This window comes from Mycobacterium appelbergii (assembly GCF_032883035.1).
Taxonomy (GTDB): Bacteria; Actinomycetota; Actinomycetes; order Mycobacteriales; family Mycobacteriaceae; genus Mycobacterium; species Mycobacterium appelbergii.
The window spans coordinates 171768-229438 of record NZ_JAMQTH010000013.1 but is presented as its reverse complement, the minus strand read 5'-3'; the positions used below and the strand labels follow the sequence as shown (position 1 = coordinate 229438).

General features: G+C 67.3%; 51 protein-coding genes and 1 riboswitch (2 of these 52 cut by a window edge). Of the genes, 28 read left to right on the top strand and 23 right to left on the bottom strand.

Features of this window, described 5'->3' with window-relative positions:
- The 3 genes from M1247_RS27315 to M1247_RS27305 all read left to right on the top strand — a co-directional run.
- Positions 1 to 187, top strand: the 3' portion of a protein-coding gene (locus tag M1247_RS27315) for a dioxygenase family protein (RefSeq protein WP_317159528.1). The gene continues 698 nt to the left of window position 1, outside the view; only the last 187 of its 885 coding nucleotides appear in the window; its start codon lies off the left edge, out of view; the stop codon is at positions 185 to 187.
- 92 nt (positions 188 to 279) lie between these two features.
- A complete protein-coding gene (locus tag M1247_RS27310; protein WP_317159527.1) occupies positions 280 to 1032 on the top strand; it encodes a GntR family transcriptional regulator in 753 nt (250 codons plus the stop codon).
- On the top strand, positions 1029 to 2018 hold the full coding sequence (locus M1247_RS27305) for an amidohydrolase family protein (RefSeq protein WP_317159526.1): 990 nt from the start codon (positions 1029 to 1031) through the stop codon (positions 2016 to 2018). Before M1247_RS27310 ends, M1247_RS27305 begins: the two co-directional genes overlap by 4 nt.
- A gap of 22 nt (positions 2019 to 2040) precedes the next feature.
- On the opposite strand, the gene M1247_RS27300 is transcribed toward M1247_RS27305, so the two are convergent.
- From M1247_RS27300 to M1247_RS27285, 4 genes are all read right to left on the bottom strand, one after another.
- A complete protein-coding gene (locus tag M1247_RS27300) occupies positions 2041 to 5403 on the bottom strand; it encodes an ATP-binding protein (RefSeq protein ID WP_317159525.1) in 3363 nt (1120 codons plus the stop codon).
- Positions 5393 to 6136 carry a DUF4194 domain-containing protein gene (locus M1247_RS27295; RefSeq protein ID WP_317159524.1) on the bottom strand — a complete coding sequence of 248 codons (744 nt, stop codon included), beginning with the start codon at positions 6134 to 6136 and terminating at the stop codon, positions 5393 to 5395. The genes M1247_RS27300 and M1247_RS27295 overlap by 11 nt, the downstream gene beginning before the upstream one ends.
- Entirely contained in the window at positions 6133 to 7599 is a 1467-nt protein-coding gene (locus M1247_RS27290; RefSeq protein ID WP_317159523.1) for a DUF3375 domain-containing protein, read from the bottom strand. Before M1247_RS27290 ends, M1247_RS27295 begins: the two co-directional genes overlap by 4 nt.
- 166 nt (positions 7600 to 7765) lie before the next feature.
- Entirely contained in the window at positions 7766 to 8779 is a 1014-nt protein-coding gene (locus M1247_RS27285; RefSeq protein ID WP_317159522.1) for an ABC transporter substrate-binding protein, read from the bottom strand.
- Between the two features lie 69 nt (positions 8780 to 8848).
- A riboswitch (cobalamin riboswitch) is annotated at positions 8849 to 9035 on the bottom strand.
- Between the two features lie 95 nt (positions 9036 to 9130).
- On the opposite strand from M1247_RS27285, the gene M1247_RS27280 reads away from it, so the two are divergent.
- The gene (locus M1247_RS27280; RefSeq protein ID WP_317159521.1) at positions 9131 to 10219 is read left to right on the top strand and encodes a methyltransferase; all 1089 of its coding nucleotides are present in this window, start codon (positions 9131 to 9133) and stop codon (positions 10217 to 10219) included.
- Here the strand turns inward: M1247_RS27280 and M1247_RS27275 are convergent.
- The 3 genes from M1247_RS27275 to M1247_RS27265 are packed head-to-tail and all read right to left on the bottom strand — an operon-like array spanning position 10191 to position 12548.
- Complete coding sequence (locus M1247_RS27275; RefSeq protein WP_317159520.1) at positions 10191 to 10844, bottom strand: TetR/AcrR family transcriptional regulator; 654 nt, start codon at positions 10842 to 10844, stop codon at positions 10191 to 10193. The two genes, M1247_RS27280 and M1247_RS27275, sit on opposite strands and share 29 nt — an antisense overlap.
- 16 nt (positions 10845 to 10860) lie before the next feature.
- Positions 10861 to 11745 carry a MurR/RpiR family transcriptional regulator gene (locus tag M1247_RS27270; protein ID WP_317159519.1) on the bottom strand — a complete coding sequence of 295 codons (885 nt, stop codon included), beginning with the start codon at positions 11743 to 11745 and terminating at the stop codon, positions 10861 to 10863.
- Positions 11746 to 11750: 5 nt separating this feature from the next.
- Complete coding sequence (locus tag M1247_RS27265; protein ID WP_317159518.1) at positions 11751 to 12548, bottom strand: class II glutamine amidotransferase; 798 nt, start codon at positions 12546 to 12548, stop codon at positions 11751 to 11753.
- 112 nt (positions 12549 to 12660) lie between these two features.
- Between M1247_RS27265 and M1247_RS27260 the strand changes: the two genes are divergently transcribed.
- The 4 genes from M1247_RS27260 to M1247_RS27245 are packed head-to-tail and all read left to right on the top strand — an operon-like array spanning position 12661 to position 17950.
- The gene (locus M1247_RS27260) at positions 12661 to 13980 is read left to right on the top strand and encodes a type I glutamate--ammonia ligase (protein WP_317159517.1); all 1320 of its coding nucleotides are present in this window, start codon (positions 12661 to 12663) and stop codon (positions 13978 to 13980) included.
- A gap of 25 nt (positions 13981 to 14005) precedes the next feature.
- The gene (locus M1247_RS27255) at positions 14006 to 15499 is read left to right on the top strand and encodes an APC family permease (RefSeq protein ID WP_317159516.1); all 1494 of its coding nucleotides are present in this window, start codon (positions 14006 to 14008) and stop codon (positions 15497 to 15499) included.
- On the top strand, positions 15496 to 16791 hold the full coding sequence (locus M1247_RS27250) for an aspartate aminotransferase family protein (protein WP_317159515.1): 1296 nt from the start codon (positions 15496 to 15498) through the stop codon (positions 16789 to 16791). The genes M1247_RS27255 and M1247_RS27250 overlap by 4 nt, the downstream gene beginning before the upstream one ends.
- On the top strand, positions 16778 to 17950 hold the full coding sequence (locus tag M1247_RS27245; RefSeq protein WP_317159514.1) for an amidohydrolase family protein: 1173 nt from the start codon (positions 16778 to 16780) through the stop codon (positions 17948 to 17950). Before M1247_RS27250 ends, M1247_RS27245 begins: the two co-directional genes overlap by 14 nt.
- 17 nt (positions 17951 to 17967) lie before the next feature.
- Here M1247_RS27245 and M1247_RS27240 read toward each other — a convergent pair whose 3' ends face one another.
- The gene (locus M1247_RS27240) at positions 17968 to 19122 is read right to left on the bottom strand and encodes a glycoside hydrolase family 3 N-terminal domain-containing protein (protein ID WP_317159513.1); all 1155 of its coding nucleotides are present in this window, start codon (positions 19120 to 19122) and stop codon (positions 17968 to 17970) included.
- A 60-nt stretch (positions 19123 to 19182) separates the two neighbouring features.
- Between M1247_RS27240 and M1247_RS27235 the strand changes: the two genes are divergently transcribed.
- Both M1247_RS27235 and M1247_RS27230 read left to right on the top strand, forming a co-directional pair.
- Positions 19183 to 19356: a DUF2613 domain-containing protein gene (locus M1247_RS27235; RefSeq protein WP_018602702.1), complete on the top strand. Its 174-nt coding sequence runs from the start codon at positions 19183 to 19185 to the stop codon at positions 19354 to 19356.
- Position 19357: 1 nt separating this feature from the next.
- Positions 19358 to 23575: an alpha-(1->3)-arabinofuranosyltransferase domain-containing protein gene (locus M1247_RS27230; RefSeq protein WP_317159512.1), complete on the top strand. Its 4218-nt coding sequence runs from the start codon at positions 19358 to 19360 to the stop codon at positions 23573 to 23575.
- Here the strand turns inward: M1247_RS27230 and M1247_RS27225 are convergent.
- Positions 23567 to 24514, bottom strand: a complete 948-nt coding sequence (locus M1247_RS27225) for a R2-like ligand-binding oxidase (protein ID WP_317159511.1) — start codon at positions 24512 to 24514, stop codon at positions 23567 to 23569. The two genes, M1247_RS27230 and M1247_RS27225, sit on opposite strands and share 9 nt — an antisense overlap.
- 39 nt (positions 24515 to 24553) lie before the next feature.
- Entirely contained in the window at positions 24554 to 26158 is a 1605-nt protein-coding gene (locus M1247_RS27220; RefSeq protein ID WP_317159510.1) for an MFS transporter, read from the bottom strand.
- A gap of 82 nt (positions 26159 to 26240) precedes the next feature.
- Between M1247_RS27220 and M1247_RS27215 the strand changes: the two genes are divergently transcribed.
- The 5 genes from M1247_RS27215 (at position 26241) to M1247_RS27195 (ending at position 32115) form a co-directional block, all read left to right on the top strand.
- Positions 26241 to 26570 carry a GNAT family N-acetyltransferase gene (locus tag M1247_RS27215; RefSeq protein WP_317159509.1) on the top strand — a complete coding sequence of 110 codons (330 nt, stop codon included), beginning with the start codon at positions 26241 to 26243 and terminating at the stop codon, positions 26568 to 26570.
- Positions 26571 to 26683: 113 nt separating this feature from the next.
- Positions 26684 to 27409, top strand: a complete 726-nt coding sequence (locus M1247_RS27210) for a GntR family transcriptional regulator (RefSeq protein ID WP_317159508.1) — start codon at positions 26684 to 26686, stop codon at positions 27407 to 27409.
- Complete coding sequence (locus M1247_RS27205; protein WP_317159507.1) at positions 27406 to 28173, top strand: sulfite exporter TauE/SafE family protein; 768 nt, start codon at positions 27406 to 27408, stop codon at positions 28171 to 28173. The genes M1247_RS27210 and M1247_RS27205 overlap by 4 nt, the downstream gene beginning before the upstream one ends.
- 123 nt (positions 28174 to 28296) lie before the next feature.
- Complete coding sequence (locus M1247_RS27200) at positions 28297 to 31098, top strand: helix-turn-helix transcriptional regulator (protein WP_317159506.1); 2802 nt, start codon at positions 28297 to 28299, stop codon at positions 31096 to 31098.
- Positions 31099 to 31143: 45 nt separating this feature from the next.
- On the top strand, positions 31144 to 32115 hold the full coding sequence (locus M1247_RS27195) for a phosphotriesterase family protein (RefSeq protein WP_317159505.1): 972 nt from the start codon (positions 31144 to 31146) through the stop codon (positions 32113 to 32115).
- Positions 32116 to 32123: 8 nt separating this feature from the next.
- Here M1247_RS27195 and M1247_RS27190 read toward each other — a convergent pair whose 3' ends face one another.
- Complete coding sequence (locus tag M1247_RS27190; protein WP_317159504.1) at positions 32124 to 32744, bottom strand: TetR/AcrR family transcriptional regulator; 621 nt, start codon at positions 32742 to 32744, stop codon at positions 32124 to 32126.
- 96 nt (positions 32745 to 32840) lie between these two features.
- On the opposite strand from M1247_RS27190, the gene M1247_RS27185 reads away from it, so the two are divergent.
- Positions 32841 to 34079 carry an alpha/beta hydrolase family protein gene (locus M1247_RS27185; RefSeq protein WP_317159503.1) on the top strand — a complete coding sequence of 413 codons (1239 nt, stop codon included), beginning with the start codon at positions 32841 to 32843 and terminating at the stop codon, positions 34077 to 34079.
- Here the strand turns inward: M1247_RS27185 and M1247_RS27180 are convergent.
- Positions 34048 to 35160, bottom strand: a complete 1113-nt coding sequence (locus tag M1247_RS27180; protein WP_317159552.1) for an acyltransferase family protein — start codon at positions 35158 to 35160, stop codon at positions 34048 to 34050. The two genes, M1247_RS27185 and M1247_RS27180, sit on opposite strands and share 32 nt — an antisense overlap.
- A gap of 239 nt (positions 35161 to 35399) precedes the next feature.
- On the opposite strand from M1247_RS27180, the gene M1247_RS27175 reads away from it, so the two are divergent.
- Both M1247_RS27175 and M1247_RS27170 read left to right on the top strand, forming a co-directional pair.
- Positions 35400 to 36596 (top strand): cell envelope lipid trafficking protein PgfA, encoded by a 1197-nt coding sequence (locus tag M1247_RS27175; protein WP_317159502.1) that lies wholly within the window; start codon positions 35400 to 35402, stop codon positions 36594 to 36596.
- Between the two features lie 17 nt (positions 36597 to 36613).
- Positions 36614 to 38248, top strand: a complete 1635-nt coding sequence (locus tag M1247_RS27170; protein WP_317159551.1) for an MmpA family trehalose lipid delivery protein — start codon at positions 36614 to 36616, stop codon at positions 38246 to 38248.
- Here M1247_RS27170 and M1247_RS27165 read toward each other — a convergent pair.
- The gene (locus M1247_RS27165) at positions 38245 to 39408 is read right to left on the bottom strand and encodes a glycosyltransferase family 4 protein (RefSeq protein WP_317159501.1); all 1164 of its coding nucleotides are present in this window, start codon (positions 39406 to 39408) and stop codon (positions 38245 to 38247) included. The genes M1247_RS27170 and M1247_RS27165 overlap by 4 nt on opposite strands.
- Before the next feature lie 33 nt (positions 39409 to 39441).
- On the opposite strand from M1247_RS27165, the gene M1247_RS27160 reads away from it, so the two are divergent.
- The 4 genes from M1247_RS27160 (at position 39442) to M1247_RS27145 (ending at position 42366) form a co-directional block, all read left to right on the top strand.
- On the top strand, positions 39442 to 40206 hold the full coding sequence (locus M1247_RS27160; protein WP_317159500.1) for a class I SAM-dependent methyltransferase: 765 nt from the start codon (positions 39442 to 39444) through the stop codon (positions 40204 to 40206).
- A 55-nt stretch (positions 40207 to 40261) separates the two neighbouring features.
- Positions 40262 to 41743, top strand: a complete 1482-nt coding sequence (locus M1247_RS27155; protein ID WP_317159499.1) for an aldehyde dehydrogenase — start codon at positions 40262 to 40264, stop codon at positions 41741 to 41743.
- 88 nt (positions 41744 to 41831) lie between these two features.
- Entirely contained in the window at positions 41832 to 42053 is a 222-nt protein-coding gene (locus M1247_RS27150) for a hypothetical protein (RefSeq protein WP_317159498.1), read from the top strand.
- Positions 42054 to 42198: 145 nt separating this feature from the next.
- Positions 42199 to 42366: a hypothetical protein gene (locus M1247_RS27145; protein WP_317159497.1), complete on the top strand. Its 168-nt coding sequence runs from the start codon at positions 42199 to 42201 to the stop codon at positions 42364 to 42366.
- Positions 42367 to 42618: 252 nt separating this feature from the next.
- Here M1247_RS27145 and M1247_RS27135 read toward each other — a convergent pair whose 3' ends face one another.
- Complete coding sequence (locus M1247_RS27135; RefSeq protein ID WP_317159496.1) at positions 42619 to 43236, bottom strand: TetR/AcrR family transcriptional regulator; 618 nt, start codon at positions 43234 to 43236, stop codon at positions 42619 to 42621.
- Between the two features lie 123 nt (positions 43237 to 43359).
- Between M1247_RS27135 and M1247_RS27130 the strand changes: the two genes are divergently transcribed.
- Positions 43360 to 44151 carry an SDR family NAD(P)-dependent oxidoreductase gene (locus M1247_RS27130; RefSeq protein WP_317159495.1) on the top strand — a complete coding sequence of 264 codons (792 nt, stop codon included), beginning with the start codon at positions 43360 to 43362 and terminating at the stop codon, positions 44149 to 44151.
- Positions 44152 to 44444: 293 nt separating this feature from the next.
- Here M1247_RS27130 and M1247_RS27125 read toward each other — a convergent pair whose 3' ends face one another.
- Genes M1247_RS27125 through M1247_RS27115 form a run of 3 tightly spaced genes read right to left on the bottom strand, consistent with a single transcriptional unit; the run spans position 44445 to position 46787 of the window.
- Complete coding sequence (locus M1247_RS27125) at positions 44445 to 44978, bottom strand: dihydrofolate reductase family protein (protein WP_317159550.1); 534 nt, start codon at positions 44976 to 44978, stop codon at positions 44445 to 44447.
- Positions 44979 to 44980: 2 nt separating this feature from the next.
- Complete coding sequence (locus tag M1247_RS27120) at positions 44981 to 45895, bottom strand: helix-turn-helix domain-containing protein (protein ID WP_317159494.1); 915 nt, start codon at positions 45893 to 45895, stop codon at positions 44981 to 44983.
- 58 nt (positions 45896 to 45953) lie between these two features.
- A complete protein-coding gene (locus M1247_RS27115) occupies positions 45954 to 46787 on the bottom strand; it encodes an arylamine N-acetyltransferase family protein (protein ID WP_317159493.1) in 834 nt (277 codons plus the stop codon).
- Between the two features lie 58 nt (positions 46788 to 46845).
- Here M1247_RS27115 and M1247_RS27110 point away from each other — a divergent pair, with 58 nt between their 5' ends.
- A complete protein-coding gene (locus M1247_RS27110) occupies positions 46846 to 47424 on the top strand; it encodes an HD domain-containing protein (RefSeq protein WP_317159492.1) in 579 nt (192 codons plus the stop codon).
- Here M1247_RS27110 and M1247_RS27105 read toward each other — a convergent pair.
- Positions 47421 to 48653 carry an NAD(P)/FAD-dependent oxidoreductase gene (locus tag M1247_RS27105; protein WP_317159491.1) on the bottom strand — a complete coding sequence of 411 codons (1233 nt, stop codon included), beginning with the start codon at positions 48651 to 48653 and terminating at the stop codon, positions 47421 to 47423. The genes M1247_RS27110 and M1247_RS27105 overlap by 4 nt on opposite strands.
- Positions 48654 to 48766: 113 nt before the next feature.
- A complete protein-coding gene (locus tag M1247_RS27100; protein WP_317159490.1) occupies positions 48767 to 49912 on the bottom strand; it encodes a PucR family transcriptional regulator in 1146 nt (381 codons plus the stop codon).
- 192 nt (positions 49913 to 50104) lie between these two features.
- On the opposite strand from M1247_RS27100, the gene M1247_RS27095 reads away from it, so the two are divergent.
- The 3 genes from M1247_RS27095 to M1247_RS27085 are packed head-to-tail and all read left to right on the top strand — an operon-like array spanning position 50105 to position 53758.
- The gene (locus M1247_RS27095) at positions 50105 to 50914 is read left to right on the top strand and encodes a 1-acyl-sn-glycerol-3-phosphate acyltransferase (protein WP_317159489.1); all 810 of its coding nucleotides are present in this window, start codon (positions 50105 to 50107) and stop codon (positions 50912 to 50914) included.
- Between the two features lie 5 nt (positions 50915 to 50919).
- The gene (fadD12, locus tag M1247_RS27090; RefSeq protein WP_317159488.1) at positions 50920 to 52536 is read left to right on the top strand and encodes an acyl-CoA ligase FadD12; all 1617 of its coding nucleotides are present in this window, start codon (positions 50920 to 50922) and stop codon (positions 52534 to 52536) included.
- Positions 52529 to 53758 (top strand): alpha/beta hydrolase, encoded by a 1230-nt coding sequence (locus tag M1247_RS27085; RefSeq protein ID WP_317159487.1) that lies wholly within the window; start codon positions 52529 to 52531, stop codon positions 53756 to 53758. The genes fadD12 and M1247_RS27085 overlap by 8 nt, the downstream gene beginning before the upstream one ends.
- Before the next feature lie 57 nt (positions 53759 to 53815).
- Here M1247_RS27085 and M1247_RS27080 read toward each other — a convergent pair whose 3' ends face one another.
- Positions 53816 to 54439, bottom strand: coding sequence for a hypothetical protein (locus M1247_RS27080; protein WP_317159486.1), 624 nt, complete (start codon positions 54437 to 54439; stop codon positions 53816 to 53818).
- A 187-nt stretch (positions 54440 to 54626) separates the two neighbouring features.
- Between M1247_RS27080 and M1247_RS27075 the strand changes: the two genes are divergently transcribed.
- Complete coding sequence (locus tag M1247_RS27075) at positions 54627 to 55073, top strand: MarR family winged helix-turn-helix transcriptional regulator (protein WP_317159485.1); 447 nt, start codon at positions 54627 to 54629, stop codon at positions 55071 to 55073.
- Between the two features lie 33 nt (positions 55074 to 55106).
- Here M1247_RS27075 and M1247_RS27070 read toward each other — a convergent pair whose 3' ends face one another.
- The 3 genes in view from M1247_RS27070 to M1247_RS27060 are tightly spaced (at most 1 nt apart) and all read right to left on the bottom strand, a layout consistent with a single transcriptional unit that may run on beyond the window.
- A complete protein-coding gene (locus tag M1247_RS27070) occupies positions 55107 to 56798 on the bottom strand; it encodes a nitric oxide reductase activation protein NorD (protein ID WP_317159484.1) in 1692 nt (563 codons plus the stop codon).
- Positions 56795 to 57604, bottom strand: coding sequence for a CbbQ/NirQ/NorQ/GpvN family protein (locus M1247_RS27065; protein WP_317159483.1), 810 nt, complete (start codon positions 57602 to 57604; stop codon positions 56795 to 56797). Before M1247_RS27065 ends, M1247_RS27070 begins: the two co-directional genes overlap by 4 nt.
- A 1-nt stretch (position 57605) precedes the next feature.
- Positions 57606 to 57671: the 3' end of a spirocyclase AveC family protein gene (locus M1247_RS27060; RefSeq protein WP_317159482.1), read on the bottom strand. Its footprint extends 1104 nt past the window's final position; 66 of the gene's 1170 nt are visible here — the last part of the coding sequence; its start codon lies beyond the right edge, outside the window; the stop codon is at positions 57606 to 57608.

Genomic DNA, 57671 nt, shown 5'->3' with positions numbered 1-57671 from the left:
GCCGGTCACCACGCACGTGTTCATGAGCAACAGCCCCTACATCGACTCTGATGTCGTGTTCGCCGTCAAGAGCAGCCTGATCCGCGAGTTCGTCGAAATCGACGACGAGCATCAGGCGGCTGGTTACGGTGTGCAAGCGCCGTTTCGCCTCGTCCAGTTCGACATCACGCTGACGAACGCCGAGTGAGGGAACAGAAAACACGATCAGTCAATAGGACTGCAGCGCAACGCGTTTACTTGCACCCCTTTTCGGCGTTCCCCCCGAACGAAGGATATTCAGTGTCACCCACGGCCGACGCACAGTCCGCGCCCCCGGCGCGCGATCTCGCCTACCAGATCGTCTACGACGGCATCGCCAACGGCCGTTACCTACCTGGCCACTGGATCAGGGAAGACGAAGTGACCGCAGAGGCAGGCGTGAGTCGGACCCCGCTGCGTGAGGCGCTGCAACGTCTTCAATCTGAAGGTCTCGTGCAGTTGGTCCGCCATCGGGGCGCCCTCGTCGTCGGTTGGACAAGTGACGATCTCGACGATTTGTACGACATCCGGGTCGCGCTCGAGACATACGGAGCTCGGCGGGCCGCACAACGACATGGTGGAGCACAGCTCGAGAATCTGCAGAAACTGTGCGCCTCGATGGACGAGATTCTCCCCGCAGCGCAGGAGCGGCAGCTGCAACAGCTGGGTCGCCTCTGCATCGACTTTCATCGGGGAATTCACGAGGCCGCAGACAACAGACAGCTGCTCTCCGTACTACCCATGGTGCTCGCCCCGCCTTTCGTCAGTGAGGCCTTTCACCACCACACCCGGCTGGATCTGGAGCAGTCGTTCGCCCACCACCGTGAGCTGGTCGAGGCCATCGAGGTTGGCGACGCGGACTGGGCGGAGGGAATCATGCGGGCACACCTGCGACACGGCAGACGATCCCTGCGTCGGATGGAACGCCATCTCCCATTGATCACGAGCCATGATGCCGAACCAGCAGGGACCGACGCCGGCGGCCACCTGGGGACGGAACCCGTGGACGAATGAACTCACAAACGGAGGAATCGACATTGGGACGAATAGACGTTCATCAGCACATCGTGCCGCCTGCGTGGCGCAGCGCAATGGAGACCATGACTGCTGCGGGCACCGCCTGGCCCCAACCTCCACGGTGGAGCCCGCCGGCCGCAGTTGCCTTCATGGACGACCATGAAATCGACACGGGCATTCTGTCGGTCACGGCGCCAGGCGTAGTCCTACCCGGGTTCACGGCACGTGACGCGCAAGCCCTGGCCGTCGCGGTCAACGACCAGACAGCGGAGGTGGTAAAGGACCGCCCCGACCGTTTCGGCTTCTTCGCCTCACTCCCGCTGCCCGACGTGGATGGCGCCATCGCCGAGGCTGCGCGAGCCTTCGACGAACTCTCGGCCGACGGAGTCGTGCTGCAATCGAACGTGCGGGGCCGCTATCTCGGCGATTCGTCGTTCGAACCGTTGTGGGCCGAGCTGAACGAGCGCAGTGCGGTGGTGCACGTCCACCCCAACCAGCCGCCGTTGCCTGCCTTGGCCGGCACGCCGTTTCCTTTGGCCGACTTCGTCTTCGACACGACGCGCAGTGCTCTCGACTTGGTGTTACGCGGGGTGCCCCGCCGCTATCCGCGGATGCGGATGATCTTGTCCCACGGCGGAGGGTTCCTGCCCTATGCCGCTCACCGATTCGCGGCTCTCGCCCCTGAGCAGGTCGACGCGAATCTGACCACTACCGATCTGCTCACCGATCTGCAATGGTTCTACCTGGACACGGCCCTGGCGGCGAGCCCGACGAGTTGGCCGGCGCTGCGGGCGTTTGCCGCCCCCGGGCATGTGCTCTACGGCAGTGACTGGCCCCTCGCCCCACCACATGTCAGCACCTACTTCGACACCCACCTCGAGGCTGTGTCGTCACCGGACGAGTTCAGTGACGTGTGCCGCGGTGCGGCGCAGCGGCTGTTTCCACGCCTCGAAGCGCGTTTAGAAACTCACCGGGTTGGCTAAGCCGTGAACCCATAACCAGTTCTCACGCCGGTGCAGCTCGCACCACGTCCGGGTCTGAATTACGCCGCAGTTCGGTGAATTCGGAGATCGAGGCGGCGGTGACCGACGCCACGGGCCGCGCATTGGCCACCGCGGCATCGGGTTTGGACACCATGACCACGCTGTCGATGTAGGGCTGGATGGTCGTGGTGTTCTGCACGGTCGCCACGATCACCAGCTGGAAACCGAACTTGCGGAACGCCGACAAGGCCTGCTGGGCGAACTGCGGGTCGGATTTCGAGAACGCCTCGTCCAGCATCAACTGTGCGAACACAGGCTTGGTGTCGTTGCTGCCGGGATTGGCCAGGTTGAAGCTCAGCGCCCCGGCCAGGCAGAAGGCCATGAGCTTCTCCTGCTCACCACCGGAATTGTCACCGGAGTTGCTGTAGGTGCGGATGACTTCCCCGGTCTCGGCATCGCGTTCCTCGCAATAGAGCACGAAGCGGTTACGCACGTCCAACGCGTCACGGGTCCACTGGCGGTCCTCAGGGGTGTTGCCGGCCAACAGTTTCCGCAGTTGAAGGATGTCGGTGTACTGCTCGAACATGGCCGTCTCGTCGCCGAAGCTCACCAGGGACACCCGCGCCGAGATCCGCTGGGCCTTCTCGTTGAGCTCGTCCACCGCGGTGAGGTGCCGGGTACCGGCATGCAGGGTCAGGCGGGTGCCACGGTTGAACTCGACGGCGCCGAGCCCGGTGTTGACCCGTGCGATCTGCTCGGTGATCCGCCGTGCCTCGTTGTCGGCGATCATGTGCAGGTTGAGGATCGCGCCGGGGGCCTGTTCGGTGATGAGCCGCTGCATGCGCTCGTAGGCATCGGGCAGCTCGCGTTCGTCGATGCGTCGGCACAGTGCGACATAGTCGTGCACGCGTTCGTCGAAATCGTCACTGTCGTTGGGGATCGCGTCGGGAAACGAGCTGTCGTAGGCGGCCATGATGCCGGCAAGTTCGTCGTGGGAACGGTTGCGGTCTCCGCGCAGGCGGTCACGTTCCCGGCCGATGACGCGGGTCAGCTCGGCGCGGTAGGGGTCCGCGTCGAGCAGTTCCATCGTCAGCGCAATGTCAGCCGCGTAACCGTCGAGGGTGTCGCGCGCATGCTGGGGTACCTCACCGGGGTTGAGCCGCTCGGTGAGCTCGAGCAACGCCGTGCGCCGCCGATCCAGATTCGACTCGCGCTCATTGAGCGACCCGATCTGCTGAATCGCCTTCTCCACCCGCTGCCAGCATTCGTCGGCACGTTGCTGGAGCCGCTCAGCATCCGGATTCTCGGTGACCAGGAGGTCATGCTCGGACTGCAGCCGCGACAGTTGCTCGTCGACGGAGTCGGTGTCGATGTCACTCCACTGCATGAACTGATCGCACAACGCCCGGCATGCCCGCTCCCGTGCCTGTAGCTGCGCACGGCGCTCGTCGAGTTTCTCCCGTGCGCTTCGCGCGGTCCCGTAGGTAGCCTCGGCGGAGTCCAGATCACCCTGCAGCGCTTCGATTTTGGTTGCCGCATCGCCCAGGAAGATGTAGTCCGACGGCCGTAGCTTGGATCTGTCATCCTTGACCGACAGCCGCCCGCTGTCCTTGCGCAGCCCCTGGTCGGTGACCGCCCGGGACTGCCGGGCGAACTCTTCGGGGCCGTCGACGCAGACGTAGTCACCGATACCGGCGATGACGTTGAGGGCCTCCACCGCGCTGTCATGGGTCGGGTCGGCGACGTGGACCTTGGTGGCAAGCGTTCCCGGCGCCGGTTCACGCAGCTGAGCTCCGTGCTGAACGTGCTGGAGTTGGATACGTCCCCGCATGTCGTTCTCATTGACGAATCGCAGCGCCGCTTCCTGGTGCGCATCCGGAATGAGCAGACGTAATCCGGCCCCGCGCAACACTTTCTCGACAGCGTTGCGCCACCGCGATTCCTCGGGTTTGAGTTCCATCAGCTCGGCGACATACACCAGGTCCCGTTCCGGGACACCGAGCGCTTTGGCGATCCGGGCCCGCATCTCATACTCGGTCCGGGGCAGTGGGGAGCCAAGCCGCTGCACGCGTTCCAGCTCGGAACGCACGCTGTCGCGCGCCTCGCGGGCCCGCACCTCCTTGGCCGACGCTTCGACGTAGGCCTGGTTTCCGGTGGTCAGCTCACGGTGCAGCCGGTCGGCCTCCTCCATGAGGGTTTCGCGCATCGACCAGAAGTCTTCGGCCCGCTCAGGTGGGCTGTAGTCCAGCGCCACCACCTTGTCCTCGTACGCACTGCGCCGCCGCGCCACCTCCTCGCTGATCTGCTCGGCTTCGCTCAGCCGCTGCTGCAGCGGCACCAGGTCCACCGCAACGGCATTGATCTGCGCCATCAGTGAGTTGTGTTCGTTCTTCAATTGCCGTTGTCGGGCACCGAAATCGTCGCGCTGCGCACCCAGTTGGGTGATCTGGTCATCGAGGTTGGCAATCTCCGGACCGGCCTGCTGCAACCGCATCTGATCGACGTAGTCACGGATCATCGTGTTGTCGACGGTGTCGACCACGCCGAACTTGGCCGCTTCCTCGGCGTAACGCACCTGAACGGCGTCGATGTTGCCCAACGTGTTGCGCTTGCGACGCGCGACGTCGAGCATGCCGCGGGCCTCGACCAGCGGATTGATCTGCTCGAGTGCTTCTTCGACGCCGGTGAGGCTGGCCGGCTCGTCGAGCATGAACTCGCGAACGAACTGCTCAAGCCCACCAACGCTTTTGAGTGACTTCGCCTTGCCGAGCAACTGCTGTGCGGCCTCCGATGCGCGGATGCCGATGCTCGAATAGAGCTGCGCGAGATACTGGGATTCGCTTCTGCCGCCCTGCCAGCCGTCATCGCGGAACACCGAGGCGTCATAACCGTTGGCCGCCCACCGGTTGCACAGATCGAAGATGTCGCGGTCGGCGTCGATCAGGTGATAGCGGCTTCCCGGGTCCGAGGTCTTCTCGGCGGCCAGCCATTTGAGCACCAGCCCGGTGACCGCATGCCCGGCTCCGTCGGTGTAGGTGACCGCGACCGCCGACCATGCGGGCCCGGTACCCCGCAGGTACATGATCTGCCGGCTGGTGCCCTCACGCCGCTCTCCCCAGGCGCCGCGCACGTACTTGTCGACGGTGCGCTTCCCCGTGCCCGCGCCCGCCGCGGTGGTATCACCGGAAGCGTTGAAGTTCCGTCGGTGCGAGGGCAGGAACGCCAGCGAAATCGCATCGAGCAGTGAGGATTTACCACTACCGGACGAACCGGTGATGAGCGTGCCGCTCGGGCTGAACGGAATGGAGTGATATCCGTCGAAGACGCCCCAGTTGATGACCTGAAGGCGTGACAGATAGAACTGCGTGGTCGGTTCAACGGCCATGGGTGTCCACTTTGTCCTCGAGCAGTTCGGCTTCGGAGTCTTCGCTGTCATCGTCACCGGCCCCGTTGGCGGCGCGTTTGAGTTGCTCGAACTGTTGCTGCAGTTCGGTGATCACCGAAGCGGTCATGATCGCGTTGATCACCGGACTGACCGTGAAGCTGTCCTCGTCTTCGCGATTGCGCACCAGCACTTCGATGTCGGTGAGCCGCTCGATCGCGTTGTCGATACGTCTGTTGAAGGACGCGATGTCGCGATCGGTGTCGTTGTGGACGTCGGCGAACAGTTCGTGAACGTCCTCGCGGCTGATCAGCACATGCTCATCGCGGGCCGCGGCCCTCATCAGCTTGGCCAGGTGCAGTGCGAGGATCGAATCGTAAGTGTTGAGGGTTTCCCGACGCAGCAGCTTACGGCGCCACTGTGATTCGTACTCAGCCTGTTCGACGTAGGCGATGTCGTGATCATCGGCGACGCACAGCCGTAGATCCAGCTCGGACAGCCTGACCGTGAGTTCGTGCCGGTACCGGGTGACCCACGACCACAGCTCGGCGTGAGTGTCCTTCCTGATGTAACGACGCGACAGCAGGTGCTGCAGCGCCCAGCACGCGCGGTCGGGCAGTTCGCTGATGTCGCCGTCGAAACGCGGCGCGGTCCGGTCTGCCCTGGATTGCTCGACGGCGTCGATGCTCGGCAGTGCGTCGAAGTCCACGGACACGTCGTGGGCGGTGTCACTCATAACAGACTTTCGCTTGCGGTGGGGATGGGCTCGGTGAAAAACAACCGTGGCACTTCAATTTCGCGGTCGGTCCCCTCCACGGACTGGAACCTGACCCGGACCGATTCGGCGCCGTCGGCGCACGGCTGCCGCAACGCCCAGGACCACAGCACGATGACATGACCGAGGTACGCGGCATCGAGGAGTCCGATGGCGTCGGGCAGAGACAACGGGGCAGCGGTCACGGCGCCGTTGACCAGCTCGGCCAACTCGGCGGCATCCACCTGCTGGGCCAGCGCCGCGAACGCCGACAGATTCACCTCACCGTCCGAGGACTCGGCCGGCGTCGGTGGGATGGAATCACGAATCTTGAACGCCACCGCGCCGATCGAGTTGAAATCCGCGCGTGCCAGCGGCACTTCCATGCCGACCCGGCTGTCGACCAGCGAGACGTTCAGCAGCTCGTGCGCACTGGCCAACGCGTCGTTGAGCTGACGGGTGACGCCGCGGCTCTGCTCCAGGGTGCCCGAGGCGACAAAGCGTTTGATCCGGCGGGCGCAACGTTGTCTGGTCCGGCCCACCTCGGCGGTCTGCGCGGACACCAGGTTGAAGAATCCGCTCATCACCTCGCGCAGGCCCGGATCGAGGGAGGGCAGCGCGCCTGTGACCATCTCGATGTCGGCCACCAGTCCGGCCCGCTGAGCAGGGTCCTGCACCATCCGGGTGAAGGCCGAATACGAGGCGCTTTCCCTTGAGGCGAACAATGACTCGTAATCGTCGAAGAGCTGCCGTTGCCGTTCCCGGTAGCCCAGATCGGTGTCCGCGGAGGCGTCGAGCAAGCGGGTGGTGATGCGGTTCAGCATGCTGCCGTACTGACCGATGTCGGAGATGATCTGTTCCATCTGCAACGCGATGGCCCTGGCATCGTCCTCGACGTCGACGAAGTCGGGTTCGGGCCTGCGGCCCTCCTCCAGTGCGTCCAGTTCGGCACGCAGCTTGTCGATCTCGTGTTCGAGGTCGGCACGGATCCGGTCGGGGTCGTTGCTCACCTGCCCGGCCACCCGCCGCAGCCCGGCGGCGATGCCGGTGATCGACCCACCGGTGGCGATGGTGTCCTCGCGACGCATCCGGCGGGCGAAATCCAGCACCGCGCGCGCCTCGTAGGTGAGGTAGCACACATTGCGTTCCCCGTCACCGACCGGCTCGGAGATTCGGTGCAGCCAGCCCTGGCTGGCCCAGTACTTGATCAGCTGCAGACCCGACTGCTCGCTTTCGGTGTCCATGGCTGCCAGATCACGCTCAAGCGCGACCACCAGCTCCGGTTCGGCCACCTTGACCCCCCGGTCCAGGTGGCGCTCCATCAGCGTCACGTAGGTGGCCAGGTTGTTCGTCACCAGCAACCGCAACGACCGCGAATCTGCCACCGCCTGGTTGAGCTCGTAGAGGTCTTCCAGCGACGGACGGCCTACCTCAGCGTGCTGCATGCGACCACAGCACCCGGCCGGCGCATACCGGCCGGCAGAGACACGTCTTCATCGGTCCTACTGTAGGCGGCGCCGGCGACAGGACATTTGCCAGGAGGCCTCCGCGGAAGTGGCATCCAACGACGGCGGAGACCCCGCCTGGATCAGGGCCTGCGGGGCGGGCCGCTCATTTGTCAGCCTCGTTCAGGGCACGCAGCCCGGCCGTGATTGTCTCGACGGCGTCGACATTGCGCAGCGAAGGGTCCATCGCGGTTCCCGGTAACACGATCCATCGGCGTTCCCGTACCGCGGTCAGTCTTCTGGCGACCGGATCGGTTTCGAGGAAGCGGATCTTGGCGGCGGCGCTGTCGCCGTCGTCGCCCCGGGTGAGGTCGGCCAGCACGAGCACATCGGGGTCGCGGTCCAGGATCGCCTCCCACGAGATCTCCGGCCACAGTTGGCGGTTGTCGGCAAAGGCGTTGTGTGCGCCGACCGCGGTGGTGATCATCCCGGGCGCACCGCAGCAGCCAGCGATGTAAGGCGCCTTGGTTCCGGCGTACCACCACATCAGCGAGACGCCGTCGGCATCGGCCCCCTCACCCGCGTCGACCATTCGCGCTTTCAGCGAGGAGGTCAGCTGGTCGCCACGGTCGGGCACACCGAACATCTTTGCCACATCGGCAATTTCGCCGTACATGTCGTCGAAGGTGAGCGCACGTTGCTGATCAGCATCCTGGCCGCCACATTCGCTGGACGACTGATAGGTGGGCACACCGAGACGCTCGAACCGCTCACGAGGGGCGACACCCTCGTTGGTGAAAGACCAGTCGAAGGTGGCGTAGACCAAGTCGGGATTTTCTTTCAACACCCGTTCGAGCGAAGGGAAATCACGGGTCAACACAGGCACTTTGGCGTTTTCGGCGGCGAGCTCGGGACGCACAGAATCGCTCCACGAGGCACTGCCTGCGATCCGGTCGCCCAACCCGAGCGTCAACAGCAGCTCGGTCGCGGGTTGGTTGATCGAGATCGCGCGTTGCGGTGGCGCTTTCACGGTCACCGTGCGTCCGCAATTCTCCAGCGTGACGGGGTATCCGGGCGGCCCGGCAGCGGGTTCCGGGGACTGCCCGGTGCCGGCACCGCAACCTGCGATGAGCAGGACTGCGAGCACAAGCGGGCCAATGAGGCGAAAACGTTCAGACACGACGGCGCCTTCCGATCCGGGACTCGATCGCGGAGTCCATCCGATGGTCGAGCCTCGCGCCGCCGGACGGCGTCAAGGCCCGAGCCAGCAGGTTTTCGGACTCGGGATCATCCGGGCGGAGCGCCTTCCCAGCCCCTCGACGGGGCCAGTGGCCGCTGCTCCGCCCGTCCTCCACACCGCTGCGCGTCAGTTCCGGTCTCCCACCGGATTCCCTGACCCAACCTGGTTGGGTTCGACTGGCTCGACCGGACCATACCAGCGCATCCGGCGACTCAATCATCGGATTAATGATAATCGTTTTCATTAATCGACAATCGGGTACCCCGGTCATGCCGGCTTTACAGTCATCCGGTGACTACCGCCAAGGTGCCGCCGGTCAGGTTGGTTCGCGCTGCCGAACGCGTCCGCCACCACCTACGCCGCCTCTACCAACGCTCGGTCCCGCCGCCCGTGGCGATGCTGGAGATGATCCTTGGCGGCTGGGTGGCACAGGGCATCACCGTGGCCGCCGAACTCGGGATCGCCGACGCGCTGGCGGACGGACCGCTACGGCCCGATGAGCTGGCCCGGCGCATCAACGCTGATACCGACGCGGTGGACCGACTGTTGCGCGCGCTGGTCGGCGACGGGGTGTTCCGTCGTACCCGCGACGGGCGCTATGCGCTGAACCCGCTCGCCGACACCCTGCGCACGGATGCACCCGTATCGATCGGGGCGATGGCGCGATTCGTCGGCTGCCCCCAGCACCGCGAGCACTGGAGCCATCTCGGCGATGCGGTGCGCACCGGGGAAGCCGTCGTCCCGAAGCTGCGCGGCATGGGCGCATTCGAGTACATCGCCTCCGAGCCCGGCCTCGGCGAGATCTTCAACGACGCGATGACCAGCGTGTCGGAGTTGGCGATCGCCCCGGTGGTGGCCGCCTATGACTTCACCCGGTTCACCACCATCGCCGACGTGGGCGGCGGACATGGCCGGCTGCTGTCGGCGGTCCTGCTCGCGGCTCCTTCGGCGCGCGGCGTGCTCTACGACCTGCCGCAGGTCGTCGAAGGCGCCCCGGAGTTGTTGGGCAGGTACGGAACAGCGGACCGCGTGCAGGTCGTGGAGGGGTCCTTCTTCGACAGCGTCCCCGAGGGCGCCGACGCCTACCTGCTCAAGAACATCATTCACGACTGGCCCGACGAGCAGGCGCTGACGATCCTGGGCAACATCCGCGCGGCCGCCAGGCCAGGCGCGACGCTGCTCCTGGTCGAGGCGGTCATTCCCGACCATGACCGGGAATTCATCGGCAAGTGGACCGATATGGAGATGTTGATCGGTATCGCCGCGCGGGAACGCAGCGAGGCCCAATACCGCAAGCTGTACGAGCAGGCGGGTTTTCAGCTCACCGCAGTGGTGCCGACCGCGTCACCGTTCAGCCTGGTGGTCGGTCGGGCGGTGTGATCTGACCCGCCGCCACGGATTGCCCACCCGCATCCGACGGGGTGCCTTTCAGGCCCCGCCAGAACAGGTTGATCATCAGCTCGGCGGCATCGTTCACGTCGGCGTCCCCGGTACTGACCCGGGTGGCGATGGCTTCCCCGGCGCCCACCAGCGCCACGGCCATCATCTCGAAGTCACTGTCGGGCTGAGGATTACGGGTACCTGTGCTGAGCAACCTGGCCACCAGGTCGATGATGCGCTCACGTCCTTCGCGCACGGTGTGCGCGAACGCCTGTGAGCTGGTGGCCTGGGTGTAGAGCACCATCCACGACGCGCGGTTGGTGTCGATGTAGGTCAAAAACGACAGCACCGCGGTGCGCAGCAGGTCCTTGGGGCTCTGACTGAAGTCGATCTGGCCGCGGACCACATCCACGAACCGCGTCAGCTCGCGGTCGAGGCAGGCACCGAAGAGTTCTTCCTTGGAGCCGTAGTACAGATACAGCATCGGCTTGGAGATCTCGGCTTCTGCGGCGATCGCGTCCATCGACGTCTCGTGATAGCCGTTCATCGAGAACATCTGCACCGCAGCGTCGAGCATCTGCTGCTCACGGACGGCGCGCGGCAGCCGCTTGGTTCCACCTGCCATCCGATCAGACTAACTGTCAGCCGAGCAGCTCAGCGCGCCGTTGCTCCTCCCACAGCGCCATCCGGGTCCGCGCCGGCTCCCCGACGGTGTCCATGACCAGTGGGATGAGCAGTTCGGTGAGCAGGAAACCGGCCGCCATGCTCTGGTAGGTGGTCCCCACCGTGCTCGACGCCGCCAGTACGACTTCGGCATCGGGGGCCACCGGACAGGTGAGGTCATCGGTGATGAGCAGCACCGTCGCGCCCGCACGGTGCACGCGGCGCGCCAATTCGGCGGCGCTGCGCTGATAGCGGTGGTAGTCGAACAGCACCACCACGTCGGTGCGGGACAGTTCGAGCAGCGCACCGAGGTCCCGGCCCACCGGGTCGCCCAGCACACGCACGCCCGGCCGTAGCTGTTCCAGATGCGCGGCCAGATGCATGGCCAGCAGGTGCGAGAACCGGCCGCCATGCAGATACACCGTGCGGCTGGTATCCGAGAGCAGCGCGACTGCGGCCTCCACCGCGGATTCGGGCAACAGCGCCAAAGTCTGCGCGGCCCGGTCGTTCTGCGCCCGGCCCTGTTTGAGCAGCCGATCGAGCAGGCTACCGGCCGACGGCGCATCCGAGAGCCGCGTGATCGGCCCGCTCGATCGGGCCGACAGCTCTGCGCGCAGCGCCACCTGCAGATCGGCGAAGCCGTCGTAACCCAGGGATTGGGCGAACCGCAGTACGGTCGGCGGGCTGACCTCTGCACGTTCGGCGAGCCGGGCGGCACTGGCCAGCCCAGCGCTCGGATAGTCCGCGAGCAACGCCCGGCCCACCCGCCGTTCCGCCTTGCTGAGCGTCGGCAGCGCCGCAGTGGCGCGCGCCTCCACCGTCGTCGCTGCGTTTGCGACGGCTTCCGAAGCGTCCTGTGCCACGCTGCTCAATCTGCCATGACGGGCACTGAGGTCATCGCAAGGTCCGTCATGGAGATGGCGGTGACGCTCTCGGGCGGCAACGGTTGCCAGTCCAGATCTCCGAATCCCGTTGACCCGACTGCCAGGGTCCCCACGGCGGTACGCGCCCACCGCAACGCGAAGTAGTCCTCCAGATGTTCGGTGGGCAGGTCGGCAGCGGTGATCTCGTCGACATCCTCCTGGGGCAACCGGCTGTGGGCGTGCGCGTGCACCGCAATGAGCTGCCCCTCCCCGAGCACCAGCGCATTGAGGCTCGCCTCCGGATACAACGGACGCAGCTGCGCGACAGCGCGACGGACCGCCTCGGCAAGATCAGGCGCGCGACGACGGTGCTCGCGGATGATTCCGAAGTAGCGCTCACTGTCGGTCGTGCCACGCAGGGACGCGGCGATATCCGGGTCGAGGAGCCTATCGAGCGGGCCGACGGGCTTGATGGATCCGTTGTGCGCCATCGCAATCCCATCCACCAGGAACGGGTGGGAGTTCTCCGGCGCAACAGCGAGGCCGTTGGTCGCCCAGCGCAGGTGCACCATGCCTGCCAGGGCCGCGCGGCCGCCGACTGCGGCGGCGAAAGCCGGATCATCCAGGGCGCTGCCTGCGGACACCTCGACTTGCGGACGGCTGCCCGCTTCATTCACCTGGGCAATGCCCCAGCCGTCGCCGTGCACCTTGGTCAATGCGACGAAATCTTTGAGCACGTGGGCGCCGACGGCGTCCGAAACGGATATCGGCGTCGTCGACACGACACCCAGCAGTCGGCACATTGGTCCCCCTCCGCGACAAAATTTAACAAATCGATCCTAACGCGCCGATATTAAAGAATTTGAAACATTTATGACATAGCGTGCTCGCAGACCCAGGACGTCAGGAGGGCCCATGGGGGCAGTCATCACGCCACGTATCGACGAATTGCGCGCCGAGGGCGTACAGATCGTGGCCGGATCGCTGACCGACCTTGCGGGCGTGACCCGCGCCAAATATGTTCCACTACACCGCCTCTCGGCATTCCAGGATTCCGGAATGGGGGTATCGCCGTCGTGGAGCGTGTTCTGTGTGGACAGTGGGATCGCCTTCACCCCCAGCATCGGAGTGGTCGGCGACCTGCGCATCCGCATCGACCCCGCCGAACTCTGCCTGATCGACGACGGCGTGGCGTGGGCCCCGGGCAGCCTGTACGACCAGCACGGCGAACCGGCAGCGCTGTGCACCCGGTCGCTGCTGGCAGAGGCCGAGAGAGCCGCGGCGGCCCGCGGCCTGACAGTCCTCGTCGGCGCGGAGTTGGAGTGCACGCTGCTCGCACCCGACGGCGGGCACGCCACCACAGATCCCTGGTCGCCCTACGGCATGCGCACCTCGCTGGACCGGTCCGGATTCCTGGTGGACCTCACCGTCGCCGCTGACCGGGCGGGACTGCAGGTCGAACAACTGCACACCGAATACGGCCACGACCAGTTCGAACTCTCGCTGGCGCCCGCCACGCCTGTGGCCGCCGCCGACGCCGTCATCCTGGCGCGGATCGTCATCGGGCGGGTCGCGGCCCGGCACGGGTTGAAGATCTCGTTCTCTCCGGTCCCGTTCGCCGGTGAGGCCGGCAACGGGGCACACCTGCACCTGTCGCTGGCCGACGACGCCGGGCCGCTGTTGTCCGGTGGCGACGGCATCCACCACATGCGGCCCGCCGGGCAGAACGCCATGGCCGGGGTACTCGACGGTCTGCCGGATCTACTAGGGGTGTATGCCGGCTCAGTGCTCTCGGCCGCCCGTCTCAAACCCGGGAACTGGGCGGGCGCCGCCAAATGCTGGGGCCTGGAGAACCGCGAGGCCGCCGTGCGATTCATCGCGGCGACGCCGGGGAACCCGCGCGGCGCCAACATCGAACTGAAGATCATCGATCCGAGCGCCAACCCCTACCTGGCCGCGGCGGGGCTGCTCGGCAGCGCGCTGCGGGGCATCGACAAGAACCTGCAGTTGTCCGCCGAGGTGACCGGCGACCCGGCTACCAGCGATGCCCAACCGCTTCCGGCCGACCACCGGACGGTCATCGAGACCCTGGAAGCCTCGGCGATCGCCGCGGAGCTGTTGACACCCGCGGTCGTCGAAGGACTCGCCGCCGTACGGCACCACGAACTCGCCACATACGGCGAGCGCCCCGCCGCAGAGACCACCCAGGCACTCCGCCTGGCCTGGAGTTGCTGATCCGCGCACCCCGAAGGGAGCATCGATGACCACCAGCGCCGCCCCGGACACCGATCAACTGCCACACCGACGCCTCCCCTTCTGGGTGGCGCTGGCGCTGTCGGTTGCGACGGTGGGTCCCACCCTGGCGATGTCGGGCAATGGGCAGGGCCTGATCGGCACGGTCGGCAAAGCCCTGCCACTGGTATTCCTCATCGGCCTCGTCGGTGTGTCGCTGGTGGGCTACAGCTTCGTGCGGCTGACACGTCACCTCAACCACGCGGGATCCGCCTACGCACTGGTGGGTGGCACGGTCGGACCGCGGGCCGGGTTCTTCTCGGGCTTCGCGATGCTCGGGGCCTACGTCGGCTTCTCCATCGGAACCCTTGCGCTGACAGCAGCTTTCACCAATGCCTTCATCGCGCAGCTCCAACCGGGCAACGAGAACCCGTACCAGCTGCCGTGGCTCTGGGTCGTGGTGGTGGGCGCGGTCATCTCGTTCGCGCTGGCGGGCCGCGACATCCGGCTGCTGGCCAAGGTGCTGCTGGGTATCGAAGGCATCGGCATCGTCGCGATGGTGGTGCTGGTCATCGCGATCTTCGCCCGTGGCGGCGCCGACACAACCGGCATCGACTTCAGCGTGTTCTCGTTCTCCGGTGGCGGCGTCTCGGCTTCGGCGGTGCTCAGCGGTGTGGTGGCGGCGTTCCTGTCCTGGGCCGGTTTCGAGGCGTGCGCGTCCATGGGTGAGGAGACCGACAACCCCGGTCGCAACATTCCGCGGGCGCTGGCAGGCACGCTGATCCTCACCGGCGTGCTGTTCGTCGTGGTGATGTTCGCCCAGGTCGTCGGGTTCGGCACCGATGAAGCCGGGCTCGCGGCATTCCAGGGCTCGGGAAACACCTTGGGCGACTTGGGCAGCAGCTACATCGGGCAGTGGTTCTCGCTGCTCATCATCTTTACTGCGACGGTCGCGGCGTTCGGCTGCCACATGGCCACCGCTGCGACGTCGGGCCGCATGCTCTACGCCTTCGGCCGCGACGGATTCGGCCCGAAGGCCCTGGCCCACATCCACGAAGGCACCGGCGGGCCGCGGCGGGCCACCTGGCTGGTGGTGGTCCTGGCCCTGGTCGTCGACCTGATCTGCGGGGCCCTCGGCTGGCCGGACATGGGCACCGGCAACGCCGCGATCGACACGTACTTCCTGTTCGCCGTGGCCGGTTCGGTGTGTCTGATGGTGTGCTACCTGTTGGTCGAGATCGCGGCCGCCTGGTTCGTCGGAGCGCCCAAGTTCGCACGCGTGCACGGCGGCCAGGGCAAGGTGCTCGGACTTGCCCTGCCCCTGCTCGGCGCCGTGGTGATCGCCGTGGTGCTGTGGTTCAACGTCAAGGATGCCGAAACCTTCACGGCTGCTCCGCTTCTCGGGCTGTACTGGTGCGCGGTGGGACTGGTGATCGCGCTGGCCGCCTCGGGCATCGCCAAACGGGTGGGTGAATCACTGACCGCCGAACTGGCCCTCACTCCGCCGGTGGAGGTCCGATGAGCACGCTCTATGCCCGCGACGAGGCCGCGGTTGCCGGAATCGAGAAATTGCGGTTCTTCCCGCTGGAAGTGGTTTCGGGCCGCGGCAGCACGCTGATCACCCCCGAGGGCCGCGAGCTGCTCGACCTGTCGGCGACGTGGACGGCGTGCGGTCTCGGGCACGGGCATCCCGCGGTGGTCGAGGCGGTCAGCAGGGCGGTGCGCAGCGCACCGGGGGCCGGTGGCCTGTCGGCGGTCCACCCCGATTCGGTCGGGCTCGCCGAGGATCTGCTGGCGCTGGTCCCGGGCACCGGTGAGCGCCGCGTGTACCTGGGCCATGCCGGGTCCGACGCCAACGACGTCGCACTGCGGGCCTGCCGGCATGCCACCGGGCGGCGCACCGTGCTGGCCTTCGAGCACAGCTACCACGGTGGCGTCGGCGTCGCGATGGGTGTGTCCGGGGTGCACGTCGACGCGGGTGCCGCACCCGATGCCGATGCGGTCTTTCTGCCGTACCCCAATCCTTTCCGGCCCGCGGGCGGTGACATCGACGCCGACGTCCACGCGTGCCTCGACCTTGCCGACCGGCACCTGGCCACCGGTACGATCGCGTGTCTGATCGTCGAGCCGATCCTGTCCGACGGCGGCCTGGTGGTTCCACCCGACGGCTTTCTGGCCCAGTTGCACGAGCGGTGCCGCCGCCACGGCGTGCCGATGATCTGCGATGAGGTCAAGATGGGGCTGGGCAGACCCGGCACCCTGCACGCCTTCGAGCACGACGCGGTGGTGCCGGACATCGTCACCTTCGGCAAGGTGCTGGGTGGTGGCCTGCCGCTGTCGGCTGCGGTCGGACCGGCCGCGTTGCTCGACGCGCCGCCTGCCGCGGCGCTGCTGACCACCGCGGGTAATCCGGTGTGCACCGCGGCGGGCCGCGCCGTGCTGGCCACCATCGTGGGCGAGGGTCTCGCCGAGCGGGCCGCGAAAGTCGGTGCGCTCCTTCAGGATGGCTTGCGTGCGCTCGATACCGACCTGATCGGCGACGTCCGCGGCCGCGGGCTGGCCATCGGTGTCGAGCTTGTCGACCCGGTCACAGGGGCCGGCGATCCGCGCCTCGCCGCCCAGGTGGTCTACCGTGCCTGGGAGCTGGGCGCGGTGGTGTACTACGTGGGCGGCAACGTCCTGGAGGTCACGCCCCCGCTGGTGCTGACCGACGACGAAGCGGTGCGCGCCACCGAGATCCTCGGTGCGGCCATCGCCGACGCCGCCGCGGGAAAAGTCGATGCCGAGGAGGTGGCACGGTATGCCGGATGGTGAGCTCGCGGACGTGTTCGACGGCGTCCACGACGAGGTGCCCGAGGCGTTGGCCGAACACCTGCGCACGGTCAGCCTGATCGACCATCACGTGCACGGCACCTTCGACAAGCCTGTCGACAGAGCCGGATTCGAGGCGTCGATCAACGAGGGCTCCACCGATCCCGTCCCCGATTTCATGACGCAGTTCGACTCACCGCTGGGCCTGTCCATCCGGCGGTGGTGCGCCCCGGTGCTCGGGCTGCCCGCCCACGCCGACGCCGACGCCTACTGGAAGCGCCGCAGTGAACTGAGCCCCGACGAACTGTCGTCGCTCATGCTGCCGTTGGCCGGTGTCCAGCGGTGGGTGGTCGACACCGGATTCCAGGGCGATCTCATCACCACCCCGGAGCGGCTCACCGAACTCAGTGGGCGTCCCTCGTCGGTGATCCTGCGGCTGGAACGCCTCGCCGAGGAACTCCTGGAGTCAGGGACAGATCCTGACGATTTCCCTGCCGCGTTCCGCGGTGCGCTTGCCGAGGCGGCCCGGTCGCCGGAAACTGTCGGCACCAAAACCATTGCAGCCTACCGCTGCTCGTTTGACATCGACTGGTCACGACCATCGGATGCCCAGGTGATCGAGCACGCCAGGGCGCTGGCCGCGGGGCCATCGACACGGCTCGACAGTCCGGTGCTGATCGCCTTCGGGGTGTACGAGGCCGCCGATTGCGGCCTGCCCATCCAGGTGCATGTCGGGTTCGGCGACCGAGATCTGGACCTGCACCGCACCGACCCGATGCTGTTGCTGCCGCTGCTGCGTGCCATGCCACCCGTGCCGGTGCTGCTGTTGCACTGCTATCCGTTCCACCGTCAGGCGGGCTATCTGGCGCAGGCGTTCGACCATGTGAATTTCGATGTGGGCCTTGGCATCAATTACCTCGGCGTCCGATCGATCGGCCTGGTGGCCGAGGCGCTGGAGACGGCCCCGTTCGCCAAACAGCTGTACTCCTCGGACGCGTTCGGTCCGCCGGAGCTGCATCTGTTGGGTTCGGTGCTGTGGCGCCGCGCCATGGGTGTGGTGCTGGGCGGCTGGGTGCGGGCCGGGGACTGCTCCGAGTCCGACGCGATCAGGATCGTCGACATGACCGGGACACACAACGCGACCCGGGTGTACTCATTGTGACGATCAGCCTGTGACGGTCAGCCGCAGTGCGGTCCGCCCTTGGCCGTGACGTTGCGCTCAAGGGCGGCATCGACCGCGGCCTGGTTGAGCTCACCGTCGGCCAGGGCCTTCTCCAGCCCGTCGAGAACCGCGGGCACCTCGTCGGTGGTGATCCACAAGGCGTTGTCGGCGCCGGCCTGCAACGCCTTGAGTACGGCCGCGGCCACACCGTAGCGCTGGTTGATCGCCGCCATGCTGGACAGATCGTCGGTGTAGACCAGGCCGTTGAATCCCGGGCCGCCGTAGCCTCCGGAGCGCAGCAGGTCGTAGGCGGGACGGCTGAGGCTGGCCGGGTCCGGGCCGGTCAGCCCGGGCACCTCCAGATGGCCGACCATCACGGCGACCGGGGCGGCCGTGGTCAGGGTCCGGTACGGCACCAGATCGTTGTTCTGCAGTTCGGCGAGCGGCGGTGTGGTGACCGAGCCGGTGTGCGAATCGCCCGAGCCGTGGCCATGGCCGGGGAAATGCTTGAGCACCGGCAGCACGCCCGCGTCGCGCAGGCCGCGTGCGTAGGCGCCGGCGTAGTCGGTCACGGTGGCCGGGTCCGCGCCGAAGGACCGGTCACCGATGACGGTGTCGTCGGCATCCGACGTGACGTCGACCACGGGCGCGAAGTCCACGGTGATGCCGAGCCCACGCATCTTGTGGCCGCGTTCCAGCGCGATCCCGTACACCTCGTCGGGGGTGTGGGTCCTGGCCAGCTCGCGAGCCGAGGGCTGGCTGCCGATCAGCGGGGCCAGCCGCGACACCCGGCCACCCTCCTCGTCCACGCTGACCGCCAGCGGGATCGAACCGGCGGCGGCCGCCGTATCGGCCAGCGAACCGTCGGTGAGCATCGACAGGTCGGTCCAACTGCCGATCATGATGCCGCCGACGTGCTGTTCGGCAACCACAGCGCGGGCGTCGGCTCCATCGGTGACACCGACCGTCAGCAGTTGCGCGAGTTTGTCCCTGGCGGGAAGGCTGGCCAGGTCGCAGGTTTGCGGGGCCGGCGCGGCGGGCAGCGGCCCGGTGGTGCTCATCGGCTGCATCTCGGGCGACGACGTCTCTGAAGACGGCGGTGCGCTCGGCGAGCAGGCCAGCAGCAGTCCGGACAGGGCCACGAAGGTCGCAAGGATGCGCGGTGAAGCCATGGGCCCCGACCCTAGCCGCTGCAACGGCGATCTCCGATGCCACCATGCTAGGTTGGCCGGGTGAACCGGTTTGTCGTCCCCTCCGCGGCCAGCATTGTGGTCGGCCTGTTGCTGGGCGCGGCCGCCGTCTTCGGAGTGACGCTAATGGTGCAGCAGGATACGAAGCCTCCGCTGCAAGCGGGCGACCCTGCGTCATCGGTGCTCAACCGGGTCGAGTACGGCGACCGTACATAACTTGGATGCGCCGCTGTCGCGGCGGGCGGCCGCGCCGCTTCCGCTGTCTCGGCGCTGGTTGTGGGTGGTCGCTGCGGCGAACCTGGTCCTGACTTTCGCCCAGTCGCCCGGACAGATATCGCCCGATACGAAGCTCGACCTCACCGCGAATCCACTGCGGTTCCTCACGCGTGCGTTCAATCTGTGGAACAGCGACCTACCGTTCGGGCAGGCGCAGAACCAGGCTTACGGCTATCTCTTTCCGCACGGCACGTTCTTCCTCATCGGTGATCTGCTCAACGTTCCCGGCTGGGTGACCCAGCGGTTGTGGTGGGCGCTGCTGCTGACCATCGGCTTCTGGGGTGTGCTCCGGGTCGCAGAGGCGCTCGGTATCGGCAGTACGAGCTCCCGGGTGATCGGCGCGCTGGCCTTCGCGCTGTGTCCGCGGGTGTTGACGACACTGGGCGCGATCTCCTCGGAGACGCTGCCCATGATGCTGGCGCCGTGGGTGCTGCTGCCCGTCATTCTCGCCCTGCGCGGGCAGCACAACCTACGTCTGATGGCCGCGCGGTCGGCCGGGGCCCTCGCGCTGATGGGCGCGGTGAACGCCGTCGCGACGCTGACCGGCTGCCTGGCCGCGATCATCTGGTGGGCCTGTCACCGGCCGAATCGGCTGTGGTGGCGGTTCACCGCCTGGTGGTTCGGCTGCGCGGTGCTGGCGGTCACCTGGTGGGTGGTGGCGCTGGTGCTTCTCGGCCGGATCAGCCCACCGTTCCTGGACTTCATCGAGTCCTCCGGCGTCACCACCCAGTGGACCTCGCTGACCGAGATGCTGCGCGGCACAGACAGCTGGACACCCTTCGTGGCACCCAGCGCGACCGCCGCCGCCTCGCTGGTCACCAGCACCGTCGCGGTGCTCGCCACCACGCTGGTGGCAGCGGCGGGGCTGGCGGGCCTCGCACTGCGCTCGATGCCCGCGCGGGGCCGGCTGATCACCATGCTGTTGATCGGCGTCGTGCTGCTCGGGCTCGGGTACTCGGGCGGGCTGGGTTCTCCCGTCGCGCTACAGGTCCAGGCGTTCCTGGACGGTGCGGGGACGCCGTTGCGCAACCTGCACAAGTTGGAGCCGGTGATCCGGCTGCCGCTGGTGCTGGGCCTGGTGCATCTGCTGGGCCGGATACCCCTGCCGGGCAACGCACCGCGCCCGGTGTGGGTGAACGCGCTGGCCCACCCCGAGCGTGACAAGCGGGTGGCGGTCGGCATCGTGGTGCTCGCGGCGCTGGCCGCAGGCACCTCGATCGCCTGGACCGGGCGGCTCACCCCACCGGGGACATTCAGCGCGATACCGCAGTACTGGCACCAGACCGCGGACTGGCTCGATGAGCACAACTCCGAACGCAGCCGCGTGCTGGTGGCGCCCGGCGCACCGTTCGCCACCCAGGTGTGGGGCAACAGCCATGACGAACCACTGCAGGTACTCGGCGACAGTCCGTGGGGTGTACGCGATTCCATTCCGCTGACACCACCGGAAACCATCCGGGCCCTCGATTCGGTCCAGCGGTTGTTCGCCGCCGGGCGCCCGTCCGCCGGCCTCGCGGACACCCTGGCCCGCCAGGGCATCGGATATGTGGTGCTGCGCAACGATCTGGATCCGGACACCTCCCGCTCGGCCCGGCCGGTGTTGGTGCACCGGGCGATACAAGGGTCGCCGGGCTTGGAGAAGGTCGCCGAGTTCGGCCAACCGGTGGGCCCGGGAACCTTGGAGGGCTTTGTCGCCGACAGTGGTCTGCGGCCGCGCTACCCCGCCGTCGAGATCTATCGGGTCGACACCGGCGCGAAGGATCCATCTGCGCCCTACCTGGCCGACACCGACACGCTGACCCGGGTGGACGGGGCTCCTGAGGCACTGCTGCGCCTCGACGAACGCCGCCGACTGTCCGGACTGCCGCCGCTGGGACCGATGTTGCTGAGTTCCGACGCAGAGCGCGCCGGGCTGCCCGTGGATGGCGTGGTCGTCACGGATACCCCCCAGTCGCGGGAGATCGACTACGGCCGGGTCGACGACCATGCGTCGGCGATCCGAGCCCCAGATGACCTGCGCCACACCTACAACCGTGTACCCGACTACCCGTCCAAGGGAGCCGACCCGGTGTACGGCCGATGGCTGGGCGGACGGTTGTCGGTATCGAGTTCGGCCGCCGACTCGACCGCGCTGCCCAACGTCGCGCCCGCCACCGGGCCCGCCGCGGCGATCGACGGGGATCCGTCCACCGCGTGGGTGTCCAACGCACTGCAGGCCGCCGTAGGACAGTGGCTGCAAATCGATTTCGACCACCCCATCACCAACGCCACGCTGACCATCACGCCCAGCGCCACCGCGGTCGGCGCCCAGATACGGCGGATCGAGGTGGCCACCGCCACGGGCAGCAGCAGCCTGCGGTTCAAGACCGCCGGGGAGCCGTTGACCGTGCCACTGCCCGTCGGCGAGTCCCCGTGGGTGCGGATCACCGCGGCGGCCACCGACGACGGATCGGCGGGTGTGCAGTTCGGCCTCACCGATCTGGCGGTCACCCAGTACGACGCGTCCGGCTTCGCCCATCCGGTGAATCTGCGCCACACCGTGGAGGTACCGGGTCCCCCGCCGGGCTCGGTGGTCACCCAGTGGGATCTGGGCACCGAACTCCTCGGGCGGCAGGGCTGCGCGGAAAGCCCGGTGGGCGTACGGTGCGCGGCGGCGATGGCGCTGTCCTCCGAGGAACCGGTCAACCTGAGCCGCACCCTGACCGTGCCGCAGGACACCGAAGTACGCCCCACGGTGTGGATCCGCCCGCGGCAGGGCCCACACCTGGCCGATCTGGTGGCCCAACCCGGCGCCACCAGGGCCTTCGGTGACGCCGATCCCATCGACGTGCTGGGTTCGGCGTATGCCGCCGCCGACGGTGACCCGCGCACCTCGTGGACCGCACCGCAGCGCGTCGTCCAGCACAAATCACCGCCGACCGTGACCCTGGAGTTGCCGGCCCGCACCGAGGTGGGCGCATTGCGCATCGACCCGGGATCCACTGAGCCGCCTGCACATCCGACGCTGGTCTCGGTCGACCTCGGCGACGGTCCGCAGGTGCACAAGTTGTCCGGTGACGGTGAACCGCAGACACTGGAACTCAAGTCCCGCGTCACCGACAAAGTGACGGTGTCGCTGCTCGGCTGGAACGACATCATCGACCGCACCTCACTCGGATTCGACCAGCTCAAACCGCCAGGACTGGCGGAACTGACGTTGTTCGACAGCCGCGGCGCCGCGATCGCTCCCGCGGACGGTGCGGCCAACCGCAAACGCGCCGTGTCGATTCCGTGCGGTAAGGGCCCGATCATCGGTGTCGCGGGCCAGTTCGTCCAGACATCAGTGGACACCACCGTGGGGGCCTTGCTCGACGGAGATCCGATCCCGGCCCAGCCGTGTCGCACCCAACCGATCGCGCTACCCGCCGGAGCCCAGGAGTTGCTGATCAGCCCCGGCTCGGCGTTCATCGTCGACGGGGTGGCCCTGGACACGCCGCAGTCAGACGAAATACGTCCGGCGACAACGCATCCCGTTGACGTGGCGGCGTGGGGACCCGATCGCCGTGAGATACAGATGTCCCCCGCGGCGACGACCCAGACCCTCGTGGTGCCCGAAAGCGTCAACCCCGGCTGGATCGCCCGCGACGCCGACGGCACCCGACTGGAGCCGGTGACGGTCAACGGCTGGCAACAGGGCTGGCTGGTCCCGGCAGGCACCGCAGGCACGGTCACACTGTCCTTCGACTCGAACAACCCCTACCGGATCGGGCTGATCGGCGGGCTGGCACTGCTGCCGATCCTGGCGTTGCTGGCCCTGGTGCCTGCGCGACGTCCGTGGCAGCCGGCGGCGCCCGCACGGCCTTGGCAGCCCGGACCGCTGCTCGCAGGCGCGGCGGTGCTGGCCGTCGGTACCGCGGTGTCCGGAATGGCGGGTCTCGCCGTCGTCGCGGGCGTGCTGGGGATCCGTCAGCTGCTACTGCGGCGCCGCGAATCCTGGTGTTACAACGTCACCGTCGGCACCGCGGCCGGTAGCTTCATCCTGGCAGGCGCGATCCTGTCGCAGAATCCGTGGCGGTCGGTCGACGGCTATGTCGGCCACTCCGCCGGGGTCCAGGCGCTGGCGTTGATCGCGCTGGCCTTCGTGGCTGTTTCCGCGGTCGGAGAACGCGAGTCAGGCTGACGCCGACGCTGCGAGCGCCCGCTCATCCTCGTCGGCGAATGTGTCCTCGAGCTGCAACGGTGTGTAATCGACGTCGATCTCGGCGAGCGGACGGCCCCTGGCGCTGCTGATCGTGCCGAACCGCCGCATACCCTTGTCGCTGGAGTACTGCAGGAACTCGTCCTCGGCCAGGCCGAACGGAATGTTGGGGGCGTAGAGGGCGAAGCCTTCTTCGGTGAGCCGCAGCGCCAGTGGGATGAGCTCGGTCATCCGCGTTTCGAACACGGTCCAATTGGCGTCGTCGGCGGCGACGTGGCGGCGACAGGTGAAGGTGCCCCACGCCATATGGCGCCGCTCGTCGTCACCGATCCGCCGGATCAGCTCCTGCATGCCGGGCAGAATGCCGCGGTCGACGCAAATCTTGTGCCACGCATAGTATCCCGTGAGTGCCAGCATGCCCTCGACGACGTGGTTGTACACCACCGACGCCCGAACCTGGGCGGCGGGCGACGGATCGGTCGTCAGCGCGCCCAAAGCGTCGGGCAGCTCATCGCAGAAGATCTGCCGGTAGGCCGGCAGGTCGTCGAGGTAACTGTGCAGGTCCTCGGTGATCCCCACGGCGTCGAGCCACATGCGGAAGACCTGGGTGTGCTTTGCCTCCTCGAAGGCGAATTGCGTCAGGTACATTTCGTCGCCAAGGCGACCCTCGGCCCGCATCGCGCCCATGAAGGGCTGAATGTCCTTGGTGACGGCCTCCTCGCCTGCGATGAACTCGGCGCACAGCCGGGTGGCGTACTCGCGCTCCCGGCCCGACAGGGCCTCCCAGTCCGCCCGGTCCCGGGAGAAGTCGATGTCGGCCGGATCCCAGAACTTGGCGTTGCCACCGGCGAACAGCTTCAAGGGCAGGCTGCTCCAGTTGAGTCCACCCGCACCGAGCGAGCCGAAATGTGTCTGTGTCATGAGGTCGACCTCCTCAGGTACAGCTGATGGTGAGTCACCTCACATTAAACGCGCCTTCACCGCGATGAGGTGCGCTGACGTCGGTTCACCGTCCACGAACTGCTCAACGGCCTGTTCGAGGATCAGGTCGTTACCGGTCAGCCTGGTCAGGTGCTGACGCAGGTGTTCTCCCCACGACCGCACGATGAACGCTTCCACGAAGGTGGCGTCCTGATCACCGCTGCGGAAAAGCTGCCATTGCGAGGCACCGGTGCGCTGCCGTGACCGGCCGAGGCCGGCCATCGCGGTGAGGAACCCGGCCTCGTTGTGGGGCTGGACGCGATAGGACACCAGCACCAGGACCGGACCGTCGGGCGGTTCCGGCTCGAAGACCAGCGCCGGTTCGGGCCAGTGCGCCGACGGTGTCAGATCGATGCTGCCGGTGCGGGCGTGCAGCGGCCAGACGAACGCGGACAGCGCACACACCACCAGCAGACCCGCACTGATCAGCAACGCTGTGACGCTACTGGTGCCACCGGCGACGAAACCCCAGACCAGCGAGCCGATGGCCTGCCCGCCCATGAACACCAACTGGTACACCGACAGCCCCCGCGCCCGCACCCACGCCGGCAGGCTGAGCTGCATCGAGGCATTCAGCGTCGAGAGCGCCAGTAGCCATGAGGTGCCGCCGATGACCAGGGCTGCCAACACCACGGCCATGTTGTGCACGAGCGCCAGGACCGCGGTTGCGCCGGCGAACCCGACCGCGGCCAGGGCCAGCAGCATGTTCTGGCCGAACAGGGCTTGGAACTGCGAGAGCACCAGCGCCCCGAGAACCGCGCCGACGCCGAGCGCACCCAACAGCAGCCCGTATCCGGAAGATGACAGGTGCAGCTGATCATTGGCGATCACCGCCAGCAGGCCCCACAGTGCGCTACCGGGCGCGATGAACAGCACCGCGCGCAGCAGGATCCGCCGCACGATGGGCGAACTGCGGATGAACCGTCCCCCGGCACTGAGCGCGGAGAGCGGGCGTTCGGCGGGCAGCAGCTGCTCGGGGGCGGGGCGACGCCAGAAGACGAGGACGGCCACGATCCCGGCGAACGACACCGCGTTGAGCGTGAAGACCAGCGTCGGTCCGGACAGCGACACGAGCGCGCCTGCGATCGCGGGTCCGATCGCGCGGGCCGCGTTCATGCTCATGCTGCCGAGTGCGGCCGCGGCCGGAATCTGTTCGCGCGGGACAAGATCCGGCTGGATCGCCTGCCATGCCGGGGCGGTGAGGGCCTGACCACAACCGATCATGAACAACAGCATCAACAGCACCGATGGGGTGGCGAGCCCCGCACCGGTCAGCGACGCCAGCGCCGCCACGCCCGCCGCCATGGCGCCCTGGGTGGCGATCAGCAGCCTGCGCCGGTCGACCAGGTCTGCGAGGACACCGGAGGGCAGCGCCAGCAGCATCACCGGCAGCGTGGTCGCGGTCTGCACGAGCGGAACCAACACCGCTGCCCGCGGATCGTCGACCAACATCCACTGGGCCCCGACTGTCTGCATCCACGTACCCAGGTTGGAGACGAACTGGGCGATCCACAGTGCGCGGTAGATCGGCGACGCCAGCGGCGCCCACCCCGAAACCCGCACGACACCCGGTGGCTCTGTCACGTGCGCTCCCCCTCCCGGATGTCCGCCCCTGGCCGATGGATGTGCACGCATGATGTTGCCTTGCTGCGGCATAGTTGGGGTCATGTCAGCTGACAACACAGCGGTGCGCAACGTCCCTGAAGCCGGCCGCTACGAAATCACCCTCGACGGTGACCGCGTCGGGTTCGCCGACTACGTCGACGCCGGTCAGCAGCGCATCTTTCATCACACGGAGATCGACGAGAAGTTCGGCGGCCGCGGCCTGGCAGGAGACTTGGTGTCTGCGGCCCTCACCGATACGCGCGCGGCAGGCAAGAGGATCGTCGCGGTCTGCCCGTATGTCGCGAAGTACGTCTCCAAGCACTCCGAGTTCGGTGACCTGGTCGACCCGGCCACCCCCGAGGCGCTTGCCGCGGTCGAAGCCCGCAACTAACCCGGGTGGCGGAGCGCGCTGCGGCGAGGCGCAACCGCCTGTTCACAGATTCACGCAGGTCAGGTCGGGTGGCGTAACAATGGCGTAACAGCAGTCAACGTAGCGTGGCCGGCATGGACCACATGCGGCCGCGCGCTGAGCGGGCTCGTCGGGTGGCCGACGACTTGCGACAGCAGATCACCGAAGGCCGCTTCGCCGGTAGTGCGCTACCGGACGAAAGAAGCCTCGGCCGACAACTGGGGGCCTCCCGCAACGCGGTCCGCGAAGCCCTGGATCTGCTGCGGCTGGAGGGGCTGATCGTGCGACGGCGCGGTGTGGGTACCACGGTGGTGATGCCCAAATACGGCCATGGACTGGACCGACTGGCGGGTCTGGCCGAGACGCTGACCGGCCACGGCTCCATCGTCAACCACGTGCGGGTCGCCGAGAAGGTCGCGGTCCTCCCGGAAGCTGTCGCTGCCCGCCTCGAGGTGCCGGCCGAATCGGGCGGGGTGCATCTGGAACGACTGCGATCGCTCAACGGGCTGCCGCTCTCCCTGGACACGAGTTACCTCACCGCCGACGTCGGTGCCGCGGTCCTAACCGGGGATCTGGAGAGCCAGGATGTGTTCGCCCTGATCGAAGAAACCACGGGCTGCCGGCTTGCTCGAGCCGACGTCGCGGTGCATGCGCTGTGCGCCGACCCCGACACCGCGGCGCTGCTCGCCATCGAGGCGGGATCGGCGGTATTCGCACTTGAGCGACTGACCCGCCTGACAGATGGCCGCGCGGTCGACGCGGAATCGATTCGCATCCGCGCAGATCGAATGACGTTGCACGCAACCCTGTTCCGCACGTGACGGCCGACCTCAGCCTGACGGTCGTGATCGCGCTGGCCGCGTTCGGGTTCATCGGCGGTGTGGGCATCACCGCGGTCGGCCCAGGTGGCGTGCTGCCCACCATCGCGTTGTTCGCGCTGACCGATCTGACACCGGCGCAGGTGGCAGGCACCGCGATCGTGACCCACATCGCCACCGGGGCGCTTGCCACCGCCGCCTACACCCGTTCTGGTCAGCTACGAAAACCGGCGACCCGGCGCACGGCACGGCTCCTGTCAGCGGCCGCAGTGGCCGGCACTCCCGTCGGGGTGACCGTCAATACGATTGTGTCCGAACGAGTTTTCGGATTGATGCTGGCCACTTTCGTGGTGGGCGTGGCGGGCCTGCTGTGGATTCGCGACCACGAGGATCGGGGTGACGCCCGACCACACCCATCGACATTTTCAGTGGCCGCGCTGGGATTCACGGCGTCCATGGCGGCGGGCATCGTGGGCATCGGCGGGCCGATGCTGACGGTTCCCCTGCTGATCGCGCTCGGCACCCCCATCTTGGAATCGCTTGCCGCTGCCCAGGCCCAGTCGATCGTGATCGCAACCGTCGGTGCCGTGGGTTACCTCGCCCACGGGGCGATCGACTGGTCCCTGGCCGCCGTGGTGGGCATCCCCGAACTCGCCGGCGTACTGCTGGGCTGGAAGATTGCCCACGTGTTGCCGTCCCGTGGACTCAAGTACGCCTTGATCATCAGCCTGCTCGCGCTCGGTCCGTACCTCGCCTGGCAGGCTTGACGACCTGCCGCCGGGGGTCCGCCCGGGTCCTCAGAGGTCAGCGGAGTCCGGTCGTCTGGCAGCACCCTGCGTCGCCGTCGGGCAAACGGTAAAGTGCCCTCGGACAACGGACACGGGGTATCGATGGCGAACAAGGGCCCGGGACAGCACCTGCGCGGACGCAGCGGCGAATGCGAGGTGCTTCGTGGTCTGATATCCAATCTCCCATCCCGGGGCAGCCAGGTACTGGTGGTGCGCGGCGAGGCAGGCGTCGGTAAGACCGCACTGTTGGAGTATCTGGCCGAGCAGGCCTCGGGATTCCGCATCACCCAGGTGGCCGGCGTGGAATCCGATATGGAGCTCGCGTTCGCCGGGTTGCAACAACTGTGCGCACCACTGTTGGACCATGTCGACGAGTTACCGGAGCCGCAACGCGAGGCACTGAGCGTGGCGTTCGGCCGCGGGATCGGACCGACCCCGGATCGCTTTCTCGTCGGGTTGGCGGTGCTGAGCCTTCTGGCGGCCGCCGCAGATGAGCAGCCGCTGCTCTGCCTCGTCGACGACGCCCAGTGGCTCGACCAGGTCTCGGTACAGACGCTCGGATTCGTCGCGCGACGGCTGCTGGCCGAACCGGTCGTGCTGGTGTTCGGCGCGCGCGATCACGGTGCCGACGTGCTCGCCGGACTGCCGGAGCTGGTCGTCAACGGCCTGTCCGAAGGCGATGCACGCGAATTGCTGGACTCGGTCCTGCTGGGCCGGATCGACGAACGGGTACGCGACCGCATCGTCGCGGAGACGCGCGGCATTCCGTTGGCCCTACTCGAAGTGCCCAGAAACGTGTCTGCTTCCGAACTCTCCGGCGGCTTCGGCCACCCGGGCAGGGCCGGCGTCCGTCCATCGGCAGGGCAGGTCGAGGAGAGCTTCATCCGGCGCATCCGGGCGTTGCCGGCCGAGACTCAACGGCTGGTACTCGTCGCCGCGGCCGAACCCGTGGGAGACGCCGCGTTGTTTCTGCGTGCGGCAACACGGTTGGACATACCGGTTGACGCGCTGGCGCCGGCCGAAGCCGCGGGTCTGGTCGAATTCGGGCCGCGTATCCGTTTTCACCATCCCCTGATGCGCTCGGCCGCCTACCGCGCGGCCGATCCCGCCGAGCGCCGAGGCGCCCACCGCGCGCTGGCCGAGGCGACCGACCCGGACACCGACCCCGATCGGCGGGCCTGGCATGCCGCCAACGCGGCGGTCAGGCCCGACGACGCGGTGGCAGCAGAGCTGGAGGCCTCTGCCGACCGCGCCCAGAGTCGCGGCGGGATCGCGGCCGCGGCCGTCTTTCTGGAACGAGCCGCCGCGTTGAGCGCCGACCCTGCATTACGAGGCGCCCGGGCAATCGCTGCGGCCCAGGCCAAGCGCGATGCGGCGGCGCCGGAAGCCGCTTACGAGCTTCTCTCGATTGCCGAACTCGGCCCGCTGAGCGATCTGCAACATGCGCAAGTGGCTCGGCTACGCGCCCAGATGGAGTTCACCCGCAGCCGGGCAGGTGAGCCTGGTGCACTACCGGTCGCTGACGCCGCAGCACTGCTTCTCGACGCGGCGCGCGGGCTCGAAATTCTGGACGACGACATCGCGCGCGACACCTATCTCGAGGCGCTCGCCGCGGGCATGTTCGCCGGCCGGCTGAGTGAACCTGGCGCTCTGGGCAAAGCCGCCCAAGCTGCTCAGGCCGCGCTCGGTCGACTTCCCGAGCTCCATCGGCCGATCGACTTCCTGCTCAACGGGATGGCCTACCGGCTGGCCGGCCGCGTCAAGGACGGCGCCCCACCCCTGCGTACCGCGCTGGAACTCTGGTGCACTCATGCACAGCGGGGTGAAAGCCAATCGATGCGCTGGCTCACCTTGGCTTTTCCGATCGTGCAGGAATCCGCTGCGGCCGAGTTGTGGGATGACAGACTGCTGGAACATCTGGCGAGCGTGATGGTCCGATACGCGCGGACAACCGGAGCGTTGGCACTTCTGCCCTCCGCCCTCGCTTACCGTGCCGGTGTTCACATACTGGCTGGCGAATTTACCATGGCAGCAACACTTCTCGATGAGGCAGAGGCGATTTCCGCGGCGACCAACAACAAGCCGATCCGATACCACCGACTGCACCTGGCGGCCTGGCAGGGAGGCGCAGGCGACGCGGTTGGCCTACTCGAATCGGCGGCTGAAGTTGCCGTCCGAAAGGGGGAAGGCCGGCTGCTCGGGGTATGCAGCGGAATCAGCGCGATTCTCTACAATGGGCTGGGCCGATACGAAGAGGCTTTCATCGCCGTCGGCCAAGCTTGCGAGTACGACGACTTCGGCTTCGGCGGCTGGTGTCTGTTCGAACTGGTTGAAGCCGCAATGCGCAACAGCGAACCCGCTATCGCCGAACAAGCGGTGCGTCGGCTCAAAGAAACGGCGGGCGGCAGCGGAACCGACTGGGGGCTCGGCGCACTCGCCAGTGCCCAGGCTCTGCTCGCTGACAACGACGAAGCCGACGCACTCTTCAATGAAGCCATCGAGCGCCTGCAACGCACCAACGTCGTCGTTCATCTCGCCCGCACCCGGCTGCGCTACGGGGAATGGTTGCGTCGCGCGAATCGGCGCGTCGACGCCCGTCGACAACTTGGCGATGCTTACGAAATGTTCACCAGGATGGGCGCGGAGGCCTTCGCCGAACGCGCCCGCCGTGAGCTGGTCGCCGCCGGCGAAAAAGTGCGCAAACAACCGCTCAGCACGGGCGACGAGCTCACCGCGCAGGAAGCGCAGATCGCCCGACTGGCCGCTGACGGCCTGACCAATCAGGAGATCGGTGCACAGCTGTTCATCAGCACGCACACGGTCGAATGGCACCTGCGGAAGGTGTTCGTCAAGCTGGGCATCACGTCGCGCCGGCAGCTCCGCACGATTTCGTGGGCAAGCTGACGGTATAGCCTCCGCGCCGGCCCACAGGCTCCTAGCATCGGCACGGTGCCGAACGTGAACACCGCCAGGGGAACCATCGACACGGCAGATCTCGGCGTCACGCTCATGCATGAGCATGTGTTCATCATGTCCACCGAGCTCACGCTGAACTACCCCGAAACCTGGGGCGACGAGGCGCAACGGGAAGCCGACGCGGTCGCCCGGCTCACCGCGCTGAAGGCCCGCGGAGTGGACACGATCGTCGACCTCACGGTGATCGGTCTCGGCCGCTACCTGCCACGCATCGCGCGGATCGCGGCCGCCACCGAGCTCAACATCGTGGTCGCGACCGGGCTGTACACCTACAACGACATTCCGGTGACGTTCCACTTCCGCGGCCCCGACCCCGATGGCGTCGATCCGATGACCGCACTGTTCGTCCGCGACATCGAAAAAGGGATCGCCGATACCGGCATCAAGGCCGCAATCCTCAAGTGCGCCACCGACGAACCCGGTGTCACCCCGGGTGTCGAGCGCGTACTGCGGGCCGTCGCGCAGGCCCATCGCCAGACCGGGGTACCGATCTCCACCCATACCCACGCCGCCAGCCGGCGCGGTCTGGAGCAGCAGCGCATCTTCGCCGAGGAGGGCGTGGACCTGTCCAGGGTGGTGATCGGCCACTGCGGTGACACCACCGACATCGGTTACCTGGAGGAGCTGATCGCCAACGGCTCCTACCTCGGCATGGACCGGTTCGGGATCGACGTCTTCCTGCCCTTCGAAGAACGCGTCGAAACCGTTGCGGCACTGTGTGAACGAGGCCACGCCGACAAGATGGTGCTCTCCCACGACACCTGGTGCTATTTCGACGCGCTGCCGGACGAGATGACGGCGGCGGCCTTGCCCAACAGTCACTATCTGCACATCCACGACGACGTCATCCCGGCCCTGAAGCGACGCGGGGTCACCGCGGACCAGATCACCACGATGCTCGTGGACAATCCACGCCGGATCTTCGAGCACTCGGGTGGGTACTGAAGCACCGCTCAGGAGTCGGGTGCGATGAGCGACCCCGCTCGCGCGGCGGCGAGCGCCAGTTCCACCGCTTCGCGGGCATGTCTTTGAGTCAATTGTCCACCGGTGGTGATGATCCGGTAGAACAGCGGTGCGCGCACGGTTGCCAGTAGTCCGGCGGGGTCGGTGCTCGCGGGTAGTTCACCTCGGCTCACTGCGCGTTCAACCAGGGGCGCTGCGATCTCCTCCCGATCCTCGAAGAAGCGGGCAAGGACCTCGAGGAGTTCGGCGTTGCGGCCGCGTGCGGCAAGGACCATGGCGAGGACGGCGCGACCTATGGGGCTGTTGAGGAGGTCGACGATCGAATCGGTCAGCACACCCAAGTCAGTCTCGATCGTGCCCGTGTCCGGAGCCGCGACAGTGGTGTCCGACCACTCGCTCAGCGCCTCGACCAGCAGCGAATCGCGATCAGGCCACCGCCGGTAGATCGTGGTCTTGTTCACTTCGGCCCGCGCCGCCACTGCCTCCATCGTGAGTTCGGCGTAGCCGGTGTCCATGAGTTCGTCGATGGCAGCGGCCAACACAGCCGCGCGCACGCGTGCGCTGCGTCCGCCTGGACGGATACCCCGGACCGCCTGAATCTGTCTCGACATTGAGTTACAGCCCCTACTCGTTGCGTTAGTTCCTGAATCCTGCCATCCTGAGTTACAGCCACGCACCGTGGCTTTTAGGAGGAGGGACCGGCAGGTATGGCTTTCACGTTCAGCACGGACGAGTCGTTTTCTTACGAGACGCTGCGGGCGATCGCCTACACGCCATATGACGGCGCGGACTTCGGCGAGGTGGCCGCCGCCGTCCACCGCGTCACCGCGGGCGATGTGGAGTCGTGGTACGCCCAGTGGTGCAGTTTGGCGCAACGAACTGAGGCCATTGCCGAGCAGGCCGCGCGCGGCGGTCACGGCGAAAGTGCGCGGTGCGCGTACCTGCGCGCGGCCAACTATTACCGCACCGCCGAGTTCTATCTCCGGGATGACCCCCAGAACGATTCCCGGGTGGTGGCCACGTGGGAGCATGGCGTGCGTTGTTTTCGTGATGCGCTGGCGCTCTCGACGTTTCGGTCACGTCGAGTGGGGATTCCATATGCGGGAATTGAGCTTGAGGGTTATTTCATCGAGGGTGGCGAGCGCGACGAACCGCGGCCGACGTTGCTGGCCCACGGTGGTTTCGACTCGACCGTCGAAGAAATGTACTTCACGGCAGCCGCGGCGGCGGTGCGTCGCGGCTGGAACTGCCTGATCTTCGAAGGACCCGGTCAGGGCGCCGCGCTGCGCCGCGAGGGTCTACCGTTCAGGGCCGACTGGGAGGCAGTCGTGACGCCGGCGGTCGACTACGCGTTGACATTGCCAGAGGTCGACCCGAGTCAGGTGGCTCTGCTGGGCATGAGCATGGGAGGTTTCCTGGCACCCCGGGCCGCGGCGTTCGAACACCGGCTCGCCGCATGTGTGGCCTTTGACGGCGTCTACGATTTCGGCGCCGCATTGCGTCAGGTGGCTTTATCGGCCGGCGACGGCGGGCCCAACGATCTCGAGTCCGTGCTCAGCCGCAGGCACGAACTGCCGACCAATCTCAAATGGCTGCTCTCCAATGCCGTTTGGACATTCGGCACTGATCGCGGTGACGAACTGCGATCCATGACCTCTGCCTACACGATGGAAGGCATCGCCGACAGGATCACCTGCCCGACACTGGTATGTGACGGTGAAGAAGACGAGTTCGCCATGACCGGGCAGGCCCAGCAGCTTTACGATGCACTCACCTGTGACAAAGAGCTGATGGTGTTCACCGCTGCAGAGGGCGCTCAGTCGCACTGCCAGATGGGGGCGCTGACGCTGTTTCATCAACGCGCATTCGACTGGCTCGACGACGTCGTCAGACCGTCGAAACAGCACGACGAGGTCAGCGGGCGACTGGCTCAGGCTCCGCGGTGATCGAACTGTCCAGCGGCGGCACCGGACGCGTACGCCGGTACTCCCAGCGCCGCAGCGCCTCGCGGCACGGCGATTCCACCAGTGCGTAGCTGACGGCCGCCAGGGCGAACCCGAACACCGTCGTCAGCACCAGCACGACCGGCATACCGCCGTTGAACAGGAACTCGCCGATCATCGGGAACACCATGGCCAGCGCCGCCAGGTGCCAGACGAACAGTCCGTATGACCAGCGGCCCAGGGTCACCATCACCGGACTGCCCAGGAACCGATGTGGCGTGCCAGGGCGGTCCAGCACCAAGGGCGCCAGCAGCGCGGCCGCCACCACCGCACCCATCGCCGTCTTCAAGGTGACCTGCTCCACCGATCCCGGTCGCAGCCCCTCCAGCCCGGCCAGCGGCGACGCCGCGATACCGAACGCCACCACCGCGATGACCGCCATCAGGACCTTGCGGCGGGCCAGCCGGTGCGCCCAGCCGACCGGGCTCACCGTCAACTCGGCCAGCACCATGCCTGCGGCGAACCACGAGAAGAACGCCGGCGGCCAGTTCCACGGATTGAGCCCGGTGCTGCCGTCGAACGGGATACGCACCCACAACAGGCTCAGCACCGCCACCGCGACGATCACCCCGATCCGGGCCCGCACCGGCAGTCGTCGCGCCAGGAACGCCAGCAGCGGCAGCGCCAGATAGAAACTGACCTCGACCGACAGGCTCCACATCTGGGTCAATCCGGCGGTCAGCGTCAGTGGGACATAGATCTGCGTCAGGCTCAGGTTGGCCAGCCACACCGTCAGGTCGGCTTTGGCCTCGGGCAACAGCAACAGGATCACCACGACGGCCACCACATAGCCGGGCATGATCCGGACCAGTCGCGACCGCAGGTAGTGGCCGGTCGGCGGCCTCGGCCGAAGATCCCTGGCCGCCGCGGCATGACCGCGCCACAGCAGGAAGCCCGACAGCGCGAAGAACACCGCCACCGCCAGGTCGAATCGACCGAAGATCCGTCCGGTGACCCCGCCGGTGTGCCCGGTCTGGAAGGCCACGTGGGTCAACACCACGCCCATCGCGGCGCAGGCGCGCATGCCTTCGACGGCCGGCAGGAAGCTGCGCGTCCCGCCCACCTTCGATTCCGAGCCGGCTTGTGGGCCGGCTTCCAGAGTGGCCACGGCGACCAGTCTGCCGGGAGGATGCGGGCAGGCCAAACGGCGGCTAAACAGCCACCCAAGGGTGTAGTCGTAGTAAGTAATGGCCTTAAATAATGCTGTTAGGGTCGAACGGGTTTGCCTCAGGACGAGTTGGCCCACACCGAAGGAGGCCCGGTTTGAACCGTGCTGTGGCGCTGCGTATCGCGGCGTGCGGACTCATGGGGTTAGGCGCTGCCCTTCTGATAGCCGCACTGTTGCTGACGACGTACACCAAGAGCAAGATCGCCAAGGTCCCGCTGGACCTCGACACCACTCTGATCAGCGACGGAACCGCGACAGCATTCGACCCGGCGTCGTTGGTGGCGGAGAAATTCGCCGTGAACCGCAATGTGCCGGTCTCGCTGCAACAGCAGATCAGTGTCGAGGCGCCGTCGAACGCCGAAGTGGTCACCTTGCAGGTCGGCAGTTCTTTGCGACGCACAGACCAGCAGAAGGACTCCGGCCTGCTGTTGGCGATGGTCGACACGGTGACGATGAACCGCAACTCGGCGCTGGCAGTGTCCAGCGAGAGCAACCCGGGCGGCTCGGTGCAGAAGCCCCGTGCCATCGAGGACGAGAAGCCGCCGACGAACATCGCGCTGCCGCACGAGGGCCTGACGTACCGGTTCCCGTTCGACACCGAGAAGAAGACCTACCCGTTCTTCGACCCGATCGCGCAGAAGGCGTTCGACGCCAACTACGACGGTGAGGAAGACGTCAACGGGCTGACCGCCTACCGGTTCACCCAGAACGTCGGCTACGACGCCGACGGCAAGCTGGCCGATCCGGTGAAGTACTCGTCGTTGTACGAGGACGACGCGGACAGCACGGTGACCGCGCGCGCCGAGATGTGGGGGGTGCCGGGCGAACCCGACGAGTCGATCACGATGGACCGGTTCTACGCCGCACAGCGGACGTTCTGGGTGGATCCCGTGTCGGGCACCATCATCAAGGCCACCGATCACGGCTACCAGTACTACGCCCGCGACGCGCTCAAGCCCGAGGTGACCTACGTCGACTACAAGGTCACCTACAACGAGGAGACCGTCGAATCACAGGTCTCCGCCGCCCAGGATGAGCGGGACCGGGTGGCGCTGTGGTCACGCATCCTGCCGATCACGTTCACCGCGCTGGGCCTTGTCGCGTTGGTCGGTGGCGCCGTGCTCGGGTCGTTCGCCGTGCGGGCCGAGTCGACGCTGATCGATCCCGGACTGGACACGGCTGATCATGGCTTCTTCGACACCCAGGGCATCCAGGTGCCGGGCGCGGAGGCGAAAACCGAGAAGCTGCCCGCGCAGAGACCGTCTGACCTACCACCGGACCGACCGGTCTGATTCCCCGCCGGTACTGGCTGCCGGTCTACGCGCTGGCACTGTCGTTATTGGTGACCGGGCCGCTGCTTGGGCCCGGCTACCTGTTGTTGCGCGACGCGGTGTCCACCCCGCGGTCGTATCTGACCGATGCCGCACTGGGGCTCTCGGAAGCTGCCCCCCGGGCGCTGCCGCAGGACTTCTTCGTGGCGATCACCTCAACCGTGCTCGACGGCGGAGTCGTGGTCAAAGCATTGCTGGTCGCGGGCCTGTGGCTGGCCGGCTGGGGCGCGGCGCGGCTGGCCGCCGAGGTGCTGCCGGAGGCCGGGACCGCCGGCCAGTTCATCGCCGCGACGCTGGCCATCTGGAATCCGTACGTGGCCGAACGGCTCCTGCAGGGGCATTGGAGCCTGCTGGTCGGGTACGGCTGCCTGCCCTGGGTGGCGCTGGCGGCGGTGCGGCTGCGCACTGGGTGGCCCGGAGTACCTGCGTTGGCGTTCTGGATCGCGCTGGCCGGTCTGACGCCGACCGGGTTGATGCTCGCGGCCACGGTGGCACTGGCCTGTGTGGCCGCCCCGGGCGACGGGTGGCGGCGGTGGCGGGTCGCGGTCCTCGGGCTGGGTTTGTCGGTGCTGGCCGCGGTGCCCTGGCTGGTGGCAGCGGCGATCGGCAGCAGCGTCTCATCGGCTTCCGCGGCGGGGGTTCAAGCGTTCGCGGCCCGCGCCGAACCCGGCCTGGGCACCCTGGGCAGCCTGGCCGGGTTGGCCGGCATCTGGAACGGTGACGCGGTACCGGCCTCCCGGACAACACTTTTCGCACTGCTCGCCACCGTTGTCCTGCTCGGGATCGTGGCTTTGGGGCTGCCTGTCGCGATCCGCACACCCGCGGCGGTGCCACTGCTGGTGCTCGCGGTGCTCGCGGTGCTGATCCCCTCGGCAATGGCGACCGGCCCTGGTTTGGCGTTCGTCGAGTCCGTGATCCGGTCGGTGCCCGGCCTGGGTGTGGTGCGCGACGGGCAGAAGTGGGTGGCGTTGGCGATGCCCGGCTACGCACTGGCCGCGTCGGCGGCTCCACTGGCCCTGCGGCGGTTACGGGTGCCCGTGGTGGCGGGCGCCGCGGTGTGTTGTGCGGCGCTGCTCGCCGTTCTTCCCGACCTGGCCTGGAGCGTGGGCGGGCAGGTCCACGCCGTGCGTTACCCGCCGGCCTGGGCATCCGTGGCGGCGACGATCAACGCCGACCCTCGCCCGGTGGCCGTGCTGCCTCCCGACAGCATCCGGCAATTCTCGTGGGCCGGAACAGTACTCGACCCCCTGCCACGGTGGCTGCGGGCCGAGGTACTGACCACCGGCGATCTGTCCATCGGCGGCCAGACGGTGCCCGGCGAAGGGGTCCATGCGCGGGCTGTGCAGGCGCTGGTGCTGTCCAACGCGTCCCCCCAGGAACTGGCCGACGCCGGCGTGGGTTGGGTTGTCCGCGAATCCGACGGCGACGTGACCGCGCAGCGGGTGGGCGGCTCGGCGCCTGCGGCCCCCGGTCGCGCCGTGATGATCGGCGCCCACCTGGTGTGGCTCGCATTGTTGATCGGCGGCGCGATGGGGATGGCTGCCGGGCGCGTGAGTAACGCAGTGGCGAGAACTCGCGCTTTTTCTCGCCGTGGCGTTACTGGCGCGGACTAAACCAACCCGCTCACATACCGACCGTCGCGCACCGATTCCAGCACGGTGCGCATCGCGTCTGCGCTGAGCGCCCAGGAGAATTCATCGCTGCGGGCCTGGGCCTTGCTGCCCAGCGCGTCGCGCAGCACCCGATCGTTCAACAACTGTCCGAGCCCGGCGACCAGGCCCTCACTGTCGTCGACCAGCAGCCCGGTGACACCGTCGACGATCGAATCCGTCAGGCCACCTGAACCCCGGTAGCCGATGGTCGGCACGGCGTGTTGCGCGGCCTCGGTCACCGCCAGGCCCCAGCCCTCCTTGCGCGACGGCAGCACATGCACCCAGCTCTGCTGGAGCACACGGTGTTTCGTCACGTCGTCGACGTGACCATGGAACGTGACCGCATCGGTGATGCCCAGCAGCTCGGCATGGTCGACCAGCCGCTCGCGCCACCAACCGCCGCCCAGGATGTCCAGGTGCAGCCCGGGCACCTCGGCCCGCAGTGCCGCGACAGCCTCCAGCGCGTCTTCGATCTGCTTGTGCGGTACCAGTCGGGACAGCACCACCACCCGCGGCGTCCGGGAACGCTCAAGTTCCAACGTCTCCGCGGGTGCCTCGTCAAGACCGTTGCGCACCACGGCAATCCGGCCTGAATCCACGCCGAGCTCATTGAGGTCGCGGGCCGAGGGCAGCGATACGGTGACGTACTGGTTGCGCCGGTGCAGCCGCGGCGACAGCCTCGACTCCACGAACCACCCGACGCGCCCCATCACCGGACCGGCCACCGGCCACAGTTCGCGATGGCAGTGGTGCACCAGCACCGCCACCCGCTTGCCGAACGCCAGCCGTGCCAGGAACGGCAAGCCGTTCTGGGTGTCGACGACGACGTCGGGTCGCGCCCGGCGCAGGGGCCCCAGCCCGACCCTCGCCGCAACCATCGCCAGGCCGGCCCAGATGTACACCGAGTAGGGGCCACCACCGCGGCTGACGCGAATCCCGTCGACCACCTCTTCGCGTGCGGCACCGGGATAGCGCGCGGTGCGCAACGTGACGGCCATGCCCTCCTGCGCCCACTGCGCGCCGATGCGCTGCACATAGGCTTCGCTGCCGCCGCCTTGCGGATGCCCCGTATCGCGCCAGCACAGCAGCAGCACTGAGCGCACGGGACGGTGGGCAGACATCGTGTCGAGGGTACCGGTGAGTACGTTGGGCGGGTGCGGCCCACCGATTGTTTTGCCCACCGGGCAACGCTCGGCCGGTCAGTGCGTCTGCTCTCGGAGTTCCGGTTCGAACAATCCGAGCCGGCCCGGTTCTACGGCGCGTTGGCCGCCGACACTGTCGCCATGGTCACCGATCTGTGGACCGGATACACCGGCGAAGACCCGACCGGACGCACGATGCTCGACGTGGGTGGCGGGCCCGGCTACTTCGCGTCGGCGTTCGAGTCGGCCGGGATGCGCTATATCGGGGTGGAACCGGACCCACGCGAAATGCATGCGGGCCCGGCCGGCGAGCCCGGTGCGGGCAGCTTCGTGCGCGCGTCCGGGATGGCGCTGCCGTTCGCCGACGCCAGCGTGGACGTCTGCCTGTCGTCCAACGTCGCCGAGCATGTGCCGCACCCGTGGCGGCTGGGCAACGAGATGCTGCGCGTGACCAGGCCCGGCGGGCTCGTGGTGCTGTCGTACACGGTGTGGCTGGGCCCGTTCGGCGGCCACGAAATGGGGATGACGCACTATCTGGGCGGGTACCGGGCCGCCGCGCGGTACACGCGCAAACACGGTCACCGACCCAAGAATGACTACGGCTCGTCGTTGTTCGCGGTGTCGGCGGCCGATGGCCTGCGGTGGGCCGTCAGCACCGGAGCCCTGGTCGCCGCATTTCCCCGCTACCACCCACAATGGGCGTGGTGGATGACATCGGTGCCCGGCGTGCGGGAGTTGTTGGTGAGCAATCTGGTGCTTGTGCTGCGACCGTCGTGAACTACTGAACTGGAACAGGTTCTCGTTTCGCCGCGGACTGGGTAATGTGACGCTTATGACACAGACTGCACCGGCCACCGCCGCCAAAACCGAGTACGACAAGCTGTTCATCGGCGGCCAGTGGGTCGAGCCGTCGAGCACCGAGGTCATCGAGGTCTTCTCCCCTGCCACCGGCGAGAAGGTCGGTCAGGTTCCGCTGGCCGCCGAGGCCGATGTCGACGCCGCGTGCGCCGCCGCCCGCAAGGCCTTCGACGAGGGCCCGTGGCCGCACATGTCACCTGACGAGCGGCAGGCCGTGCTCGCCAAGGCCGTCGACCTGGTGAACGCGCGCGCCGAGGAGTTCAAGCACCTGCTCAAGCTGGAGACGGGTCAGCCGCCGACCATCGTCGACATGATGCAGTTCGGCGCCGGAGTGTCCGGGCTGCAGTACTACGCCGGCGCGGCCGACAAGTTCGCCTGGAAAGAACTCCGCGACGGCATCTACGGCCAGACGATGGTCGTCAAGGAACCCATCGGAGTGGTGGGCGCCGTCATCGCCTGGAACGTGCCGTTCTTCCTGGCCTGCAACAAGCTGGGCCCGGCGCTGCTTGCCGGCTGCACCGTGGTGCTCAAGCCTGCCGCCGAGACCCCGCTGACCACCAACCTGTTCGCCGAGGTGTTCGCCGAGGCCGGGCTGCCAGAGGGCGTGCTGTCGGTGGTGCCCGGTGGCCCGGAGACCGGCCGCGCGCTGATCAACAACCCGGAGCTGGACAAGTTCACCTTCACCGGCAGCTCAGCGGTCGGCAAGGAGATCGGCAAGGTCGCCGCCGAGCGCCTCAAGCCCTGCACGTTGGAGCTGGGCGGCAAGTCCGCGGCCATCATCCTTGAGGACGCCGACCTGGATTCCACGCTGCCGATGCTGGTGTTCTCCGGCCTGATGAACAGTGGGCAGGCCTGTGTCGGGCAGACCCGCATCCTGGCCCCGCGCTCGCGCTACGACGAGGTCGTGGAGAAACTTGCCGGCGCTGCAGCCGGCATGCAGGTCGGCCTGCCCGACGACGCTGCGTCCATGATCGGACCGCTGATCAGCGAGAAGCAACGGGAGCGGGTCGAGGGCTACATCCGCAAGGGCGTCGAGGAGGGCGCGCGGATCGTCACCGGCGGCGGCCGTCCCGAGGGCCTGGATTCGGGCTGGTTCGTGCAGCCGACCGTGTTCGCCGACGTGGACAACTCGATGACGATCGCCCAGGAGGAGATCTTCGGGCCGGTGCTGGCAGTGATCGCCTACGACACCGTGGACGACGCGGTGCGCATCGCCAATGACTCGCCGTACGGCCTGGCAGGCAGTGTGTACACCACCGATTTCGCCAAGGCCATCGAGATCGCGGGCAAGATCCGCACCGGCACCTACGCGGTGAACATGTATGCATTCGACCCGGGCGCCCCGTTCGGCGGGTACAAGAACTCCGGCATCGGCCGCGAGAACGGACCCGAGGGCATCGAGGCTTACACCCAGGCCAAGAGCGTGCTGCTGCCGTTCGGCTACACCCCGGAGTAATCCGGCCACCTGCGCGAGTGGGCGGGTTGGTATTCAGGTTCGTCGACTATCGTGACGGCCCCAACCACCCGCACCATGAGGAGGAATCGTGGCAGTTTCGGTCGATCTGGCGAAGTCACTCGACAAGTCCTATGAGGACAAGTCACTCAAGGACATTCTCGAAGCTTCACCGGCGGCGCTGGCCGGGGTGACCGACGCCGACGCCAAACACCTTGACGAGGCGTTCGGCATCAAGACGGTGCGTCAACTCGGTGCGAACAAGTTCTTCGCGGTCGCCGCCGCTCTTGTGGCGCTGGAGAACGCCGGCTGACACCGGCTCTTTCGGCACGAAAGCCCTCAGGGACCCCGCCCGGTTCCTGAGGGCTTTCGCCGTTCAACCGGAGTTAACCGCCCATTCCGGAATATCGGCCACACTCCTTGGCGTTCGGTCACTACAAGACGGTTGCCTTGGCGGCATGCCGGTTCACACAGAAGGGCGGTGCACGATGTGGGTCATCGAACTCAACGTCGCCGGTCTACGATTCACCCGGCAGGTACGCAGGCCGCACGCCCCGACGCTCACGGTCAGGCCCCGCGACTTGCTGCGGCACACAACGCAGTTGCTGCTCGATCGAGTCGCCTGACCCGAACCGGGTTACACCCTGGTCCAGCGGGCGCACAGGATGTCGGCGTTGACGCCGGATTTGGTCAGCACCGAGGTCAGCTGGTCATACATCCACTCCCCTGGCTATTTGTTCACGATCCATTCGTAGGTCGACGAGCCCATCGCCAGTGCGCCGGGTGGTGTGGGACGTGCGCGACGATCCCGTACAACTGCAAGGACTCCGGCGGATCGCACAGCGCGTCGATCGCGGTATCGGCCACGGGTCAGCGCACTATCTGCCTGTGGGCCTGCCGAGTGCATTGATCAGGGTCGAAACCAAGAGGTCGGCCCGCGCCCCGGCCTCATCGGAGGAAGTGCCCACCAAAGCCTCGAGGGTCGGTGATGCCGTTGGCAATTCGTGCACCACGTGTAGCAGCGCCAGGTACATGCGGCGACCCCATGCCGGGTCGGAGCTCAAGATCTCGCCGGCCGCATGAAGCCGACTGAACAACAGATCGAGTCCCGCCTGAATCTCCGAATCGAACTGCGGTCCACGGGGAGAGCCCTCGTCCGCTGGAGTGGGACCAACGAATGGATCACTGATCTTGAGCTCGAACGCCAACTCGGTGAGTCGGTGCAGTGCCACAATCGGTGGCGCCGTCTTGACCCGCGCCTTCTCGAACGCCTGCCGGTAGCGGGCGTTGAGGTCCAGAGCGAGGGCATCCAGCAACGACTGCCGCGACGAGTACCGACGATGCACGGTGGCCCTGGCAAGACCTGCCGCGTCCGCCACCTGCTCCAGCGAGGCGTTCGGATCGGCCGTGAGTACGGTTCTGGCCGCCTCCAGAATCCTCGCACGGCTCCGCTCTGCGTCCGCGCGCAAACGCCGTGGCCGATCTTCGTCACTCATCTCGCGCTCTCCACGCCCGCCAAACTACCAAGCATTATCTGCGTCATCAGTGTTGCAATTAAGTCTTAATTGTGACAATGTTATCGCAAATACTGCACACCACCGTTCGAAGGAATTTGGGATATGGATCTGGGCTTAGCAGGCAAGCACGTCGTCGTCACCGGGGCCAGCAGGGGAATAGGTCTTGCGACTGTCCACGCATTCCTCGCCGAGGGCGCCTCCGTTACGGCCGTCTCTCGGCGCCGCACACCTGAACTCGACGCCACCACAGCCACATTCGTGGCCGCCGACCTGTCATCACCAGACGGCCCTCGCGAAATGATCGACGCGGTGCTGGCCGCAGCACCGCGCTTGGATGTCCTGGTCAACAATGCCGGCGGCGGCGACCTTCCCAATGACGCGCTCACGGACCCGTTCGGCGGCCAGGACGACACCTGGGACCGCATCTTCGCACTCAACCTCTATTCCGCGGTGCGGGCCACCCGGGCGGCGCTGCCCGCGCTCATCGAGTCTCGCGGCGCAGTCGTCAACGTCAGCTCGGACAGCGCTCTCAAGCCACACACCGCTCCCCTGCCCTACTCCACCGCGAAAGCGGCACTCAACGCGTTCTCCCGCGGACTCGCCGAGAAGGTCGCCTCGCTGGGCGTACGAGTCAACGTCGTCACCCCCTCATCCACTCGCACCAGCCTCATCGAAGGACCCGATGGTCTTATCGCCAATATCGCCGCCGCGGCGGGCGCCGACTACGCCACCACACTGGCCGAGTTCCCACAGCAGGCCGGTATGGTCACCACCACGCTGATCGAACCGGATGAAATCGCACGGGCGATCATGTTCCTGTCGTCCCCCACAATGCCGAGCGCTGTCGGATCCAACTGGGCAGTCCATGGCGGGGCACTCAAGACGCCGGCCTGACCACCGAAGAGCTGATCCACCAAGCGGCACACACCCGGGCAGCCCAAGTCCTCGCCGGGGCACAAGCGCTCCTCGCCCGATGACCGCCGCAACACATGCCCCCGCAAAGGAATTCGCTCACGCAGTGGTTGACGGCATCACCTCCCCATTCGGGAGGCAGAAGTAGTGCCGTGCAGCAGTGCCGGACGGCGGCGGTCAAAATGAGGGCCGGGCAGGGCCTGCGGCGAACCCCGTCGCCGGGAGCCCACCAGATCTGCCAGGCGTTGGCGCGGGTTGCCCGACCAACATCTCCGTCAGGCCGGCCCGGCCGGCCTGGTCCAGCGGGCACAGACGAAATCTGCATTGACGGCCGATTCGGCCAACACCCACTCCGACCGGACCGGCAGCACCGGTGACCCCGCGCCCAGCGTGCACGGTGCGTAGCTGACGATCATCTCGTCGATCAGCCCCGCCGTCACGAACTGCGCGGCGACGTCGCCACCACCGACCACCCAGATGTCCTTACCCGCGGCGGCCGAGGCCAGCTGTGGGTGCAGGTCGGTCACGGCGCCGCTGAATACCCGCACCGGGTATCGCTCGGCGGTGATCTGCGGCCGGTGCGTCAGCACCCAGGCCGGCTGCTCATACATCCAGTCGTCCGGATGGTTGCGCACGATCCACTCATAGGTGGACGCGCCCATCACCAGTGCGCCGATGTTTTCGATGAAGTCGTCGTAGCCGAACGGCCCGTCGCCGTCGATGGCACGCGAGATCAGCCAGTCCAGGCTGTCGTTGTCGTCGACGATATAGCCGTCCAGGCTCGATGCGGTGTAGTAGACGGTCTTCAATGTCAGTCCCTTCTCATCCATTCCAGGGGATCGCCCCGGTCGACATCGGCTCCGTGACGGCCCAACATGGCGCGCGCCAGGTTCCGTCGGTGCGCCGAGTAGGTCAGCACATGCGCGACGATGCCGTACAACTGGAACGATTCCGGCGGGTCGCACAGCGCGTCGATCACCGTGTCAGCCAGCCGGCCCGCCGCAGAGTGTTCGGAAATCAGTGTGGTCCAGCGTTTTCCGATCGCATCGTGGTGATCGGCCAGCTGCTTGGCCGTCGTCTGGGCAGTGGTGGCGCGCGACGGGAAATCACGGCCTTCGATCGTGGCCAGCCACACCTCCTTCGTCCACACGATGGCGCCGAGCACCGTGGCCACACTTGGCTCCGGGCCATCCCAGTCGAGCACCACCTGACCAGGTGAAACCTCTTGCACCCATTGGCTTTCCGAAAGCTGAGCGGCCGTCTCGATCAGGTATGCGGTGTCGGCGACGTCGTGGACGAGCATGAACTGCGATACATCGGGCCCGGACTGCTCGGCCTCACGCGTCAGCCACAACGAGTGCGGCGGATGGAAATGCACCCCGTTCGGGGCGGCCAGCCGGAATCCGACCGCACCGGCCTGCGAAGGCGGCACCCCGAAGGCCCGCCGGAACGCACGCGAGAACACCTCGGCCGACGACCAGCCCTCCGCCGCGGCCACCTCTGCCACTCCTTCGCCGTGCTGCAGCCGCCAGGCCGCGCGTTCCAGCATGACGCGCCGGCGCAGCGCGGCGGGTGGTTCGCCGGTCAACCGGCGCACCTCGCGGGAAAAGTGGAATTCCGATGCGTAACTGCTGCGCGCCATTTCGCCGACCCCGGCGTTGTCGACGTCGACAACAGCGTCGAGCAGTTCCCGCAATCGGTCCCGCCCATTCGGTTGCACACTCACAGTGACCGAGTATGGTCGGCTTCCGCTCGCAAGAACATGACATTTCCTGCTGCCCGGATCAGGTGTCGAGCACCTCGGTGACCCGTGCTTCCACCTCGCCCCGGTCACCGAGGTCATCCAGGTCGATCCCGAACCGGTCACCGAGCGCATCGAGCACCTGCGCGGCAGTGTCGAATCGGATGCGCTCGGTTCCCCCGCTGCGATGGATGGCCAGGTTGCGGCCCCGCAGGTTGAACCTGGCGTCGTCGGTGATCAACGCCACGGTCAGCCCGACGACGAAGATTCCCCCGGGATGTGTTGACACATACCAACTTCCGACCTCAAGGTCGATCCTAGGCTGCGGCCTGCTGGTGAAACTGTACAGCGGTGACCAGTCGCCGCGGATCTTCGCCTGCAACACATAGCCGTCCGCTTCATCGACCAGGCGATACGGCTCATGCCGCGTCTGCTGCTCCGGACCGGCTTCAAGACGGATCGGCGACGACAGCGTCTGCCCACCGAATCCGACGTCGACCAGGTACCGCCCGTCGATGCCCGGCGCCCTGACCGCCAACACGTTGTGGGTCTGTGCGGGCAGCGGAGCATCGGGCGCTTTCATCCACAGCACCCGCCCGGCGAACCTCTCGACCTCGAAGCCGACCTGTTCGAGGACATACCCCATCAGCCCGTTGTGCTCGTAGCAGTACCCGCCGCGACGCCGGCTGACCAGCTTGTCGCTCAGGGCACCGGCACTCAGGTCGGCCACCGGCACACCCAGCAGCGGGTCGAGGTTCTCGAACGGGATCGAGCGGTTGTGTGCGGCGACAATGGCCTGCAACGTGTCGAGATCCGGTCGCGCGGAGCCCTGATAGCCGATCCTGTCGAAGTACCCGGTGAGGTCGATTGCGCCCATGATCGAAAATCATGCAGCCTCAACCGCTGTTGAGGTCAACCCGGGGCACACTGGTGTCATGGCTGCGCATCTCACCGAGCGTCTACGGGAGGATCTGCTCGCCCGCTGGTCCGAGACCCACCGCAAGCACCACAATGTGGCGCACCTGCACGAGGTGCTCGACGCGATCGGCACCGTCGCCGATGACGGCGTGGCGTTCGACCGCGAGGCCGTCGAGCTTGCCGCCTGGTTCCACGATGCGATCTATGAGATCGGCCGGGACGACAACGAGGAACGCTCCGCCGAGCTGGCCCGCCAACTACTCGACGCCTCGCCGATGCGCGACGAGGTGGCCCGATTGGTGCTGGTGACCAAGACCCACCGGGTCGATGCCTGCGATGTCAACGCCGCAGTCCTCAGTGACGCCGACCTGTCGGTGCTCGGCTCCGTGCCTGCGCGCTATCAGCAGTACGCGGCCGCCGTGCGGGAAGAATACGGCGCCGTCCCCGACGATGTATTCAGACCCGCACGGGCCCGGCTACTCTCGGCGTTGCTCGACGGGCCGATCTTCCACACCGGTCCGGGGCTCGACCGCTGGGAAGCGCAGGCCCGAGTCAATATCGCCGACGAGATCACGCAGCTGACCGGAAGCGGTTAACGCAGCGGATCGCAGTACTTCAGCAGCGGGTCCGTCGCGCCGCCGGCGATGGTGTCGGCCAGCAACCGGCCGGTCAGCGGCCCGAGCGCGATGCCCCACATCCCGTGCCCGCCACCGACATACACGCGTGGCGACCGGGTCGCACCGATCAGCGGCAGTCCGTCGGCGGTGCAGGGACGCGAACCCACCCACTCTTCTTGCCGGGCGGTCCAGTCGACTCCGGTGAACATCGGCCGGGCTGCATCGACGATGGCGCGGATACGACGCGGGTCCAGTGGCGCGTCCGCGCTGCGGAACTCCATCATCCCGGCCACCCGGAACCGGCCGTCCAGGGGCGTACACGCCACCCGCTGTACCGGGAAGTAGATGGGGTTCTTGGGCATCGAGTCGGGTTGGACCGTGAAGCTGTAACCCCGGCCTGCCTGCACCAGCGCGCGCACCCCGAACGGGCGGGCGAGCCGGTTGAGCCGGGCGCCGTTGGCGATGACCGCAACATCGGCCATGAGCGACCGTCCGTCGGCGGCGGTGAGACTCACCGCGCTTGCGCCGGGGCCGATGTGTTCCACCTCGAAGCCCTCGACGATCTCACCACCGCGGTCACGCACCGCGTCCGCGAGCGCCGCCACATACCGCGGCGGGTCGATGAACCGCTGGTCCCGTAGCCGGATGCCTGCGCGCACACCGTCACCGAGCGCCGGTTCCAGCGACCGGATCTGTTCCCCGGTCAGCAGCTCGTAATCCACCTCGCCGCCGTGCTCGATCACATGCCGGAACTCGGTGATCAGACCCTCGCGGTCCCCTTCGGAGGCGAACCCCATCAGGAACGGATCGGCCACCGATGTCTGTGCGGTCAGGCCTTCGTCGGCGAATTCGTCGTAGGCGGGCAGCGCCCTGCGGTTGGCCTCGGTGTAGAAGCCCATGGCGGAGTTCCACTTCGCCGTCGTGCAGTGCCGGGCGAAGCCGGCCAGGAATCGCAACAACTGCGGGTCGGCCGACGGCGGCACATACACCGGGGAGGACGGGTCGAGCAGCGCCTTGATGCCGTACCGAAGCACCGCCGGCTCGGGCAGCGGCAGCGTCAGCGCCGGAGCCAACCAGCCCGCGTTGCCCCACGACGCATCCGCGGCCACGCCGGTGCGGTCCACAACCGTGACCTCGACCCCGCGGCGCTGCAGATGCCAGGCGGTCGCCAGACCAACCATGCCGGCCCCGATGACGAGCGCTTTCATGCCTCAACTCCCTTGCTGCCGTTGTCTACTCCAATGGTGGATCGACAGCAGGGTTTCGGCGATGGCGCTTCAGCCAGTGTTATCCCGGTCTCATTGACCGATCGGCCATCGGGTCAGCGGCGCAGCGCGGCCAACCGCAGTTCGAGCATCAACACCAGCCGAATATCGGGATCCGCGACGTCGACGCCGCAGGAGTCCGCGGTCCGGCGCAGCCGGTTCCGCAGGGTGTTCGGATGGACGTGCAGTTCCATCGCAGCCCGGCCGATGTCACCGCCGTGGTTCAGGAACGCGGCGACGCTGGTGACCAGTTCACTGCCGTGGTCGCGGTCGAATCGCGATATCCGGCCCAGTGGCGTGCTGCCCACCAACCCGTCGAGTACCGCGGCCGAACGCAGCGCGAGCACCCCGCCCAGGCAGTCGTGGATGGTGGCGACCCGGCCCCATTCCTGCCCGCTGCGCAGCACCGCCAGAGTCCGGTCGGCATCGCTCCGCGACAGATGCGTGTGAACTGCGCCGTCGATCTGGCGTCCGACGGCAGCCAGCACCGCACCGGACAGGCGATCCACGAACTCGCGCAGCACCCGGACCGTGGTGGGTTCGTCGCAACCCAGCACCGCGTACACCACGTCGTCGATCCGTCCGACCACGGAGTCGATGGCCTGGGCCTGCAGGTGCAGGTCGAGCGATCCGGTGAGTCCGAGCGTGTGCTGGCCGGTGCCCGCGAACGCCGCGACAGTCAGCGGCCCCGACATTCCGAGTTCGTCGGCGATGCGTTCGGCGGGCTCGCCGCCGACGATCAGGGTCTCCACCAATTCCTGCCGACTGCGGCGGGCGCGATCGGCGCGGTCGCGCTCCACCACGATGCGCCGCGCCACCAGCGCCGCCGACGAGCGCATGGCCCGTTCCTGTTCGGCGGTCGGCGGCGCGGTCACCGCCGCCCAGATCGAGCCCACAAGGACGCCGGAGTGCCGTACCGCGATCACCGCGCGCGGCGTCATTCCGCCCGCACTGAGGTCGACGTAGATGACGCCGGTCTCGCGGGACAGCCGATCGAATACGCCGGCGTCGACCAGCACCTGTCGGTAACGGCCGGGGACACGACGTCCCAGAATGGTGTCGATCCGCGCATCGTCGACCGCTTGCGCGCCCCCCGAGTAAGCGAGCACCGCTGAGTTTTCGTCCTCGATGGTGATCGGACCGCCCACCAACTCGGCGAGCGAATGGGCCAGCTCGAACAGATCCTCGACGCTCACCGCCATGCCCGGAGCGTACGTCGTCGAGCGCAATGGCCGATATCACGACCCGACCCACGCGACCTGCGCCTTTTGAGAGGATCAGGTCCGAGCGATCCGGATCCGGGGCAGGCGTTGCCGAGCGAATGGGTTTTTATGCCGTCACCTGGGTACTATACGAAAACTAGAACACGTTCCATTTCACTTCAGGGGGACTCCGTGGCCTCGACCGACATCGATCCGTCCGAAATCACCAAGTGGGATCCGGGCCTGACCGAGAAGGTCATGGGCTGGCTACGGCCGCTGATCAAGGGCTATCACCGTGCCGAGGTGCGGGGCCTGGACGACTTCCCGCTCGGCGGCGCCCTGGTCGTCTCGAATCACTCGGGCGGCCTGTTCCCGATGGATGTGCCGGTGTTCGCGACGGGCTTCTACGAGAAGTTCGGCTACGACCGGCCCGTGTACACGCTCAGCCACGACATGCTGATGGTCGGGCCGACGGCCGACTTCTTCAAAAAGACGGGGTTCATCCGCGCCAGCCGCGAGAACGCCGACGAAGCGCTGCGCTCGGGCGGTGTGGTGGTGGTTTTCCCGGGCGGTGACTTCGACGTGTACCGGCCGACCCGCTCGGCGAACAAGATCGACTTCGACGGCCGCACCGGTTACATCAGAGCCGCCTTGGCCGCCGGGGTTCCGATCGTCCCCATGGTCGGCATCGGTGGGCAGGAGGCGCAACTGTTCCTGTCCCGCGGCACCGCGGTCGCCAAAGCGCTCGGCCCGATCGCCCGGATGGCGCGGACCAAGATTGTGCCGCTGTCGTTCGGCTTTCCGTTCGGGTTGTCGGCGGTGCTGCCGCTGAACGCGCCGCTGCCGACCAAGATCGTGATGAAGGCGCTGCCCCCGGTCGACATCACCGCGGAGTTCGGTGCGGACCCCGACATCGACGAGGTCGACGCGCATGTCCGCCACGTCATGCAGCGCGCACTGGACGAGCTGGCCGCCGAGCGCCGCTTCCCGGTGATCGGCTGATTCCGATGGGCCCTCTGGATCGCCTGACCGATGCGGTAGGCCTGGCCACCACCATGCGCCGGGCCGGGTTGATCGCCGTGCTGAGGCCGGACAAGTACGTGCGTATCGCCGCGGCGATGGCCCGCGAGAACATGGGCGTCACCTCAGGTTTCGCCAGCGCCGCGCAACGCTGCGGCAGCAGGCCGGGGCTCATCGACGAACTCGGCACCCTGAGCTTCGGTGACATCGACCGTCGCGCAGACGCTCTGGCCGCCGCACTGCAGGCGCTGCCGTCCGGCGAGCCGCGGGTGATCGGCATCATGGCACGCAACCACCGCGGCTTCGTGCTGTCACTGATCGCCGCCAACCGTATCGGTGCCGACGTCCTCCTGCTGAACACGTCGTTCGCCGGCCCCGCGCTGGCCGAGGTGGTCACCCGCGAGCAGGTCGATGCGGTGATCTACGACGAGGAGTTCACCGAGACGGTGGACCTGGCGCTCGCCGACCGGCCGGCGGCCGCCCGAATCGTGGCGTGGACGGACACCAAGGCGCACGGCCAGACGGTCGAGAAGCTCGTCGACGCGTTCACCGGCAAGCAACCGCGACGGTCCGGCGAGAAAAGCCGCGTCATCCTGCTCACCTCGGGTACCACCGGAACACCCAAGGGCGCCAAGCATTCCGGCGGTGGGCCCGAGATACTCAAGTCGATCCTGGACCGCACCCCGTGGCACGCCGAGGAGCCCGTCGTCATCGTGGCGCCGATGTTCCACGCCTGGGGTTTCTCCCAACTGGCGTTCGCGGCGTCGATGGCGTGCACCATCATCACCCGCCGCAAGTTCGATCCGGAGGCCACGCTGGAACTCGTCGACCGGCACCGGGCCACCGGATTGTGTGTGGTGCCGGTGATGTTCGACCGGATCATGGGCCTGCCGGAGAACGTGCTGCGGCGCTACGACGGCCGTTCGTTGCGCTTTGCCGCCGCGTCCGGTTCCCGCATGCGGCCCGATGTGGTCACCGCATTCATGGACCGGTTCGGCGACGTGATCTACAACAACTACAACGCCACCGAGGCCGGGATGATCGCCACCGCCACCCCGGCCGATCTGCGCGCCGCCCCCGATACCGCAGGAAAACCCGCCGAGGGCACCTACATTCGCATCCTCGACGCCGATTCCCGTGCGGTGCCGACCGGTGAGGTGGGCACGATCTACGTACGCAACTCGACTCAGTTCGACGGCTACACCTCGGGCTCCACGAAAGACTTCCACGACGGCTTCATGTCCTCGGGCGATGTCGGTTATCTCGACGAGGCGGGCCGCTTGTTCGTGGTCGGGCGGGACGACGAGATGATCGTCTCCGGCGGGGAGAACGTGTACCCGATCGAGGTGGAGAAGGTGCTGGCCCGCCATCCCGGGGTCGCCGAGGCCGCCGTGATCGGCGTCGACGACGACCAGTACGGACAGCGGTTGGCGGCGTTCGTGGTGCTCACCGGGGCCGCCTCCACCGATGAACTGAAAGCGTATGTTCGAGAGAACCTGGCCAATTACAAAGTCCCGCGGGAGATCACTGTGCTCGAGGAGTTGCCGCGCAACAGCACTGGCAAGATCGACCGCCGAGATCTGCAGGAGCGGGTGAATGGCTGAACGCCGGCGGCTGCTGGCGGCAGCGGCCGAACTGCTCAACGCGGCCAACGCGGTCAAACCACTCGGACGCCAGGGGTACAGCACGATCCCGGCGTTCGCGTTCGGCTGGCCGACGTCGGAGAACGCTCCGCTGGTGATCACCGTGTCGGTGCTCGACGCGTTACGCCGCGGCATCCGAGGTCACTACCGCTCGCCCGGTGACCGAATCTCGTTGCTGCTCAAAGCCGTCTCCTGGGCGCTACTGGTCCTGGTACACCGCCGCGGTGTGCAGTCCCGGCCGTATTTCGAAGACCCGGTGCACGAGGCGCTCGCCGACGAGTATCCCTCGGCCCTGCGGCCGCTGCGGCGCGGTGAGGTGTATTCGACGTCGCTGACCCGGCGCCGCTACGTGGGTCGGACCGTGCGCTACGGTCCGCACCGGGCCAACGTGGCCGACATCTGGATGCGTCCTGATCTACCGCGTGACGGCAAAGCCCCGGTGCTGCTGCAGGTCCCGGGTGGCGCCTGGATGATCGGCATGCGCAGGCCACAGTCGTATCCGTTGATGAGCTATCTCGCCGAAGAGGGCTGGATCTGTGTGTCGATCGGCTACCGGATCAGCCCGCGCCACCCATGGCCCAATCACATCATCGACGTCAAGCAGGCGCTGGCGTGGGTCAAGGCCAATATCGCCGAATTCGGCGGTGATCCCGACGCCGTGTGCATCACGGGCGGCTCGGCCGGTGGGCATCTGACCGCGCTGGCCGCACTGACGCCCAACGATCCCAAGTGGCAGCCCGGTTTCGAGGACGCCGACACCTCGGTGGCCGCCGCGGTGCCGGTGTACGGCCGCTACGACTGGTACAGCACGGCGGGAACCGGGCGCCCCGAATTCATGGAGATCCTGCAGCGGCTCATCGTCAAACTCCCGTTGGACGGCAACGCTCAGGTGTATCGCAATGCCTCTCCGATCACACTGGTGCACCCTGATGCGCCACCGTTTTTCGTGTTGCACGGCACCAATGACTCACTCATACCGGTGGGTGAAGGCCGCGATTTCGTCGCAGCCCTGCGCAAGGTGTCGAACTCACCGGTGGTTTACGCCGAGATACCCCATGCCCAACACGCATTCGACTTCTTCGGCTCACCGCGCGGGCACTACACCGCCGATGCTGTCGCGGAGTTCCTGAACTGGGCACGGACCAAGGCGCAGATCGACGCGGCCGAAGCGGCCGGCCTGTGACGTGACGGCGTAACCGCGGGCTGGTTGCTCCGGTCGGTTACGCCGCCACGGCACGCATCAGGCTTCGGCCAGCACCCCGTGCAGGGCCTTCTTCGCCTCCGTGACCGCCGCGAGGAGGTTCGTCCGAACCTCACCAAGCTTGGCCTTCTGTTCGTCGGTGCCGGTGAACGCGATGGTGCGTGCCAGACCGGCGATCTCGTGCAGGCCCGTGCGGATCTTGATGACGTCGGCGAATTTGCCCACCTTGCTCAACAGCGTGTGCGCGGTCTCGCTGGTGACACCGCGCCAGGCCAGCAGCTGGGTGCCGAACTCGGTGAGCGTGGCGACACCGTCGGAGACGGTGACCACACCGCGGCCTGCCAGTGCGCTGATGGCCAATTCGACGATGTCCTGCGGCGGGGTGAAAGCACCGTCCGTCGCCGCGGTGGTGCGCTCGACAATCTGTTCGGCGGTGGCCGGCCCGTCGAGTAGCAGTGCCGCAGTGCCGACCGCCGCACGCTTGAGTGAGAAGCCGGGCCCGAAGCCACCACCGAATCCACCGCCAAAACCACCACCGAAACCGCCGCCGAAGCCCTGTCCGCCGAACGCCCCCGCACCGAAACCGCCCTGTCCCTCATGACCGCAGTGACCTCCGCCGAAGCCCGCTGGACCCCAGCCGCCAGAGAATCCTCCAAAACCCATGTCACACATCCTTTTCCAGATCTCGGCCGAACCGACGGATCGCGGCCCGACAGGTATATCAAGTTCCTTGATACGCCCGTGGCGGCGACAATACAATGAGATCTACCTGAGAACTGCTTGAGCTGTCAGCGAACGGAGTGGCCGATCGGACACGTCGAGGCCGGCAGCGCATGTCAAGATGCCAGCTATGACTGCCACGGACAGTGAGCCGCTGGGATACCTGCTGCACCGGGTGGCCGCCACCCTACGCCCGGAAGTGGCCACGGCTCTCGCTCCGATCGGCCTCGGACTGGCGGAGTTCGTCTGCCTGCGCATCATCTCGTTGCATCCCGGGCTCACGAACGCCGACCTCGCCCGCGACACCCACGTCACCGCGCAGGCGACCAATCAGCTGCTCCACCGCCTTCAGGCCGCAGGCGCCGTGCACCGCCCCGACAGCGCAGCCGCCGGTCGGGCGTTGCCCGCCGAACTCACCGCGGCGGGCCGCGCGTTACTCACGCGCGCCGAGAACGCCGTCCACGTGGCCGATCAGCGGGTCCTGGACCGCCTGACACCCGCTGAACAAACGCAGCTCAAAGCCTTGTTACGCAAAGCCGGTCGCGATGACACCGACTGCGGACCGGCCATCCCCTAGGCACCTGCTGTCCTGCGCTGACCCGCGCTGGTCTCACCGTGGTTTCGGTGCGGCGAGTTCACGCAGGGCAGACAGGAACAACTCATCCATTCGCGGACTCAGCTCCGCCAACGTGGCAGCTCCGGCATGGCTGGCCGAGCCGAAGACCTGCCCCAGCGCATCGGCGTCGGCGTCCGCTCCGATCGACAGGCACAAGCAGGCGACCCCTTCTGCCCGGAGTTCTTCGAGGGCCTTGGCGGTGTCGGCGTGTGCGTAGCGGCCGTCGTAGCCGTCGTCGTAGGGATAGCCGTCGGAGAGCACGATCAGGAGCCGGTGCGGTGTCCCCGCTTGGGTTTTGAGGATCTCTCCAGCGCCCCGGATACCGGCGCCGAGCCGGGTATACCCGAAGGGCTGCAATTGGCTGAGCCGGGCACGTTCGACGGCGCCGAAGTGCTGCTCAAAGGTCTTGATCGCGGGCAGGTGCACGCAATTGCGCCCCTGCGACCGGAAGCCGTAGACCGCCACCCGGTCACCGAGTTCCTCCAGGGTCGCCGCCAGTATGCCTGCGGCTTGCCGCTGATGGTCGTGGACCGCCAGCCCGCCGAGGTCGGTGTCGGTGACCGATCCCGAGACGTCGAGCAGGATCAGCACGCCGAGGTGACGGGCCAGGTTCCGCCGTTCGATGTAGATGTGTTCGGGTGCCGCGTGTCCGCAGCGCAGGTCGACGAACAAACTGGTCAGGGCTTCGGTATCCAGTTCGTCGCCGTCGGGACGGCCGCGCAGCGCCTTCGGACCCAGGCCGACCCGCGACAACCGCCGGCGCAGCACCGGATCCGCAGTGACGCTGGCCGCCGAGACGTCGGCAGCGGCGGTGAGCGGAAAGTCGATGACCCGGCACCACTGCGGTCGGTAGCGGTTGTGGTGGGTGTCCCATTCTGGGTAGAGAGCGCCGCCCACACCCACGGGCGTCTCATCCCCGAACTCGATCCGCGTGGGCAGCGGCTTGGCGTTCATCCCGGCCTGCCTGCCGCGACGCACCGAACCGGTGGGCAGTTCCGCTCCTGCATCGTCATCGCCGAAGGCCCTGGACCCGCCGAACATCTTCCGCAGGAATTCCGAGAGCACCCTGGAGGTGAAGGCTGGCGCCTCGAACAATTTGAGGATCTTGCTGTCCTCGGACGGTCCCTCGTCGTCGTCGTCATCGTCATCGTCCTCGTCGGCGCCGTCGGTGTCGGCCGCGGTCGGATCGAATGTCAACATGGTCCGATTGGAGGCCGAACTCGTGGCGTCATCATCGGCCTTCAACAGCAGCGACGGCTTGACGACTCCGAACCACGGCGGCGGGTCGGCCACGGCGGCCCGGGCTTTGGCCAGTGCGAGGGACTCGGCGGGTCCGGCGGTGACCGTCCTGTCACCAGGGAACAGGCTCGCAGCCAGTGGAATTCGGTCCAGCTGTGCCAGCGCCCGGCACCCTTCCAGGGACAGATAACGCAGCGCCAGCGACGGCCGGCCCCGCAAGGCTCTGACCCATCGGCCGTCCAGACTTCCTGCGGACAGCAGCGCGGATTGCACGATCAGCTCACGGCGTTGTTCGGCGTCCGGTCGGCCGGGCGAGACGAAGATGACCCGGCCGTCGGTGTGTGCCGGTTGCCCTACCCGTGTCGCGGCGACGTCGACGGCCCGGCCGGAAACGAAGGTGGCCAGTAGCCGAAATCGTTGCAGATCATCCGATTTGACCGTGATCATGCCCCCGTCAGAATGGTATCGGCGAGTTCACCGAGTGCCCGCACGATATCGGGATCATCGGAGAGCGCCTGCACGATCGCGGCCTGCACGGCGCTGCGCAGCGGCAGACCCTCCGCGACCAGTCCACCCGCGAGGATCAGCATCCGGGTCGAGGACCCCTCGCGCAGTGGCGAGCCCTGCAGGCCTCGGATGGCGTTGCCGAGCCGCACCAGCACAGCTGCTGTCCCGGCGTCGATTCCGGCTTCACGTGCCACCACGTCGATTTCGATGTCTGCGGGCGGGAAGTCGAGTTCGATGGCCACGAACCGCTGGCGGGTGGACTCCTTGATGTTCTTCAGGACGCTCTGGTAGCCGGGGTTGTAGGAGATGACGAGTTGGAAGCCGGGAGCCGCGGGCACGGTGATCCCCAGCCGATCGACCGGGAGTTCGCGACGGTGGTCGGCCAGGGGATGGATGACCACGGTCGTGTCCTGCCGTGCCTCGACGATCTCGTCGAGATAGCAGATGGCGCCTTCGCGGACCGCCCGGGTCAGCGGTCCGTCCACCCACACCGTCTCCCCGCCCTTGAGCAGAAACCGGCCCACCAGATCCGCCGAGGTCATGTCCTCGTGGCCGGCCACGGTGATCAGCTCCCGCCCCAGTTCGTGGGCCATCGCCTCCACGAATCGGGTTTTCCCGCAACCGGTCGGCCCTTTCAGCAGTACCGGTAGGCCGCGACGGGCGGCCGCCCGGAACACGTCGGATTCGTCACCGACAGCTCGGTAGTAGGGCGCCTGTGCTTCGGTGCGGTGGTTGTCGGTCAGCACCTCAGTTCTCCGGCATGAACGGCACGACGGTGGGGAGCTGCGCGCCCTCCGGGAGGACCAGCTGGCC

Bases quoted from the DNA above. Each gene is read 5' to 3' on its own strand.
- M1247_RS27215 (WP_317159509.1), top strand. From the start codon at position 26,241: ATGTCAGCTGACAACACAGCGGTGCGCAACGTCCCTGAAGCCGGCCGC.
- M1247_RS27165 (WP_317159501.1), bottom strand. From the start codon at position 39,408: ATGTCTGCCCACCGTCCCGTGCGCTCAGTGCTGCTGCTGTGCTGGCGC.
- fadD12 (WP_317159488.1), top strand. From the start codon at position 50,920: ATGGGCCCTCTGGATCGCCTGACCGATGCGGTAGGCCTGGCCACCACC.
- M1247_RS27185 (WP_317159503.1), top strand. From the start codon at position 32,841: ATGGCTTTCACGTTCAGCACGGACGAGTCGTTTTCTTACGAGACGCTG.
- M1247_RS27200 (WP_317159506.1), top strand. From the start codon at position 28,297: ATGGCGAACAAGGGCCCGGGACAGCACCTGCGCGGACGCAGCGGCGAA.
- M1247_RS27130 (WP_317159495.1), top strand. From the start codon at position 43,360: ATGGATCTGGGCTTAGCAGGCAAGCACGTCGTCGTCACCGGGGCCAGC.
- M1247_RS27190 (WP_317159504.1), bottom strand. From the start codon at position 32,744: ATGTCGAGACAGATTCAGGCGGTCCGGGGTATCCGTCCAGGCGGACGC.
- M1247_RS27080 (WP_317159486.1), bottom strand. From the start codon at position 54,439: ATGGGTTTTGGAGGATTCTCTGGCGGCTGGGGTCCAGCGGGCTTCGGC.
- M1247_RS27305 (WP_317159526.1), top strand. From the start codon at position 1,029: ATGAACTCACAAACGGAGGAATCGACATTGGGACGAATAGACGTTCAT.
- M1247_RS27155 (WP_317159499.1), top strand. From the start codon at position 40,262: ATGACACAGACTGCACCGGCCACCGCCGCCAAAACCGAGTACGACAAG.
- M1247_RS27075 (WP_317159485.1), top strand. From the start codon at position 54,627: ATGACTGCCACGGACAGTGAGCCGCTGGGATACCTGCTGCACCGGGTG.
- M1247_RS27245 (WP_317159514.1), top strand. From the start codon at position 16,778: ATGCCGGATGGTGAGCTCGCGGACGTGTTCGACGGCGTCCACGACGAG.
- M1247_RS27275 (WP_317159520.1), bottom strand. From the start codon at position 10,844: ATGGCAGGTGGAACCAAGCGGCTGCCGCGCGCCGTCCGTGAGCAGCAG.
- M1247_RS27085 (WP_317159487.1), top strand. From the start codon at position 52,529: ATGGCTGAACGCCGGCGGCTGCTGGCGGCAGCGGCCGAACTGCTCAAC.
- M1247_RS27290 (WP_317159523.1), bottom strand. From the start codon at position 7,599: ATGCAGCACGCTGAGGTAGGCCGTCCGTCGCTGGAAGACCTCTACGAG.
- M1247_RS27100 (WP_317159490.1), bottom strand. From the start codon at position 49,912: ATGGCGGTGAGCGTCGAGGATCTGTTCGAGCTGGCCCATTCGCTCGCC.
- M1247_RS27225 (WP_317159511.1), bottom strand. From the start codon at position 24,514: ATGACACAGACACATTTCGGCTCGCTCGGTGCGGGTGGACTCAACTGG.
- M1247_RS27295 (WP_317159524.1), bottom strand. From the start codon at position 6,136: ATGAGTGACACCGCCCACGACGTGTCCGTGGACTTCGACGCACTGCCG.
- M1247_RS27240 (WP_317159513.1), bottom strand. From the start codon at position 19,122: ATGGCTTCACCGCGCATCCTTGCGACCTTCGTGGCCCTGTCCGGACTG.
- M1247_RS27255 (WP_317159516.1), top strand. From the start codon at position 14,006: ATGACCACCAGCGCCGCCCCGGACACCGATCAACTGCCACACCGACGC.
- M1247_RS27260 (WP_317159517.1), top strand. From the start codon at position 12,661: ATGGGGGCAGTCATCACGCCACGTATCGACGAATTGCGCGCCGAGGGC.
- M1247_RS27115 (WP_317159493.1), bottom strand. From the start codon at position 46,787: ATGGGCGCAATCGACCTCACCGGGTACTTCGACAGGATCGGCTATCAG.
- M1247_RS27180 (WP_317159552.1), bottom strand. From the start codon at position 35,160: ATGCGCGCCTGCGCCGCGATGGGCGTGGTGTTGACCCACGTGGCCTTC.
- M1247_RS27300 (WP_317159525.1), bottom strand. From the start codon at position 5,403: ATGGCCGTTGAACCGACCACGCAGTTCTATCTGTCACGCCTTCAGGTC.
- M1247_RS27110 (WP_317159492.1), top strand. From the start codon at position 46,846: ATGGCTGCGCATCTCACCGAGCGTCTACGGGAGGATCTGCTCGCCCGC.
- M1247_RS27105 (WP_317159491.1), bottom strand. From the start codon at position 48,653: ATGAAAGCGCTCGTCATCGGGGCCGGCATGGTTGGTCTGGCGACCGCC.
- M1247_RS27135 (WP_317159496.1), bottom strand. From the start codon at position 43,236: ATGAGTGACGAAGATCGGCCACGGCGTTTGCGCGCGGACGCAGAGCGG.
- M1247_RS27265 (WP_317159518.1), bottom strand. From the start codon at position 12,548: ATGTGCCGACTGCTGGGTGTCGTGTCGACGACGCCGATATCCGTTTCG.
- M1247_RS27145 (WP_317159497.1), top strand. From the start codon at position 42,199: ATGCCGGTTCACACAGAAGGGCGGTGCACGATGTGGGTCATCGAACTC.
- M1247_RS27070 (WP_317159484.1), bottom strand. From the start codon at position 56,798: ATGATCACGGTCAAATCGGATGATCTGCAACGATTTCGGCTACTGGCC.
- M1247_RS27210 (WP_317159508.1), top strand. From the start codon at position 26,684: ATGGACCACATGCGGCCGCGCGCTGAGCGGGCTCGTCGGGTGGCCGAC.
- M1247_RS27250 (WP_317159515.1), top strand. From the start codon at position 15,496: ATGAGCACGCTCTATGCCCGCGACGAGGCCGCGGTTGCCGGAATCGAG.